At 53.3% G+C, this 57,671-nt stretch carries 49 protein-coding genes and 1 riboswitch (1 of these 50 only partly in view); of the genes, 28 read left to right on the top strand and 21 right to left on the bottom strand.

Annotation, left to right across the window (positions count from 1 at the left end):
- From FEK43_RS04710 to folA, 4 genes are all read left to right on the top strand, one after another.
- A protein-coding gene (locus tag FEK43_RS04710; RefSeq protein WP_130204863.1) for an MFS transporter crosses the window boundary here: on the top strand, nt 1–1,113 show its 3' portion. The gene continues 219 nt to the left of window position 1, outside the view; the window shows 1,113 of its 1,332 coding nt (coding positions 220–1,332); the start codon falls outside the window, past its left edge; its stop codon occupies nt 1,111–1,113.
- A 110-nt stretch (nt 1,114–1,223) separates the two neighbouring features.
- Nucleotides 1,224–1,754 (top strand): glutathione-regulated potassium-efflux system oxidoreductase KefF, encoded by a 531-nt coding sequence (kefF, locus tag FEK43_RS04705; RefSeq protein ID WP_000600725.1) that lies wholly within the window; start codon nt 1,224–1,226, stop codon nt 1,752–1,754.
- The gene (gene kefC / locus FEK43_RS04700; RefSeq protein ID WP_135406044.1) at nt 1,747–3,609 is read left to right on the top strand and encodes a glutathione-regulated potassium-efflux system protein KefC; all 1,863 of its coding nucleotides are present in this window, start codon (nt 1,747–1,749) and stop codon (nt 3,607–3,609) included. The genes kefF and kefC overlap by 8 nt, the downstream gene beginning before the upstream one ends.
- Nucleotides 3,610–3,799: 190 nt before the next feature.
- Nucleotides 3,800–4,279, top strand: coding sequence for a type 3 dihydrofolate reductase (gene folA, locus FEK43_RS04695; RefSeq protein WP_130204869.1), 480 nt, complete (start codon nt 3,800–3,802; stop codon nt 4,277–4,279).
- A gap of 77 nt (nt 4,280–4,356) precedes the next feature.
- On the opposite strand, the gene apaH is transcribed toward folA, so the two are convergent.
- The 6 genes from apaH to lptD are packed head-to-tail and all read right to left on the bottom strand — an operon-like array spanning nt 4,357 to nt 11,089.
- A complete protein-coding gene (gene apaH / locus FEK43_RS04690; protein WP_130204871.1) occupies nt 4,357–5,199 on the bottom strand; it encodes a bis(5'-nucleosyl)-tetraphosphatase (symmetrical) ApaH in 843 nt (280 codons plus the stop codon).
- 6 nt (nt 5,200–5,205) lie between these two features.
- The gene (gene apaG / locus FEK43_RS04685; RefSeq protein ID WP_130204873.1) at nt 5,206–5,583 is read right to left on the bottom strand and encodes a Co2+/Mg2+ efflux protein ApaG; all 378 of its coding nucleotides are present in this window, start codon (nt 5,581–5,583) and stop codon (nt 5,206–5,208) included.
- A 2-nt stretch (nt 5,584–5,585) separates the two neighbouring features.
- Nucleotides 5,586–6,407 (bottom strand): 16S rRNA (adenine(1518)-N(6)/adenine(1519)-N(6))-dimethyltransferase RsmA, encoded by an 822-nt coding sequence (gene rsmA / locus FEK43_RS04680; protein ID WP_130204875.1) that lies wholly within the window; start codon nt 6,405–6,407, stop codon nt 5,586–5,588.
- Nucleotides 6,404–7,393 (bottom strand): 4-hydroxythreonine-4-phosphate dehydrogenase PdxA, encoded by a 990-nt coding sequence (pdxA, locus tag FEK43_RS04675; protein WP_135406045.1) that lies wholly within the window; start codon nt 7,391–7,393, stop codon nt 6,404–6,406. The genes rsmA and pdxA overlap by 4 nt, the downstream gene beginning before the upstream one ends.
- The gene (gene surA, locus FEK43_RS04670; RefSeq protein WP_105289210.1) at nt 7,393–8,679 is read right to left on the bottom strand and encodes a peptidylprolyl isomerase SurA; all 1,287 of its coding nucleotides are present in this window, start codon (nt 8,677–8,679) and stop codon (nt 7,393–7,395) included. Before surA ends, pdxA begins: the two co-directional genes overlap by 1 nt.
- Before the next feature lie 52 nt (nt 8,680–8,731).
- The gene (gene lptD, locus FEK43_RS04665; protein ID WP_130204879.1) at nt 8,732–11,089 is read right to left on the bottom strand and encodes an LPS assembly protein LptD; all 2,358 of its coding nucleotides are present in this window, start codon (nt 11,087–11,089) and stop codon (nt 8,732–8,734) included.
- A gap of 254 nt (nt 11,090–11,343) precedes the next feature.
- Between lptD and djlA the strand changes: the two genes are divergently transcribed.
- Nucleotides 11,344–12,159, top strand: a complete 816-nt coding sequence (djlA, locus tag FEK43_RS04660) for a co-chaperone DjlA (RefSeq protein WP_130204881.1) — start codon at nt 11,344–11,346, stop codon at nt 12,157–12,159.
- 117 nt (nt 12,160–12,276) lie between these two features.
- On the opposite strand, the gene rluA is transcribed toward djlA, so the two are convergent.
- The 6 genes from rluA to araB form a co-directional block, all read right to left on the bottom strand.
- Nucleotides 12,277–12,936, bottom strand: coding sequence for a bifunctional tRNA pseudouridine(32) synthase/23S rRNA pseudouridine(746) synthase RluA (rluA, locus tag FEK43_RS04655; protein WP_000525176.1), 660 nt, complete (start codon nt 12,934–12,936; stop codon nt 12,277–12,279).
- 11 nt (nt 12,937–12,947) lie between these two features.
- On the bottom strand, nt 12,948–15,854 hold the full coding sequence (rapA, locus tag FEK43_RS04650) for an RNA polymerase-associated protein RapA (protein WP_001117011.1): 2,907 nt from the start codon (nt 15,852–15,854) through the stop codon (nt 12,948–12,950).
- Nucleotides 15,855–16,017: 163 nt separating this feature from the next.
- Nucleotides 16,018–18,369, bottom strand: coding sequence for a DNA polymerase II (gene polB, locus FEK43_RS04645; protein WP_135406046.1), 2,352 nt, complete (start codon nt 18,367–18,369; stop codon nt 16,018–16,020).
- 74 nt (nt 18,370–18,443) lie between these two features.
- Nucleotides 18,444–19,139 (bottom strand): L-ribulose-5-phosphate 4-epimerase, encoded by a 696-nt coding sequence (araD, locus tag FEK43_RS04640; protein WP_130204885.1) that lies wholly within the window; start codon nt 19,137–19,139, stop codon nt 18,444–18,446.
- Between the two features lie 114 nt (nt 19,140–19,253).
- The gene (araA, locus tag FEK43_RS04635) at nt 19,254–20,756 is read right to left on the bottom strand and encodes an L-arabinose isomerase (protein WP_000151750.1); all 1,503 of its coding nucleotides are present in this window, start codon (nt 20,754–20,756) and stop codon (nt 19,254–19,256) included.
- Between the two features lie 10 nt (nt 20,757–20,766).
- Nucleotides 20,767–22,467 carry a ribulokinase gene (araB, locus tag FEK43_RS04630; RefSeq protein WP_131161258.1) on the bottom strand — a complete coding sequence of 567 codons (1,701 nt, stop codon included), beginning with the start codon at nt 22,465–22,467 and terminating at the stop codon, nt 20,767–20,769.
- Nucleotides 22,468–22,805: 338 nt separating this feature from the next.
- Here araB and araC point away from each other — a divergent pair, with 338 nt between their 5' ends.
- Together araC and FEK43_RS04620 are read left to right on the top strand one after the other, a co-directional pair.
- A complete protein-coding gene (araC, locus tag FEK43_RS04625) occupies nt 22,806–23,684 on the top strand; it encodes an arabinose operon transcriptional regulator AraC (protein WP_130205064.1) in 879 nt (292 codons plus the stop codon).
- Nucleotides 23,685–23,769: 85 nt separating this feature from the next.
- A complete protein-coding gene (locus FEK43_RS04620; protein ID WP_130217442.1) occupies nt 23,770–24,534 on the top strand; it encodes a DedA family protein in 765 nt (254 codons plus the stop codon).
- Between the two features lie 76 nt (nt 24,535–24,610).
- On the opposite strand, the gene thiQ is transcribed toward FEK43_RS04620, so the two are convergent.
- The 4 genes from thiQ to sgrR form a co-directional block, all read right to left on the bottom strand.
- Nucleotides 24,611–25,309, bottom strand: a complete 699-nt coding sequence (thiQ, locus tag FEK43_RS04615; RefSeq protein WP_135406047.1) for a thiamine ABC transporter ATP-binding protein ThiQ — start codon at nt 25,307–25,309, stop codon at nt 24,611–24,613.
- A complete protein-coding gene (thiP, locus tag FEK43_RS04610; protein WP_135406048.1) occupies nt 25,293–26,903 on the bottom strand; it encodes a thiamine/thiamine pyrophosphate ABC transporter permease ThiP in 1,611 nt (536 codons plus the stop codon). Before thiP ends, thiQ begins: the two co-directional genes overlap by 17 nt.
- The gene (gene thiB, locus FEK43_RS04605) at nt 26,879–27,862 is read right to left on the bottom strand and encodes a thiamine ABC transporter substrate binding subunit (protein WP_135406049.1); all 984 of its coding nucleotides are present in this window, start codon (nt 27,860–27,862) and stop codon (nt 26,879–26,881) included. Before thiB ends, thiP begins: the two co-directional genes overlap by 25 nt.
- A 30-nt stretch (nt 27,863–27,892) precedes the next feature.
- Nucleotides 27,893–27,992: riboswitch (TPP riboswitch) on the bottom strand.
- 33 nt (nt 27,993–28,025) lie between these two features.
- Entirely contained in the window at nt 28,026–29,681 is a 1,656-nt protein-coding gene (gene sgrR / locus FEK43_RS04600) for a DNA-binding transcriptional regulator SgrR (RefSeq protein WP_135406050.1), read from the bottom strand.
- A gap of 88 nt (nt 29,682–29,769) precedes the next feature.
- Between sgrR and sgrT the strand changes: the two genes are divergently transcribed.
- Nucleotides 29,770–29,901, top strand: coding sequence for a glucose uptake inhibitor SgrT (gene sgrT, locus FEK43_RS04595; protein ID WP_130204898.1), 132 nt, complete (start codon nt 29,770–29,772; stop codon nt 29,899–29,901).
- Between the two features lie 107 nt (nt 29,902–30,008).
- Here sgrT and leuD read toward each other — a convergent pair whose 3' ends face one another.
- The 5 genes from leuD to leuL all read right to left on the bottom strand — a co-directional run bounded on the left by leuD (nt 30,009) and on the right by leuL (nt 34,867).
- Nucleotides 30,009–30,614 carry a 3-isopropylmalate dehydratase small subunit gene (gene leuD, locus FEK43_RS04590; protein WP_130259626.1) on the bottom strand — a complete coding sequence of 202 codons (606 nt, stop codon included), beginning with the start codon at nt 30,612–30,614 and terminating at the stop codon, nt 30,009–30,011.
- Between the two features lie 10 nt (nt 30,615–30,624).
- Nucleotides 30,625–32,025, bottom strand: a complete 1,401-nt coding sequence (gene leuC / locus FEK43_RS04585; protein ID WP_131161252.1) for a 3-isopropylmalate dehydratase large subunit — start codon at nt 32,023–32,025, stop codon at nt 30,625–30,627.
- Between the two features lie 2 nt (nt 32,026–32,027).
- Nucleotides 32,028–33,119, bottom strand: a complete 1,092-nt coding sequence (gene leuB, locus FEK43_RS04580) for a 3-isopropylmalate dehydrogenase (RefSeq protein ID WP_130259628.1) — start codon at nt 33,117–33,119, stop codon at nt 32,028–32,030.
- Nucleotides 33,119–34,690 (bottom strand): 2-isopropylmalate synthase, encoded by a 1,572-nt coding sequence (leuA, locus tag FEK43_RS04575; RefSeq protein ID WP_097291249.1) that lies wholly within the window; start codon nt 34,688–34,690, stop codon nt 33,119–33,121. The genes leuB and leuA overlap by 1 nt, the downstream gene beginning before the upstream one ends.
- 90 nt (nt 34,691–34,780) lie before the next feature.
- Nucleotides 34,781–34,867: a leu operon leader peptide gene (gene leuL / locus FEK43_RS04570; RefSeq protein ID WP_001300467.1), complete on the bottom strand. Its 87-nt coding sequence runs from the start codon at nt 34,865–34,867 to the stop codon at nt 34,781–34,783.
- Between the two features lie 660 nt (nt 34,868–35,527).
- Here leuL and leuO point away from each other — a divergent pair.
- The 20 genes from leuO (at nt 35,528) to ftsZ (ending at nt 57,613) form a co-directional block, all read left to right on the top strand.
- Nucleotides 35,528–36,472, top strand: a complete 945-nt coding sequence (gene leuO, locus FEK43_RS04565) for a transcriptional regulator LeuO (protein WP_130204908.1) — start codon at nt 35,528–35,530, stop codon at nt 36,470–36,472.
- Between the two features lie 316 nt (nt 36,473–36,788).
- Nucleotides 36,789–38,513 carry an acetolactate synthase 3 large subunit gene (ilvI, locus tag FEK43_RS04560; protein WP_135406051.1) on the top strand — a complete coding sequence of 575 codons (1,725 nt, stop codon included), beginning with the start codon at nt 36,789–36,791 and terminating at the stop codon, nt 38,511–38,513.
- Nucleotides 38,514–38,515: 2 nt separating this feature from the next.
- A complete protein-coding gene (ilvN, locus tag FEK43_RS04555) occupies nt 38,516–39,007 on the top strand; it encodes an acetolactate synthase small subunit (RefSeq protein WP_001252744.1) in 492 nt (163 codons plus the stop codon).
- Nucleotides 39,008–39,018: 11 nt separating this feature from the next.
- Nucleotides 39,019–39,105, top strand: a complete 87-nt coding sequence (locus FEK43_RS04550) for a hypothetical protein (RefSeq protein ID WP_032160836.1) — start codon at nt 39,019–39,021, stop codon at nt 39,103–39,105.
- Nucleotides 39,106–39,186: 81 nt separating this feature from the next.
- Complete coding sequence (gene cra, locus FEK43_RS04545; RefSeq protein ID WP_064525210.1) at nt 39,187–40,191, top strand: catabolite repressor/activator; 1,005 nt, start codon at nt 39,187–39,189, stop codon at nt 40,189–40,191.
- 599 nt (nt 40,192–40,790) lie between these two features.
- Nucleotides 40,791–41,249 (top strand): division/cell wall cluster transcriptional repressor MraZ, encoded by a 459-nt coding sequence (gene mraZ, locus FEK43_RS04540; protein WP_064525207.1) that lies wholly within the window; start codon nt 40,791–40,793, stop codon nt 41,247–41,249.
- Nucleotide 41,250: 1 nt separating this feature from the next.
- A complete protein-coding gene (rsmH, locus tag FEK43_RS04535) occupies nt 41,251–42,192 on the top strand; it encodes a 16S rRNA (cytosine(1402)-N(4))-methyltransferase RsmH (RefSeq protein ID WP_130259630.1) in 942 nt (313 codons plus the stop codon).
- Nucleotides 42,189–42,554, top strand: a complete 366-nt coding sequence (ftsL, locus tag FEK43_RS04530; RefSeq protein ID WP_000625658.1) for a cell division protein FtsL — start codon at nt 42,189–42,191, stop codon at nt 42,552–42,554. The genes rsmH and ftsL overlap by 4 nt, the downstream gene beginning before the upstream one ends.
- 15 nt (nt 42,555–42,569) lie before the next feature.
- The gene (gene ftsI / locus FEK43_RS04525; protein ID WP_000642222.1) at nt 42,570–44,336 is read left to right on the top strand and encodes a peptidoglycan glycosyltransferase FtsI; all 1,767 of its coding nucleotides are present in this window, start codon (nt 42,570–42,572) and stop codon (nt 44,334–44,336) included.
- On the top strand, nt 44,323–45,810 hold the full coding sequence (gene murE / locus FEK43_RS04520) for a UDP-N-acetylmuramoyl-L-alanyl-D-glutamate--2,6-diaminopimelate ligase (protein WP_130204912.1): 1,488 nt from the start codon (nt 44,323–44,325) through the stop codon (nt 45,808–45,810). The genes ftsI and murE overlap by 14 nt, the downstream gene beginning before the upstream one ends.
- Nucleotides 45,807–47,165 carry a UDP-N-acetylmuramoyl-tripeptide--D-alanyl-D-alanine ligase gene (gene murF, locus FEK43_RS04515; protein ID WP_135406052.1) on the top strand — a complete coding sequence of 453 codons (1,359 nt, stop codon included), beginning with the start codon at nt 45,807–45,809 and terminating at the stop codon, nt 47,163–47,165. The genes murE and murF overlap by 4 nt, the downstream gene beginning before the upstream one ends.
- On the top strand, nt 47,159–48,241 hold the full coding sequence (mraY, locus tag FEK43_RS04510; RefSeq protein WP_094337176.1) for a phospho-N-acetylmuramoyl-pentapeptide-transferase: 1,083 nt from the start codon (nt 47,159–47,161) through the stop codon (nt 48,239–48,241). Before murF ends, mraY begins: the two co-directional genes overlap by 7 nt.
- A 2-nt stretch (nt 48,242–48,243) precedes the next feature.
- Entirely contained in the window at nt 48,244–49,560 is a 1,317-nt protein-coding gene (murD, locus tag FEK43_RS04505; protein WP_135406053.1) for a UDP-N-acetylmuramoyl-L-alanine--D-glutamate ligase, read from the top strand.
- Complete coding sequence (gene ftsW, locus FEK43_RS04500) at nt 49,560–50,804, top strand: cell division protein FtsW (protein WP_130204918.1); 1,245 nt, start codon at nt 49,560–49,562, stop codon at nt 50,802–50,804. The genes murD and ftsW overlap by 1 nt, the downstream gene beginning before the upstream one ends.
- Nucleotides 50,801–51,868, top strand: coding sequence for an undecaprenyldiphospho-muramoylpentapeptide beta-N-acetylglucosaminyltransferase (murG, locus tag FEK43_RS04495; protein WP_131161245.1), 1,068 nt, complete (start codon nt 50,801–50,803; stop codon nt 51,866–51,868). Before ftsW ends, murG begins: the two co-directional genes overlap by 4 nt.
- Before the next feature lie 53 nt (nt 51,869–51,921).
- Nucleotides 51,922–53,397, top strand: a complete 1,476-nt coding sequence (gene murC, locus FEK43_RS04490) for a UDP-N-acetylmuramate--L-alanine ligase (RefSeq protein ID WP_130204922.1) — start codon at nt 51,922–51,924, stop codon at nt 53,395–53,397.
- Nucleotides 53,390–54,310, top strand: coding sequence for a D-alanine--D-alanine ligase (ddlB, locus tag FEK43_RS04485; protein WP_130204924.1), 921 nt, complete (start codon nt 53,390–53,392; stop codon nt 54,308–54,310). Before murC ends, ddlB begins: the two co-directional genes overlap by 8 nt.
- Before the next feature lies 1 nt (nt 54,311).
- Nucleotides 54,312–55,142 (top strand): cell division protein FtsQ, encoded by an 831-nt coding sequence (ftsQ, locus tag FEK43_RS04480; protein ID WP_000075731.1) that lies wholly within the window; start codon nt 54,312–54,314, stop codon nt 55,140–55,142.
- The gene (ftsA, locus tag FEK43_RS04475) at nt 55,139–56,401 is read left to right on the top strand and encodes a cell division protein FtsA (RefSeq protein ID WP_000588474.1); all 1,263 of its coding nucleotides are present in this window, start codon (nt 55,139–55,141) and stop codon (nt 56,399–56,401) included. The genes ftsQ and ftsA overlap by 4 nt, the downstream gene beginning before the upstream one ends.
- A 60-nt stretch (nt 56,402–56,461) precedes the next feature.
- Nucleotides 56,462–57,613, top strand: coding sequence for a cell division protein FtsZ (gene ftsZ, locus FEK43_RS04470; protein ID WP_064525175.1), 1,152 nt, complete (start codon nt 56,462–56,464; stop codon nt 57,611–57,613).
- Nucleotides 57,614–57,671: the final 58 nt, after the last annotated feature.

Raw genomic sequence — 57,671 nt, 5'->3', positions numbered from 1 at the left:
GGCTATATCTCCGATAAAGTCGGACGGCGCAAAATGTTCCTCATTGATATCATCGCCATCGGCGTGATATCGGTGGCGACGATGTTTGTCTCATCCCCCGTCGAACTGTTGGTGATGCGGGTACTCATCGGCATTGTTATCGGTGCAGATTATCCCATCGCCACCTCAATGATCACCGAGTTCTCCAGCACCCGTCAGCGGGCGTTTTCCATCAGCTTTATCGCCGCCATGTGGTATGTCGGCGCGACCTGTGCCGATCTGGTCGGCTACTGGCTTTATGATGTGGAAGGCGGCTGGCGCTGGATGCTGGGCAGCGCAGCGATCCCCTGTTTGTTGATTTTGATTGGTCGATTCGAACTGCCTGAATCTCCCCGCTGGTTGTTACGCAAAGGGCGAGTGAAAGAGTGCGAAGAGATGATGATCAAACTGTTTGGCGAACCGGTGGCTTTCGAGGAAGAGCAGCCGCAGCAAACCCGTTTTCGCGATCTGTTTAATCGCCGCCATTTTCCTTTTGTTCTGTTTGTTGCCGCCATCTGGACCTGCCAGGTGATTCCAATGTTCGCCATTTACACCTTTGGCCCGCAAATCGTTGGTTTGTTGGGATTGGGTGTTGGCAAAAACGCGGCGCTGGGGAATGTGGTGATTAGCCTGTTCTTTATGCTCGGCTGTATTCCGCCGATGCTGTGGTTAAACACTGCCGGACGGCGTCCATTGTTGATTGGCAGCTTTGCCATGATGACGCTGGCGCTGGCGGTTTTGGGGCTGATCCCGGATATGGGGATCTGGCTGGTAGTAATGGCTTTTGCGGTGTATGCCTTTTTCTCTGGCGGGCCAGGTAATTTGCAGTGGCTCTATCCTAATGAACTCTTCCCGACGGATATTCGTGCTTCAGCCGTGGGCGTGATTATGTCATTAAGCCGTATTGGCACCATTGTTTCGACCTGGGCGCTGCCAATCTTTATCAATAATTACGGTATCAGTAGCACCATGCTGATGGGGGCGGGGATCTCGCTATTTGGCTTGTTGATTTCCGTAGCGTTTGCCCCGGAAACACGTGGGATGTCACTGGCGCAGACCAGCAATATGACGATTCGCAGGCAGCGAGCGGGGTAATTTATTCAGATTTCTCTCTTTTCTGAATCAATATTATTGACTATAAGCCGCGTGAATATATGACTACACTTTGTGGGAAAACAAAGGCGTAAACACGCGGGCTAATAACTATGATCCTCATAATTTATGCGCATCCGTATCCGCATCATTCCCATGCGAATAAACGGATGCTTGAACAGGCAAGGACGCTGGAAGGCGTCGAAATTCGCTCTCTTTATCAACTCTATCCTGACTTTAATATCGATATCGCCGCCGAGCAGGAGGCGCTGTCTCGCGCCGATCTGATCGTCTGGCAGCACCCGATGCAGTGGTACAGCATTCCACCGCTCCTTAAACTTTGGATCGATAAAGTCTTCTCCCACGGCTGGGCTTACGGTCATGGCGGCACGGCGCTGCATGGCAAACATTTGCTGTGGGCGGTGACGACCGGCGGCGGGGAAAGCCATTTTGAGATTGGTGCGCATCCGGGCTTTGATGTGCTGTCGCAGCCGCTACAGGCGACGGCAATCTACTGCGGGCTGAACTGGCTGCCACCGTTTGCCATGCACTGCACCTTTATTTGTGATGACGAAACCCTCGAAGGGCAGGCGCGTCACTATAAACAACGTCTGCTGGAATGGCAGGAGGCACATCATGGATAGTCATACGCTGATTCAGGCGCTGATCTATCTTGGATCGGCGGCGCTGATTGTACCCATTGCGGTACGCCTCGGTCTGGGATCGGTACTTGGCTATCTGATCGCCGGCTGCATTATTGGCCCGTGGGGGCTGCGACTGGTGACCGATGCCGAATCTATTCTGCACTTTGCTGAAATCGGCGTGGTGCTGATGCTGTTTATTATCGGCCTCGAACTCGATCCACAAAGGCTGTGGAAACTGCGTGCGGCGGTGTTCGGCGGTGGCGCATTGCAGATGGTGGTTTGCGGCGGCCTGCTGGGGCTGTTCTGCATGTTACTTGGACTGCGCTGGCAGGTAGCGGAACTGATCGGCATGACGCTGGCGCTCTCATCAACGGCGATTGCCATGCAGGCGATGAATGAGCGCAATCTGATGATGACGCAGATGGGCCGCAGTGCCTTTGCGGTGCTGCTGTTCCAGGATATCGCGGCGATCCCGCTGGTGGCGATGATCCCGCTACTGGCGGCGAGCAGTGCCTCGACGACGATGGGCGCATTTGCCCTGTCGGCGTTAAAAGTGGCGGGCGCACTGGTGCTGGTGGTACTGCTGGGGCGCTATGTCACGCGTCCGGCGCTGCGTTTTGTTGCCCGCTCTGGCTTGCGGGAAGTGTTCAGCGCCGTGGCGTTATTCCTCGTGTTTGGCTTTGGTTTGCTGCTGGAAGAGGTCGGCTTGTCGATGGCGATGGGCGCGTTTCTGGCGGGCGTACTGCTGGCTAGCTCGGAATATCGTCATGCGCTGGAAAGCGATATCGAACCGTTTAAAGGTTTGCTGCTGGGGCTGTTTTTTATCGGTGTTGGCATGTCGATAGACTTTGGCACGCTGATTGAAAACCCATTGCGTATTGTCATTTTGCTGCTTGGTTTCCTTATCATCAAAATCGCCATGCTGTGGCTGATTGCCCGACCGTTGCAGGTGCCAAATAAACAGCGTCGCTGGTTTGCGGTGCTGTTAGGGCAGGGCAGTGAGTTTGCCTTTGTGGTATTTGGCGCGGCGCAGATGGCGAATGTGCTGGAGCCGGAGTGGGCGAAATCGCTGACCCTGGCGGTGGCGCTGTCGATGGCGGCAACGCCGATTCTGCTGGTGATCCTCAATCGCCTTGAGCAATCTTCTACTGAAGAGGCGCGTGAAGCCGATGAGATCGACGAAGAACAGCCGCGGGTAATCATTGCCGGATTCGGTCGTTTCGGGCAGATCACCGGACGTTTACTGCTCTCCAGCGGGGTGAAAATGGTGGTGCTCGATCACGATCCGGACCATATCGAAACGCTGCGTAAATTTGGTATGAAAGTGTTTTATGGCGATGCCACGCGGATGGATTTACTGGAATCTGCCGGAGCGGCGAAAGCGGAAGTGCTGATTAACGCTATTGATGATCCGCAAACCAACCTGCAACTGACGGAGATGGTGAAAGAACATTTCCCGCATTTGCAGATTATTGCCCGCGCCCGTGATGTCGACCACTACATTCGTTTGCGTCAGGCAGGCGTTGAAAAGCCGGAGCGTGAAACCTTCGAAGGTGCGCTGAAAACCGGGCGTCTGGCGCTGGAAAGTTTAGGTCTGGGGCCGTATGAAGCGCGAGAACGCGCCGATGTGTTCCGCCGCTTTAATATTGAAATGGTGGAAGAGATGGCAATGGGCGAAAACGATACCAAAGCCCGCGCGGCGGTCTATAAACGCACCAGCGCGATGTTAAGCGAGATCATCACCGAGGACCGGGAACATCTGTCACTCATCCAACGGCATGGCTGGCAGGGTACTGAAGAGGGGAAACATACCGGTAATATGGCGGATGAACCGGAAACGAAACCCTTATCCTAATAAAGAGTGACGTAAATCACGCTTTACAGCTAACTATTTGTTTTTATTTCATTGTATTGCGGCGAGTCCACGAACAGATTATGGACTCGCCAGCAAAATAAAAATTTTCCTCAACATCATCCTCTCGCCAGTCGACGAAGGTTTACGCTTTACGTATAGTGACGACAATTTTTTTTATCGGGAAATTTCAATGATCAGTTTGATTGCGGCGCTAGCGGTAGATCGCGTTATTGGCATGGAAAACGCCATGCCGTGGAATCTGCCTGCCGATCTCGCCTGGTTTAAACGCAACACCTTAAATAAACCTGTGATTATGGGCCGCCATACCTGGGAATCCATCGGTCGCCCGCTACCTGGACGCAAAAATATTGTCATCAGCAGCCAGCCGGGTACGGACGATCGCGTAACGTGGGTGAAGTCGGTGGATGAAGCCATTGCGGCGTGTGGTGACGTACCAGAAATTATGGTGATTGGCGGCGGTCGCGTTTATGAGCAGTTCCTGCCGAAAGCGCAAAAACTGTATTTGACGCATATCGACGCGGAAGTGGAAGGCGACACCCATTTCCCGGATTATGAGCCGGATGACTGGGAATCGGTGTTCAGCGAATTCCACGACGCTGATGCGCAGAACTCTCACAGCTATTGCTTTGAGATTCTGGAGCGGCGGTAATTTTGTATAGAATTTACGGCTAGTGCCGGATTCGACGTCGGTCGCGTCTTATCCGGCCTTCCTGTATCAGGCTGTGTTTAAGACGCCGCCGCTTCGCCCAAATCCTTATGCCGGTTCGACGGCTGGACAAAATACTGTTTATCTTCCCAGCGCAGGCAGGTTAATGTACCCCCCCAGCAGCAGCCGGTATCCAGCGCGTAAATACCTTCCGGCGTACCTTTGCCTTCCAGCGATGCCCAGTGACCAAAGGCGATGCTGTACTCTTCAGCGACAGGGCCAGGAATCGCAAACCACGGTTTCAGCGGGGCAGGGGCTTCTTCCGGCGATTCTTTGCTGTACATATCCAGTTGACCGTTTGGAAAGCAAAAGCGCATACGGGTAAAGGCGTTGGTGATAAAACGTAATCGCGCCAGACCACGCAAATCTGGTGACCAGTTGTTCGGCATATCGCCGTACATGGCATCGAGGAAGAAGGGGTAAGAGTCGCTTGACAGTACCGCTTCTACGTCACGTGCGCACTCTTTCGCGGTCGGTAAGTCCCACTGCGGCGTGATCCCCGCGTGGGCCATCACCAGCTTTTTCTCTTCATCGATTTGCAACAAAGGCTGACGACGTAGCCAGTTAAGCAGTTCATCGGCATCAGGCGCTTCCAGTAGCGGCGTGAGACGATCTTTTGGTTTGTTGCGGCTTATGCCTGAAAACACGGCCAGCAGATGCAGATCGTGATTGCCCAGCACCAGACGTACGCTGTCGCCTAAGGATTTCACATAGCGCAGAACATCAAGCGAACCAGGACCGCGCGCAACCAGATCGCCCGTCAGCCAGAGAGTATCTTTCCCAGGGGTAAATTCCACTTTATGCAGCAATGCGATCAGTTCATCGTAACAGCCATGAACATCGCCAATAAGGTATGTCGCCATAATTTTTTAATGAATGAATATTGGAACGGCGAGTCGGAATACGGGAATGTCGATGATAAAGGGAACGCCGTTCTCATCAATCATTTCGTAGTGACCCTGCATGGTGCCCAGCGGCGTTTCGATAATCGCGCCGCTGGTATACTGGTACTCTTCGCCAGGCGCGATATGCGGTTGGACGCCCACCACACCTTCGCCCTGGACTTCTGTTTCACGGCCATTGCCGTTAGTGATCAGCCAGTAACGCCCCAACAACTGCACTGGCGCTCGCCCCAGGTTGCGTATGGTTACGGTATAAGAAAAAACGTAACGTTCATTATCAGGTGAAGATTGTGCCTCAATATAGACGCTTTGAACCTGAATACACACTCGGGGCGAATTGATCATCGTTAACTCTCCTGCAAAGGCGCATTCTCCGCCAGATAGTTCGCCATCTGGCAATATTGCGCGACAGAGATATTTTCCGCTCGCATCGCTGGGTCGATCCCCATTCCCGTTAACACATCGGCGCTAAACAAGTTGCCGAGGCTATTACGAATGGTTTTACGACGCTGGTTAAAGGCTTCAGTGGTGATACGACTCAGCACGCGAATATCTTTAACCGGATAAGGCATCGTCGTGTGCGGAACCAGACGTACGACGGCGGAATCCACTTTGGGTGGTGGTGTAAAGGCTGATGGCGGCACTTCCAGCACCGGGATCACGTTGCAATAGTATTGCGCCATGACGCTTAATCGACCATACGCCTTGCTGTTCGGTCCTGCAACCAGACGATTCACCACCTCTTTTTGCAACATAAAGTGCATGTCGGCAATGGCATCAGTATAGCTAAACAGATGGAACATTAACGGCGTGGAAATGTTATACGGCAGGTTGCCGAAAACACGCAGCGGCTGGCCCATTTTCTCTGCCAGTTCACCGAAGTTGAAGGTCATCGCATCCTGCTGATAAATCGTCAGTTTCGGGCCTAAGAACGGATGCGTTTGCAGGCGCGCTGCCAGATCACGGTCAAGTTCGATGACTGTCAGCTGGTCCAGTCGTTCGCCAACCGGTTCGGTTAAAGCTGCCAGACCGGGGCCGATTTCGACCATTGCCTGGCCCTTTTGCGGGTTAATGGCAGAAACAATACTGTCGATCACGAACTGATCGTTGAGAAAGTTTTGCCCGAAGCGTTTACGGGCTAAATGGCCCTGGTGGACTCGATTATTCATTGGGTATTAACAATCATTTTGATGGCGAGATTAAGCGCCGTAATAAAACTGCCGACATCGGCTTTGCCACGTCCCGCCAGTTCAAGCGCGGTGCCGTGGTCCACTGATGTGCGAATAAAGGGCAGGCCCAGCGTAATGTTCACACCGCGCCCGAAGCCCTGGTATTTTAGCACGGGAAGACCCTGATCGTGGTACATCGCCAGCACGGCGTCGGCGTTGTCGAGATATTTCGGCTGAAACAGGGTATCGGCAGGCAACGGCCCGTTGAGTTTCATCCCCTGTGCCCGCAGTTCGTCGAGAACGGGAATGATGGTGTCTATCTCTTCCGTGCCCATATGACCGCCTTCGCCCGCGTGCGGATTCAGGCCACAGACCAGAATGCGCGGTTCGGCAATACCAAATTTGGTTCGCAAATCGTGATGCAAAATAGCAATCACTTCGTGCAGAAGCGCAGGGGTGATGGCGTCAGCAATATCGCGCAGCGGTAAATGCGTTGTTGCCAGCGCCACGCGAAGTTCTTCGGTTGCCAGCATCATCACCACTTTTTTCGCCTGCGAACGCTCTTCGAAAAACTCGGTATGACCGCTAAACGGAATGCCTGCGTCGTTGATAACGCCTTTATGCACCGGACCTGTGATCAGCGCGGCAAATTCGCCGTTAAGGCAACCGTCGCACGCGCGTGCCAGCGTCTCCACCACATAATGCCCATTCTCAACTGCTAATTGTCCCGCTGTGGCAGGTACACGTAGTGCAATGGGAAGTAGCGTCAGCGTTCCCGCAGTTTGCGGTTGCGCAGGGGAGTTGGGGGAATAAGGGCGGAGGTTAAGCGGCAAACCGAGCATCGCTGCCCGGTCGGTAAGGAGAGTGGCATCGGCACAAACAACCAGTTCTACCGGCCACTCTCGTTGTGCAAGCTGGACAACTAAGTCCGGGCCAATCCCGGCGGGTTCGCCGGGAGTGATCACAACACGTTGGGGTTTAACCATTAGTTGCTCAAAATTTTCACATAAGCGCTGGCGCGTTGTTCCTGCATCCAGCTTGCTGCTTCTTCCGAGAACTTACGGTTCATCAGCATGCGGTATGCACGATCTTTTTGCGCCGCATCGGTTTTATCGACGTTACGGGTGTCCAGCAGTTCGATTAAATGCCAGCCGAATGAAGAGTGAACCGGTGCACTCATTTGACCTTTATTCATGCGGGTCAACGCATCACGGAAGGCTGGATCGAAAATATCTGGCGTAGCCCAACCGAGATCGCCGCCCTGATTTGCAGAGCCAGGATCCTGAGAGAACTCTTTTGCTGCGGCAGCAAATGTGGTTTTACCGCTCTTGATATCCGCAGCAATTTGTTCCAGTTTCACGCGGGCCTGTTCGTCAGTCATGATAGGCGACGGTTTCAGCAGAATATGGCGAGCATGAACTTCGGTCACCGAGATATTTTTGCTTTCGCCGCGCAGGTCGTTAACTTTCAGAATGTGGAAGCCAACGCCGGAACGAATAGGGCCAACAATGTCGCCTTTCTTCGCGGTGCTTAATGCCTGGGCGAAGATCCCCGGCAGCTCCTGAATGCGACCCCAGCCCATTTGGCCGCCGTTCAGCGCTTGCTGATCGGCAGAGTGAGCGATAGCCAGTTTGCCGAAGTCTGCACCGTTACGTGCCTGATCGACAATGGCACGCGCCTGAGTTTCCGCCTCATTCACTTGTTCAGAAGACGGGTTTTCCGGCAGTGGGATCAGGATGTGGCTTAAGTTCAGTTCAGTGCTGGCATCATTTTGATTACCGACTTGCTGCGCCAGAGCTTCAACTTCCTGTGGCAGGATAGTGATGCGACGACGCACTTCGTTGTTGCGCACTTCCGAGATAATCATCTCTTTGCGGATCTGATTACGATAGGTGTTGTAGTTCAAACCATCGTAAGCCAGACGGCTGCGCATCTGATCCAGCGTCATGTTGTTCTGTTTGGCAATGTTGGCAATCGCCTGATCAAGCTGCTCATCGGAGATTTTAACCCCCATTTTCTGCCCCATCTGCAGGAGGATTTGATCCATGATCAAACGTTCCATGATTTGGTGGCGCAGCGTAGCGTCATCAGGAAGTTGCTGCCTTGCCTGGGCAGCGTTCATTTTTACCGACTGCATTAATCCATCAACGTCGCTTTCCAGCACGACGCCGTTATTGACGACGGCTGCGACTTTATCGACTACCTGGGGGGCAGCGAAACTGGTATTCGCAATCATGGCGATACCGAGAAGCAGCGTTTTCCAGTTCTTCATACTTTTTCCATTTCAATTAACCGCACTGCGGATTACGTGGTAAATCAACAAATCACAAAGAGTTTTGATACGGCAGAATGTTCGAACGCAGCATCTCTTGCGTACCCAGACCGTAGTTGGAACTCAGGCCGCGAAGTTCGATGTTAAAGCCGATTGCGTTGTCATATATCGCATGTTGTTTATCGTTATCCCAACCGTTCAGCTTACGCTCATAACCGACGCGGATCGCATAGCAGCAGGAGCTGTATTGCACACCTAACATTGAGTCGGCTTGCTTGTTCGCGTTGGTGTCGTAGTAGTACGCCCCGACAATCGACCAACGATCGGCGATTGGCCAGCTAGCGACTGCACCCACCTGCGAAATGCCATTCTTATACTGCTCGGCAGTGGAATAGTATTTAGGCAGCGTAGCCTGAATATATTCCGGGCTGGCGTAGCGGTAGTTCAGCTGTACCAGACGGTCTTCATCCCGACGGTATTCAATGCTGGTGTTGCTGGTGGCTACGTTATCCAGACGAGTATCGTACTGAATGCCGCCACGCAATCCCCAGCGTTCGGAGATGCGCCAGTAGGTATCGCCTGCCCATACCAGTGAGCCCGTTTTGTCGTCATTCTCCCATGTTATGTTGTCATCGCCGGTGCGAGACTCCGTGAAATAGTAGATTTGACCAACGGAAATATTAAAACGTTCAACGGCTGCATCATCATATACGCGAGTTGTGATACCGGTCGTGACCTGGTTCGCGGAAGCAATACGGTCAAGACCGCCATAAGTCCGGTCCCGGAACAGGCCCGAGTAGTCGGATTGCAGCAATGAGGAGTCATAGTTATAGATGTCGCTCTGATCGCGATACGGCACATACAGGTATTGTGCGCGCGGCTCCAGCGTCTGGGTGTAACCCGGCGCCAGCATTTCCATATCACGTTCGAAGACCATTTTGCCGTCAACTTTAAATTGCGGCATTACGCGGTTAACAGAATCTGCCAACTTATTGTTTTGTGGGTTGCTGTTATACCAGTCGAGATTGGTCTGCTGATAATGGGTAGCCAGCAGCTTCGCTTCGGTATTGATACTGCCCCAGGTGTTAGATAACGGCAGGTTGATCGTCGGCTCCAGATGAACGCGAGTAGCCTCCGGCATATTGCTGTTTGTATTAACAAAATGCACTGCCTGACCATAAATACGGGTATCAAACGGGCCGAGATCGTTATGGTAGTAGTTGACGTCTAACTGTGGTTCAGCGGCATAGCTGTTGCCACTGGTATCATCAAAAACCTGGAATTGTTTCGTCGAAAGCGTGGCGTCAAAGTTCTGCACCGCATAGCCCACGCTGAATTTTTGCGTGGCGTAACCATCGGTACTGGAACCATATTTATTATCAAAATCATTGAAATAGGTCGGGTCGCTGACTTTGGTGTAGTCGATGTTAAAGCGCCAAACTTGGTCCATCACTCCGGAGTGTTGCCAGTAGAACAACCAACGGCGTGAATTGCTATCTTCTGGATGTTCATCTTCATAGACTTTATCCGAAGGCAGATAGTCCAGTTCCATCAAGCCTGCGCCGGCCTGGGTGAGATAACGGAATTCGTTTTCCCACATAATGTTGCCACGACGATGCATATAATGCGGCGTGATGGTGGCATCCATATTTGGCGCGATGTTCCAGTAATACGGCAGGTAGAACTCAAAGTAGTTGGTGGTGGTGTACTTGGCGTTCGGGATCAAGAAACCAGAACGGCGTTTGTCACCCACCGGCAACTGTAAATAGGGGCTGTAAAAGATCGGAACCGGACCCACTTTAAAACGGGCGTTCCAGATCTCCGCGACTTGTTCTTCGCGGTCATGAATAATTTCGCTACCCACCACGCTCCAGGTATCAGAACCCGGCAGACAGGAGGTAAAAGTACCGTTATCCAGGATGGTGTAGCGGTTTTCGCCACGCTGTTTCATCAGGTCTGCTTTACCGCGCCCCTGACGCCCCACCATCTGATAATCACCTTCCCAGACGTTGGTGTCTTTGGTGTTCAGATTCGTCCAGCCTTTTGGCCCTTTGAGGATCACCTGGTTATCGTCGTAATGGACATTACCGAGCGCATCGACGGTACGTATCGGCTCCGGTTGTCCTGGCGCCTCTTTTTGATGAAGCTGTACTTCATCGGCCTGCAGACGGCTGTTACCCTGCATGATATCCACGCTGCCGCTAAACACGGCGTCATCGGGGTAGTTCCCCTTTGCATGGTCAGCATTAATCGTCACGGGTAGGTCATTGGTATCGCCCTGTACCAGAGGACGGTCATAGCTTGGCACGCCCAACATGCACTGTGAGGCGAGGTCGGCTGCCAGTCCCTGTTGACTATAAAGGGCGGTGGCAATCATGGTGGCCAGGAGAGTGGGGATACGTTTTTTCATACGTTGATTTTATTGTTCCATCATCGGTAACGTTGCGCGTGACAAACGGTCAGAGACTAACGTACTCGTCATCTCTACGCTAGTGTTAATCCTGTCCGAATAGCGTCTGTGGTGTTAGGCACGGCATTGAATGACAGGTATGATAATGCAAATTATAGGCGATGTCCCACAATTGACCGCAGCCGGAAAACGGTAAAAGCACCTTTATATTGTGGGAGATAGCGCTGGTTTCCGTAAGTCCATTTGGGGAATATATGCAGTATTGGGGAAAAATCATTGGCGTGGCCGTGGCCTTACTGATGGGCGGCGGCTTTTGGGGCGTAGTGTTAGGCCTGTTAATTGGCCATATGTTTGATAAAGCCCGTAGCCGCAAGATGGCGTGGTTCGCCAACCAGCGCGAGCGTCAGGCGCTGTTTTTTGCCACCACTTTTGAAGTGATGGGGCATTTAACCAAATCCAAAGGTCGCGTTACCGAGGCTGATATTCATATCGCCAGCCAGCTGATGGAGCGAATGAATCTGCATGGTGCTTCCCGTACTGCGGCGCAAAATGCGTTCCGGGTGGGAAAATCAGACAATTACCCACTGCGCGAAAAGATGCGTCAGTTCCGCAGTGTCTGCTTTGGTCGTTTTGACTTAATTCGCATGTTTCTGGAGATCCAGATTCAGGCGGCGTTTGCTGATGGTTCGCTGCATCCAAATGAGCGAGCGGTGCTGTATGTCATTGCTGAAGAATTAGGGATCTCCCGCGCCCAGTTTGATCAGTTTCTGCGCATGATGCAGGGCGGTGCACAGTTTGGCGGCGGTTATCAGCAGCAGTCCGGCGGTGGTAACTGGCAGCAAGCGCAGCGTGGCCCGACGCTGGAAGATGCCTGTAATGTGCTGGGCGTGAAGCCAACGGATGAGGCGACCACCATTAAACGCGCCTACCGTAAGCTGATGAGTGAACACCATCCGGATAAGCTGGTGGCGAAAGGTTTGCCGCCTGAGATGATGGAGATGGCGAAGCAGAAAGCACAGGAAATTCAGCAGGCGTATGAGCTGATTAAGCAGCAGAAAGGATTTAAATAAGTTTCAAAGTGTAGGCCTGATAAGACGCGGCCCGCGTCGCATCAGGCAATCGGCGCAAAATTGCCGGATGTGGCGTGAGCGCCTTCTCCGGCCTACCGAACTTCGCCAGCGTGACGATTAAAAATCCGCTGGCGCTTTAAACGTCATACTATTGCCATATGCCGGATGGGTAATCGTCAACATCTCTGCATGTAGCAACAAACGCGGTGCCATTGCTCTCGCTTCTGGTGAAGCATAAAAACGATCGCCGAGAATCGGATGACCCAGCGCCAGCATATGCACACGCAATTGATGTGAACGCCCGGTAATCGGCTTTAACACCACTCTTGCCGTGTTATCCGCCGCATACTCCACCACTTCATACTCCGTCTGCGCAGGTTTACCCGTTTCGTAACAGACTTTCTGTTTCGGGCGGTTTGGCCAGTCGCAAATCAGCGGCAGATCCACCAGACCTTCTGCGGGGGATGGATGCCCCCAGACGCGGGCCACATACTGCTTTTTCGGCTCGCGCTCGCGGAACTGGCGTTTTAATTCCCGCTCCGCGGCTTTGGTCAGCGCCACTACAATCACCCCGCTGGTAGCCATATCCAGACGATGCACCGATTCTGCCTGCGGATAATCACGCTGAATGCGCGTCATCACGCTGTCTTTGTGCTCTTCCAGACGACCCGGTACAGACAACAAACCGCTCGGCTTGTTGACCACCATAATGTGGTCATCCTGATACAGGATAACCAGCCAGGGTTCCTGCGGTGGATTGTAGTTTTCCATCCCCATTTTCGGCTCCGTTACTGATGCGTCACAACGATCAAACGCAGGGCATCCAGACGCCAGCCTGCCTGATCCAGGCTTTCCATTACCTGCTGACGGTTGCTTTCAATGGCGGTCAGTTCGTCGTCACGAATGTTCGGGTTCACTGCACGCAGCGCTTCCAGACGAGACAGCTCGGCAGACAGTTTTTCGTCGGCTTCGTTACGCGCCGCATCAATCAATGCACGGGCAGATTTCTCGATCTGCGCTTCACCCAGCTGAAGGATAGCGTGAACATCCTGCTGCACGGCGTTAACCAGTTTGCTGCCGGTGTGACGGTTAACCGCGTTAAGCTGACGGTTAAAGGTTTCAAACTCAACCTGTGCTGCCAGGTTGTTGCCGTTTTTATCCAGCAGCATACGTACCGGTGTCGGCGGCAGGAAGCGGTTAAGCTGCAACTGCTTCGGCGCCTGGGCTTCAACCACGTAAATCAGCTCTACCAACAGTGTACCTACCGGCAATGCTTTGTTTTTCAACAGTGAAATCGTGCTGCTACCAGTATCGCCAGAGAGGATCAGATCCAGACCGTTGCGGATCAGCGGATGCTCCCAGGTAATAAACTGCGCATCTTCACGCGCCAGCGCCACTTCACGATCAAAGGTGATGGTGATGCCATCTTCCGACAGGCCAGGGAAGTCCGGCACCAGCATATGATCGGACGGTGTCAGCACGATCATGTTGTCGCCGCGATCGTCCTGATTGATACCGATGATATCGAACAGGTTCATGGCGAAGGCGATCAGGTTGGTATCGTCATCCTGCTCTTCAATGCTTTCTGCCAGTGCCTGGGCTTTTTCGCCACCGTTGGAATGGATCTCGAGCAGGCGGTCACGACCCTGTTCCAGCTGTGCTTTCAGCGCTTCATGCTGCTCGCGGCAGTTTTTGATCAAATCGTCAAAGCCTTCGGTTTGATCCGGTGAAGCCAGATAGTTAATCAGATCGTTGTATACGCTATCGTAAATAGTGCGTCCGGTCGGGCAGGTGTGCTCGAATGCATCCAGACCTTCGTGATACCAGCGCACCAGTACCGACTGAGCGGTTTTTTCCAGATAAGGCACATGGATCTGAATATCGTGCGCCTGGCCGATACGATCCAGACGACCAATACGCTGCTCCAGCAGATCCGGGTTGAACGGCAGATCGAACATTACCATGTGGCTGGCGAACTGGAAGTTACGTCCTTCAGAACCGATTTCCGAGCACAGCAGTACCTGCGCACCGGTGTCTTCTTCAGCAAACCAGGCGGCAGCGCGGTCACGTTCGATAATCGACATGCCTTCGTGGAACACCGCGGCGCGAATACCTTCACGTTCGCGCAGTACCTGCTCCAGTTGCAGCGCAGTGGCCGCTTTGGCGCAGATCACCAGCACTTTCTGAGAGCGATGGCTGGTCAGGTAGCCCATCAGCCACTCAACGCGCGGATCGAAGTTCCACCAGGTGGCGTTATCACCTTCAAATTCCTGATAAATACGCTCCGGGTAGAGCATATCGCGAGCGCGATCTTCTGCACTTTTACGTGCGCCCATAATGCCGGAGACTTTAATAGCCGTCTGATACTGCGTCGGCAGCGGCAGCTTAATAGTGTGCAGCTCGCGTTTCGGGAAGCCTTTCACACCGTTACGCGTGTTACGGAACAGCACGCGGCTGGTGCCGTGGCGATCCATCAGCATCGAAACCAGTTCCTGACGGGCGCTCTGGGCATCTTCGCTGTCGCTGTTTGCTGCTTGCAACAGCGGCTCGATATCCTGTTCGCCGATCATCTCGCCGAGCATGTTCAGTTCGTCATTGCTCAGTTTGTTACCTGCCAGCAGCATGGCAACAGCGTCCGCAACCGGACGATAATTTTTCTGCTCTTCAACGAACTGCGCGAAATCGTGGAAACGGTTCGGGTCCAGCAGACGCAGACGGGCGAAGTGGCTTTCCATTCCCAGCTGTTCCGGGGTTGCGGTCAGCAGCAGAACGCCCGGCACGTGCTCTGCCAGTTGTTCAATAGCCTGATATTCGCGGCTCGGCGCGTCTTCGCTCCACACCAGGTGATGCGCTTCATCGACCACCAGCAGGTCCCATTCGGCTTCACAGAGGTGTTCCAGACGCTGTTTGCTACGACGGGCAAAATCCAGCGAGCAAATCACCAGCTGTTCGGTGTCGAACGGGTTGTAAGCATCGTGCTGAGCTTCGGCATAACGCTCATCATCAAATAGCGCAAAGCGCAGGTTGAAACGGCGCAGCATTTCCACCAGCCACTGATGCTGTAAAGTTTCCGGTACGATAATCAGCACACGTTCAGCAGCGCCAGAGAGCAACTGCTGATGCAGGATCATCCCGGCTTCAATGGTTTTCCCTAAACCCACTTCGTCAGCCAGCAGAACGCGCGGCGCATGGCGGCGACCAACATCATGAGCGATGTTGAGCTGGTGCGGGATCAGACTGGTACGCTGACCGCGCAGGCCGCTGTACGGCATACGGAACTGTTCGCTGGAATACTTACGCGCGCGATAACGCAGCGCAAAGCGGTCCATACGGTCAATCTGCCCGGCAAACAGACGGTCCTGCGGTTTGCTGAACACCAGTTTGCTATCAAGGAAAACTTCACGCAGGGCCACGCCGGACTCTTCAGTATCCAGGCGAGTACCGATATAGGTCAGCAAGCCATTTTCTTCTTTTACTTCTTCGACTTGCATCTGCCAGCCGTCATGGCTGGTAATGGTATCACCAGGGTTGAACATCACGCGGGTCACGGGGGAATCACTGCGTGCGTACAGACGGTTTTCACCAGTAGATGGGAAAAGTAATGTGACAGTTCGCGCATCCACCGCGACAACGGTTCCAAGTCCTAATTCGCTTTCTGTATCGCTGATCCAGCGTTGACCAAGTGTAAAAGGCATATGTGTTTGGCTCTATATCTTTAATTGCAGGCAATAACTACCCGCTACCAGGCTAATGTGGTAGTGGTGTTATTCAGGTCCAGGAATGGAAAGGGCGCTATGGTACTGGATGGCAAGGCATTCGTCACGCATCAAAATGGTATCTGACGAACTCTTTTTTTGCTCAAAATAGCCCAAGTTGCCCGGTCATAAGTGTAGCAAAATTATCCTCAATAAAGGGGAGTATTCCTTCCGCCACAGGTTGAAGCTGGCGGGTCAGATAGTGTTCGTAATCCAGCGGCGAACGTCGATAGTCCAGCGGCTCCGGGCCGTTGGTGGTCCATACGTACTTAATGGTGCCACGGTTCTGGTATTGCAAGGGGCGACCGCGTTTTTGGTTTTCTTCATCGGCAAGGCGTGCAGCGCGTACATGTGGCGGTACATTACGCTGATATTCGCTCAGCGGACGGCGAAGCCGTTTACGGTAAACCAGTTGCGCATCCAGTTCGCCCGCCATCAGTTTGTCGATAGTTTCACGCACGTACTCCTGATATGGCTCGTTGCGAAAGATGCGCAAGTACAGCTCCTGCTGAAACTGCTGGGCCAGCGGCGTCCAGTCGGTACGCACGGTTTCCAGCCCTTTAAATACCATCCGCTGTTTGTCGCCCTCCTGAATCAGCCCGGCATAACGCTTTTTACTGCCGGTATCGGCTCCACGAATGGTCGGCATCAGAAAACGGCAGTAATGGGTTTCATACTCCAGTTCCAGCGCACTGGTCAGCCGTTGTTTTTGCAGCGTTTCCGCCCACCAGGCGTTAACGTGCTGCACCAGTGCACGACCGATTTTCGCCGCCTCTTCTTCCGAATGTGCGCCTTTCAGCCAAACAAACGTTGAGTCGGTATCGCCGTAGATCACGTCGTAGCCCTGCGCTTCAATCAATGCTTTGGTTTGCCGCATGATCTGATGACCACGCATGGTGATCGACGACGCCAGGCGCGGATCGAAGAAGCGGCAGGCAGTGGTGCCAAGCACGCCATAAAAGGCATTCATAATGATCTTCAGCGCCTGCGACAGCGGCTTGTTGCCCTGACGTTTGGCTTCATCGCGCCCGTGCCAGATGTTAGTCACAATCTCCGGCAGGCAATGTTTTTCCCGCGAGAACCAGGCATCGAGAAAACCTTCGGTGCTGTGCTCTGGATCAGGCTGCGCCATGCCTTCTACCAGCCCGACGGGATCAATCAGAAAGGTGCGGATGATCGACGGGTACAGGCTTTTGTAGTCCAGTACCAGCACCGAATCATAAAGCCCTGGCCGCGAATCCATCACGTAGCCACCAGGGCTGGCGTGCGGCGGCACTTCGCCGAGATTAGGCGCGACATAACCCGCGCGGTGCATACGGGGAAAATAGAGATGACCAAACGCCGCCACCGATCCCCCGTGCCGATCTACCGGCAGGCCGTTCACCGTTGCTCGTTCGAGCAAAAACGGCATGATTTCTGTTTTATGGAAAATCTGCGTCACCAGTTCGCAATCTTTCAGGTTATAAGTCGCCAGCGCGGGTTTATCTTCGGCGAAACGACGGTCAATTTCGGCCATTCGATCCCACGGGTTATCGATAGATTTTCCTTCGCCTAATAGCTCCTGAGCGACAGTTTCCAGCGAGAATGAAGAGAAATTCCAGAACGCGGATTTCAGCGCCTCGATACCGTCGATAATTAGCCGACCTTTGGCCTGGGCGAAAAAGACGCCGTCTTTAAAGCCGTGCTCGCGCCACTCCAGCTCGCTGTTATCGCGCCCCAGACGCAGCGGAATACGGTAACGCTCGGCATGTTTTTGCAGCATTCGCAGATCGAACTGCACCACGTTCCAGCCGATGATCACATCGGGATCGTGATTTGCAAACCAGGCGTTAAGTTTTTCCAGCAGCTGCGGGCGGCTGGCGACGTATTCCAGTTCGAAATCGAGCGCGGAGGCATCGCCATTCTCTGGCCCCAGCATATAAACGATGCGCTGCCCGCAACCTTCCAGGCCGATGCAGTACAGCTCACCGTGGCGGGTAGTTTCAATATCAATAGAAACCCACTTGAGTGGCGGACGATAGTCGGGATTCGGTTTCAGACGGGCATTAACGATAGCGCCATTGCGCATATCTCCCTCGACCCACACCGGAGCGGTGATGAAGCGCTCCATCAGATAGCGTTCTGGCGGGCGCACATCGGCCTCGTAGACGGTAACGCCACCTTCACGCAGGCGCTTTTCGTAACTCATCAACTGGCGATGGGCGCGACAGTAAAGGCCATACACCGGCTGACGGTGAAAATCCTTTAACGCCAGCGGTGTCAGGCGAAAGCCTTGCTCACCCTGCAAAATATGCTGAGCGCGGGGAACCTGATCGGCGGGAATAAACGCCACGGACTCTTGCGGCGCAAGCGTAACGTGCAACGGCCCGTTGTCCGTTGCCAGCCAGAAAGAAACTTCGGTCCCTTGAGGGGTATCCCGCCAGTGTCGGGTTAAGATAAAACCTGCCTGCGCCACGCTGAAAATCCAATAAAAAACCAGGCTTGAGTATAGCCTGGTTTCGTTTGACTGGCTGTGGTTTTATACAGTCGTTACTGCCCGTAATACGCCTTTGCACCATGCTTACGCAGATAGTGTTTATCCAGCAAGGTTTGCTGCATATCAGGGAGCTGCGGGGCCAGCTGGCGGCAGAAAATCCCCATATAAGCGACCTCTTCCAGCACGATAGCGTTATGCACCGCATCTTCGGCGTTTTTACCCCACGCAAACGGACCGTGAGAATGGACCAGAACGCCGGGCATTTGCGCTGCATCGATACCCTGTTTTTCGAAGGTTTCTACGATGACGTTACCGGTTTCCCACTCATATTCGCCGTTGATTTCTGCGTCGGTCATTTTGCGGGTGCAGGGAATGGGACCGTAGAAATAGTCGGCGTGGGTGGTACCGGTTGCCGGAATTGACTGGCCCGCCTGCGCCCAGATGGTGGCGTGGCGCGAGTGCGTGTGCACAATGCCGCCAATGGACGGGAATGCCTGATAGAGCAGTCGGTGAGTTGGCGTGTCAGAGGAGGGCTTTTTCGTACCTTCAACCACTTCACCGGTTTCGATGCTGACCACGACCATATCGTCGGCGGTCATGATGTTGTAATCGACGCCGGAAGGTTTGATCACAAAGACGCCGCGCTCGCGATCAACGGCGCTGACGTTGCCCCAGGTCAGAGTGACCAGGTTGTGTTTTGGGAGCGCCAGGTTGGCTTCTAAAACCTGACGTTTGAGATCTTCTAACATGTTGACTCCTTCGTGCCGGATGCGCTTTGCTTATCCGGCCTACAAAATCGCAGCGCGTAGGCCTGATAAGACGCGCCAGCGTCGCATCAGGCGTTACATACCTGATGCGGCTACTTAGCGACGAAATCCGTAATACACTTCGTTCCAGCGCAGCGCGTCTTTAAACGCTGGCAGGCGGGTGTCGTTATCAATCACCGTGATTTCAATGTCGTGCATCTCGGCGAACTGGCGCATATCGTTAAGGTTCAGCGCATGGCTGAAGACGGTGTGGTGCGCACCACCAGCAAGGATCCACGCTTCGGAAGCGGTTGGCAGATCCGGTTGCGCTTTCCACAGTGCATTCGCCACCGGCAGTTTCGGCAGGGAGTGCGGTGTTTTCACCGTGTCGATGCAGTTAACCAGCAGACGATAACGATCGCCGAGATCAATCAGGCTGGCGACAATCGCCGGACCGGTTTGGGTATTGAAGATCAGGCGGGCAGGATCATCTTTACCACCAATACCGAGGTGCTGAACGTCGAGGATCGGTTTCTCTTCTACGGCGATCGACGGGCAGACTTCCAGCATGTGGGAGCCGAGCACCAGGTCATTACCTTTCTCGAAGTGATAGGTGTAGTCCTCCATAAAGGAGGTGCCGCCCTGCAGACCGGTTGACATCACCTTCATGATGCGAAGCAGGGCGGCAGTTTTCCAGTCGCCTTCGCCCGCAAAGCCGTAGCCTTGCTGCATCAGACGCTGTACGGCCAGGCCAGGAAGCTGTTTCAGACCGTGCAAATCTTCAAAGGTGGTGGTGAACGCGTGGAAGCCACCTTGTTCCAGGAAACGCTTCATCCCCAGCTCAATACGCGCCGCTTCCAGCACGTTCTGTCGTTTTTCGCCGTGGATTTGTGTGGCAGGTGTCATGGTGTAGCTGCTTTCGTACTCATCGACCAGCGCGTTAACATCGCCGTCGCTGATGGAGTTCACCACCTGCACCAGATCGCCAACTGCCCAGGTATTGACGGAGAAACCGAACTTGATCTGTGCGGCAACTTTATCGCCGTCAGTGACCGCCACTTCACGCATGTTATCGCCAAAACGGCAGACTTTCAGATGACGGGTATCCTGTTTAGATACCGCCTGACGCATCCAGGAGCCGATACGCTCATGTGCTTGTTTATCCTGCCAGTGACCGGTAACGACGGCATGTTGCTGACGCATACGCGCGCCGATGAAACCGAACTCGCGACCGCCATGTGCAGTCTGGTTCAGGTTCATAAAGTCCATGTCGATGCTGTCCCACGGTAGCGCCGCGTTAAACTGGGTGTGGAATTGCAGCAACGGTTTGTTGAGCATGGTCAGGCCGTTGATCCACATTTTGGCCGGGGAGAAGGTGTGCAGCCATACCACCAGACCCGCGCAACGATCGTCGTAATTGGCATCGCGGCAAATTGCGGTGATTTCGTCCGGCGTGGTACCCAGCGGTTTCAGCACCAGTTTGCAGGGCAGTTTCGCTTCCGTATTCAGCGCATTAACGACGTGCTCGGCATGTTGGGTGACCTGACGCAGGGTTTCCGGGCCATACAAATGCTGGCTGCCAATTACAAACCACACTTCATAATTATCAAAAATCGTCATTGTCGTGTCCTTATAGAGTCGGAACGGCCTGGGCAGCCTGTGCCGGGGCGGAAGTTGGAAGATAATGTTGTTCGGCGCTTATCGCCCATTGCTGATAGCGGCGATAAAGCTGTTCAAAGCGTTGTGCCTGTTCGGTACGTGGTTGCAGGGTTTTCTCTACCGCACTGGCCATTTTTTGCTGGGCTGATGGGATGTCGGCATGCACTTTTGCGGCGACGGCAGCAAAAATCGCCGCACCGAGCGCGCAACACTGATCAGAGGCAACAATTTGCAGCGGGCGATTCAGCACGTCGCAGCAGGCTTGCATAATCACCTGGTTTTTCCGCGCGATGCCGCCCAGCGCCATCACGTTGTTTACGGCGATCCCCTGGTTAGTGAAGCACTCCTGAATTGCGCGCGCGCCAAAAGCGGTAGCGGCAATTAAACCGCCGAACAGTAGCGGAGCGTCGGTAGCGAGGTTCAGGTCGGTAATCACCCCTTTCAGGCGTTGGTTAGCGTTTGGCGTGCGACGACCATTAAACCAGTCGAGTACCACAGGCAGGTGATCCAGAGACGGGTTTTGAGCCCATGCTTCGGTCAACGCCGGAAGCAGTTGTTTCTGGCTGGCGTTGATTTGCTCTTTCAGTTCCGGATGCTGGGCGGCAAGCTGTTCCAGCGGCCAGCCGAGTACGCGACCAAACCAGGCGTAGATATCACCAAATGCCGACTGACCAGCTTCAAGACCGATAAATCCAGGAACCACGCTGCCATCAACCTGACCGCAAATGCCTTTAACTGCCCGCTCGCCAACGCTCTGTTTGTCGGCAATCAGAATGTCGCAGGTGGAAGTACCGATAACTTTTACCAGTGCGTTAGGCTGTGCGCCTGCGCCGACTGCGCCCATATGGCAGTCAAACGCGCCGCCGGAAATCACCACGCTTTCAGGCAGACCGAGACGCTGCGCCCATTCCGGGCATAAGGTGCCCACCGGAATATCGGCAGTCCAGGTGTCAGTGAACAGCGGGGAAGGCAAATGGCGATTGAGGATCGGGTCCAGTTCGTCAAAGAAACTGGCTGGAGGTAAACCGCCCCAGCTTTCGTGCCACAGAGATTTATGCCCGGCGCTACAGCGTCCGCGGCGAATATCCTGCGGGCGTGTGGTGCCGGAGAGTAGGGCGGGTACCCAGTCGCACAGTTCAATCCACGATGCGGCAGATTGCGCCACGGCGCTATCCTGGCGAGTCACATGCAGGATTTTTGCCCAGAACCATTCGCTGGAATAAATACCGCCAATATAGCGAGAGTAGTCAGTTTTGCCCGGTGTATGACACAAGCGGGTGATCTCTTCCGCTTCTTCAACCGCCGTGTGGTCTTTCCACAAAACGAACATCGCGTTCGGGTTTTCGGCAAACTCCGGGCGCAGCGCAAGCACGTTGCCGTCGGCGTCGATTGGTGCAGGCGTGGAGCCGGTGGTGTCCACGCCAATCCCGACCACCGCTGCGCGCTGTTCGGCGCTAAGTTCTGCCAGCACGGTTTTCAGCGCCGCTTCCATTGACTCAATGTAGTCACGCGGGTGATGACGGAACTGGTTATTCGGGGCGTCACAAAATTGCCCTTCCTGCCAACGGGGATACCACTCTACGCTGGTGGCGATCTCTTCACCGGTGGCGCATTCCACCGCCAAAGCTCGCACAGAATCACTGCCAAAATCGAGGCCAATTGCAATCGCCATCGTTTCACTCCATCCAAAAAAACGGGTATGGAGAAACAGTAGAGAGTTGCGAAAAAAAGCGTCAGGCAGGATCCGCTAATCTTATGGATAAAAATGCTATTGCATAGCAAAGTGTGACGCCGTGCAAATAATCAATGTGGACTTTTCTGCCGTGATTATAGACACTTTTGTTACGCGTTTTTGTTATGGCTATTGCCCCCCTTTGTTACAAAATGCTTTTCACAAGCGGGGTTGCCGGTTGGATTAGCGAGAAGAGCCAGTAAAAGACGCAGTGACGGCAATGTCTGATGCAATATGGACAATTGGTTTCTTCTCTGAATGGCGGGAGTATGAAAAGTATGGCTGAAGCGCAAAATGATCCCTTGCTGCCGGGTTACTCGTTCAACGCCCATCTGGTGGCGGGTTTAACGCCGATTGAGGCCAACGGTTATCTCGATTTTTTTATCGACCGACCGCTGGGAATGAAAGGCTATATTCTCAATCTCACCATTCGCGGACAGGGCATAGTGAAAAACCAGGGGCGAGAATTTGTCTGCCGACCAGGCGATATTTTGCTATTCCCGCCGGGAGAAATTCATCACTACGGTCGTCATCCGGAGGCCCGCGAATGGTATCACCAGTGGGTTTACTTTCGCCCCCGCGCTTACTGGCACGAATGGCTTAACTGGCCGTCGATATTTGCCAATACCGGTTTCTTTCGCCCGAACGAAGCGCATCAGCCGCATTTCAGCGATTTGTTCGGGCAAATTATCAATGCCGGACAAGTGGAAGGGCGCTATTCGGAGTTGCTGGCGATAAATCTTCTTGAGCAATTGTTACTGCGGCGCATGGAAGTCATTAATGAGTCGCTACATCCGCCAATGGATAATCGGGTACGCGAGGCTTGTCAGTACATCAGCGATCACCTTGCGGACAGCAATTTTGATATCGCCAGTGTCGCACAGCATGTCTGCTTGTCTCCGTCGCGTCTGTCGCATCTGTTCCGCCAGCAATTAGGGATTAGTGTCTTAAGCTGGCGCGAAGATCAACGCATCAGTCAGGCGAAGCTGCTATTGAGCACGACTCGTATGCCTATCGCCACTGTCGGACGCAATGTTGGCTTTGACGATCAGCTCTATTTCTCGCGGGTATTTAAAAAATGTACAGGCGCCAGCCCGAGCGAGTTTCGTGCCGGTTGTGAAGAAAAAGTGAATGATGTAGCTCTCAGGTTGTCATAATTGGTAACGAATCAGACGATTGACGGCTTGACGGAGTAGCATTGGGTTTGCAGAATCCCTGCTTCGTCCATTTGACAGGCACATTATGCAAGCATTGCTGGAACATTTTATTACCCAATCCACTGTGTATTCATTGATGGCGGTGGTGTTGGTGGCCTTTCTGGAGTCACTGGCGCTGGTCGGTTTGATTCTGCCCGGTACGGTGCTGATGGCGGGGCTGGGGGCGCTGATAGGTAGCGGCGAGTTAAGTTTCTGGCACGCCTGGCTGGCGGGGATTGTTGGCTGCCTGATGGGCGACTGGATCTCCTTCTGGCTGGGCTGGCGGTTTAAAAAGCCGCTGCATCGCTGGTCATTTCTTAAGAAAAACAAAGCGTTACTCGATAAAACCGAGCATGCGCTGCATCAACACAGCATGTTTACCATTCTGGTCGGACGCTTTGTCGGGCCGACGCGCCCGCTAGTGCCAATGGTGGCGGGGATGCTGGATCTGCCTGTGGCGAAATTTATCACGCCAAATATTATCGGCTGCCTGTTATGGCCTCCGTTTTACTTCCTGCCGGGGATTCTGGCGGGCGCGGCGATCGATATTCCTGCCGGAATGCAGAGTGGCGAGTTTAAATGGTTGCTGCTGGCGACGGCGGTGTTTTTGTGGGTTGGCGGCTGGTTGTGCTGGCGATTATGGCGCAGCGGCAAGGTAACCGATCGTTTAAGTCATTATTTGTCGCGTGGTCATCTGCTGTGGCTGGCGCCGCTAATTTCTGGTGTTGGCGTGGTGGCGCTGGTGGTGTTAATTCGCCATCCGTTGATGCCGGTGTATATCGATATATTGCGTAAAGTGGTTGGGGTTTAGAGGATAGTCTTGTGCGGGGCGCCTGATGCGGACAAAACGTCGGATAAGGCGTTCACGCCGCATCCGACAGTGCATATTAACCTGTAATTCCCAACAGCGCCGAAGCACTCGCCTTACCACTCAACAACCCATCGGTCATACCCTGCCAGGCGATGCGCCCGTCGGCGACCACCACCGAGCGCGTGGCTATCCGCGCCGCATCTTCCACACTGTGCGACACCATCAATAACGTCATTTTTTGCTGCTGGCAGCTTGTACTGACCAGCGTCAACATCTCCTGACGTAACGCCGGATCGAGCGCAGAGAACGGTTCATCGAGCAATAAAATCGGCTGTTCGCGCACCAGGCAACGCGCCAGAGCCACGCGCTGCCGCTGACCGCCGGAAAGCTCGCCTGGCAACCGCGCCATTAAATTATCAATCCCCATCTGGCGTGCGATAGCATGCATTTTCTCCTGCTGTGCCGCGTTCAGCTTCAGTCCTGGATTAAGCCCCAGCCCGATGTTCTGCGCGACCGTCAGGTGACTGAACAGGTTGTTCTCCTGAAACAGCATCGATACCGGACGGCGTGACGGCGGCGTCGTGGTGTGATCAACGCCGTCGATAGTCAGCGAACCGCTGGCTGGCGTCAGAAAACCGGCGATCAAATTCAGTAGGGTACTTTTACCCGCGCCGCTTGGCCCGAGGATCGCCACCTGCTCGCCGCGTTCCACCGTTAAGCTAAAACGCATCGGCAAATGGTGGTAAAGCCAGGTGATATCAGTCAGTTTTAACATTTCGCCCCGGTATTTTTTCAATCACGGTAAACAGCAGAAAACAGAGCAGCAGCAGAATTAACGCGGTGACCGCGCCGTCCTGGCTGCGATAGGAGCCAATTTGCTGGTAGAGATAAAACGGCAGGGTGCGGAAATCATCGTTACCGAACAACGCCACCACGCCAAAATCACCAATCGATAGCACACAAGCAAAGGCCAGTGCCTGCGCCAGTGGGCGTTTCAGGGCGCGCAGCTCCACCACTTTTAAGCGTGACCAGCCTTCAATGCCCAGCGACTGACACAACATACTGTAACGCGCGGTGATATCGCGCATCGGGTTTTCCAGCACCTTCAGCGCATAAGGGATCGCCATTAACGCATTGGTGAAAATCACAATGCCGTCAGCAGATTGCGGCAGGCCGATAGTGTTGTTGAGCAGTAAAAAGAAGCCCGTAGCCAGCACAATCCCCGGCATGGCGAGGATCAACATGCCGCTCATCTCCAGCGCCTGACCGGCCAGCATTTTTTGCCGCGCCCGCAGTTCGCGACTGCTCCATAGCAGCATCATGGTCAGCACTACGCATAATACGCCTGCCGCCAGCGCAATACGCAACGAGGTCCACAGCGCCTGCCACAGCACCGGCTGCGCCAGCACTTCCGGCAACTGGCGATTTATCCCATCGACGAGCACCGCCAGTAACGGTGGCAGCAACAGCAGCAGCGCCAGCACAATTAACACCGTGTCGCAAATGCGGCTATGCAGACGATCGTCCGGGTCGCGCCAGCCTTGCAGCAGCGTGGTGCCGGGCGCAATGGCCTTACTCAATCGCTGACTCAGCAGCACCAGCCCAAGGCAACACACCATCTGGATCAGCGCCAGCATCGCCGCGCGGGCAGGATCGTAGTCGTAACTCAGCGCCTGATAAATAGCCAGCTCGATAGTGGTCGCCTGCGGACCGCCGCCCAGCGATAGCACGGTGGCGAAGCTGGCGAAACAGAGCATAAAGATAAGCGCAGTAACTGGCGGGATTTGTCGCCGTAACCACGGCCATTCGATGAAGCGGAAAAAATGCCAGCCGCGCATCCCAAGCTGGGCGGCAAGCTGACGTTGTTCGCCGGGAATGTTTTCCAGCGCCTGGAGTAATAAGCGGCTCGCCATCGGCAGATTAAAAAATACATGCGCCAGCAAAATACCTTGCAGGCCGTAGGGCGAAAAGGTCCACTCCAGACCAAGCGATTGGCTGAGTGCTGCCAGCCAGCCCTGGCGACCATAGACGCTAAGAATGCCGAAAACAGCAACCAGCACCGGGAGGATCAAGGTCATTGCGCACAGACGCAACAGCGCCAGCCGACCCGGAAAGCGCCTGCGATAGAGCGCGCGGGCGAGGAATATCGCGGGTACGACAGAGAGTAGCGCCGAGAGAAACGCCTGCCAGAAGGAGAAGCGCACCACATGCCACAGGTAGCTGTCCTGCCAGATTGCCACCCAGTCACCCTGCGGCGCGTTCCACCACAGGGCGAGAAACGCCGCCAGCGCAACCGCCACCACAAGCGTAGCGGCGCTTACACCTGGAATTAACCAGCCGGGAATTAACGGCTGACGGCGCGTTGCCATTCGCTAATCCATGCCTGACGTTGTGCCGCCACTTCGGCTGGCGTGAACTCCAGCGTGGTTGCCGGTTTGGTCAATTGTTCAAACCCGGCAGGCAGCGAGACATTTGCCACCGGATACATCCAGTTGCCGGTTGGGATCGCATTCTGGAAAGCCGGAGAAACCATAAACTGGAGGAATTTTTGCGCCAGCTCTGGCTGCTTGCTGGCAGCGGTGCGGGCGGCGACTTCCACTTGCAAATAGTGACCTTCGCTGAAGTTCGCGGTGGCGTAGTTATCTTTCTTCTCTTCGAGAATGTGATAAGCCGGAGAGGTGGTGTAACTCAGTACCAGATCGCTTTCACCTTTTAAAAACAGGCCGTAGGCTTCGCTCCAGCCTTTGGTGACCGTGACCGTTTTCTTCGCCAGTTTCTGCCAGGCTTGTGGGGCGTCATCGCCATAGACTTTTTGCATCCACAACAGCAGACCCAGTCCCGGCGTGCTGGTGCGCGGATCCTGATAAATCACCCGCCAGTTTTGATCGCTTTCAACCAGCTCTTTCAGGCTTTGCGGCGGATTTTTCAGTTTGTTCTTGTCATAGACGAAGGCGAAATAGCCGTAATCAAACGGTACGAAAGTGTCATTATTCCAGCCGCCGGGAACGTTAACGGCATCCGCTGCCACGCCGCTTTTGGCAAATAGTCCGGTTTTACTGGCGGCGTCTAACAGATTGTTATCCAGCCCCAGCACCACATCGGCTTTGCTGTTTTTGCCTTCCATCCGCAGACGGTTGAGAAGCGAAACGCCATCTTCCAGCGCCACCATTTTCAGTTCGCAATTACAGTCGGCTTCAAAGGCTTTTTTAACCACCGGACCTGGACCCCAGTCGGCGGCGAAGGAGTCGTAGGTGTAGACGGTCAGAACGGGTTTAGCGAAAACGGGCGCTGTGCACAGCAACAGCAGGGGCAGATATTTTTTTAACACTTTGCACCTCAAAAAAGAGTGGCAAAGGACTTGAGAAGGAGCCTCAAATCCCTTCGCCGGCGTTATCCGGATCAGGTTCGACGGGTATTTTCTCAGCGCACGCGTCTGCGTGGCACCCCGTTGAGAACGGCGTTAGTGTAGTGATTTTGTTATCAACCAGCAATCATGGATCCGGTGGCGCAAACCACGCTGATTTAAAATCGAACCAGCCGAGGGTGTTCATGCGCAGGCCGCGCATACTGCGTTGCCCCTGAATAATCAGCCAGTGGTGGATCAGCGGCACCATCGCTTTGCTGGCTACTAACCGCTGGCACCAGTTCGCCAGGTTCATCTCGCCGTTGCGCCAGCGCGTGGCGTCGGCTTGCCAGTCGAGAGGAATACAGTGTTGTAGCAGCGGTACTTCGTACAAATGCGCAAACAGCGAAAAATCCAGCGGCAGCGTAAAGTTGGCGCTGTTAAGCCAGATGTCGCTTTCGATCTCACCTTCGTGCCACTGATCGTAGCTGATCTCTTTGATTTCCAGGGTGACCTGGTGACTTGCCAGAATCTGCTGCATGATCCTGGCAATCACCCGATGTTCAATGTGATCCTGATAAAAGGTCAGGGTGAGATGTTCCAGTCCGGCAGGTTTTTCGCAATGTGTTGGGCGGGCGTGGTGCCAGCGGGGGAGCAGCCCATAGGCCGGAAACCACAGTTGCTGGTACTGTTCCTCGGCGAAATAAACCAGATTGGTCGGCGAAAGCACATAGCTTATCCAGTCTCTGACTTGCTGATTCGCTCCGCGATGGGTGCGACTGTCGAACAGTAGATAGTAGCAACCTTCTTCAAGGCGACTTTCAATCTCTTTTTCCTCGCCCTGCGGCCCTTTCAGCATCAGGCCTCCTGCGGGGTCATCGGCAATTTCCGGCAAGACCCAGACGTTAACTTCGTCGATTAATGCCCGATAACCGAAGAAATCATCGAATGCCTGAATTTTCAGTTGGTTAGTGCTGTTACGCATTACCGCATACGGACCGGTACCGATAGGGTGGCTGGCAAAATTGCTGAGGGTTTCCCATTCACGCGGCAGGATCATCGCCGGAACTTGCGCCAGCAGTAACGGCAACCAGCGATCTGGCTGAGTGAGATGAATATCCAGCGTCCAGGGCGTCGGCGACACAATTTCAGCGATGTGGGAATAGAGCGGCAGCGTATTGATCCGCTTCAACGAGGCGATCACATCGTCTATTTCCAGTTCACGACCATGATGAAAATGGACCCCGGGGCGCAAAAAAAAGCGCCAGTGGAGTGGGGAAATTTGCTGCCAGTGGTGGGCGATGTCCGCCTCCAGTTCCCCATTTTCCTCATTTATGCGGGTTAACGCGCTGAAGATTTGCCGGGCGATATGCGTTTCGGAACGGCGTAATGCGCTGCCAGGCAGCAGATTACGCAACGGGCGATAGTAGAGCACGCGCAGGATGTGCCGCCCTTGGCGGAAGCTGCGGCCCAGATGGGAAATCAGCATTTGCCGCACAGCCGTTTTGTCGCCAACCAGCTGCACCAGTTGGTCGATATGATCCTGTTCAAGCAAATCTTCTGCCCGCTGTTGCTGAAGCGCCAGCCCGGTGTAGAGGAATGTCAGACGCGAGCGTTTACCGCGCCCGACTTCCGCTTCCCATGTTAACCAGCCGCGATCCTGCATGGTGTTGAGCAGGGTGCGCATATGACGACGGGAGCAGCTCAATAACTCCGCCAGTTCGTTGAGCGTCGTGTCCTGCGATTTACCCTCGCAGCATTGCCACAGGCGGATGAATTGTTGTTGCAGACGAGCTGATGGCATAAAAGGGGAACTCCTGCGCAAAAGTCAGCAATTTTATTTTCCCTATATTAAGTCAATAATTCTTAACGATGAAGCAAGGAGGTGTCCCATGCGTCAGTTTTATCAGCACTACTTTACCGCGACAGCGACGTTGTGCTGGCTGCGTTGGTTAAGCGTTCCACAACGATTAACCATGCTTGAAGAGCTGATGCAGTGGGAGGGGAGTGATTCTGAATACTGATTTGCGGACATCATGTGTGACTGAGTATTGGTGTTAATCGCCACGCCAGCAGTGATTATCTGCTGGCTTTTTTCTTTTTGGCGATTGAGTGCCGGACGGCGTACAAACTAACGCATAAATGCTGGTTGCTTCTCTTCATAAGTGGCAATAGCGTCGTCGTGCTGCAGCGTCAGACCGATGCTGTCCAGCCCATTCATCATGCAGTGGCGGCGGAAGGCATCGATGCTAAACCGATAGGTTTTCTCACCCGCTTTCACCTCTTGCGCTTCCAGGTCCACGTCGAAATGAATCCCCGGATTGGCTTTCACCAGCGCAAACAGCTCATCCACTTCGTCATCATTTAATTTCACCGGCAGCAGCTGGTTGTTGAAGCTGTTGCCGTAGAAGATGTCAGCGAAACTCGGCGCAATCACCACTTTAAAACCGTAATCGGTCAATGCCCACGGCGCGTGCTCACGCGAGGAGCCGCAGCCGAAGTTTTCCCGCGCCAGCAAAATGGAAGCGCCCTGATACTGCGGGAAGTTCAGCACGAAGTCCGGGTTTGGCTGTTGGCCTTTTTCATCCAGAAAACGCCAGTCGTTAAACAGATGCGCGCCAAAACCTGTACGCGTCACTTTCTGCAAAAACTGTTTCGGGATAATCGCATCGGTATCGACATTGGCGGCATCCAGCGGAACCACCAGGCCTGTATGTTTGATAAATTTCTCTGCCATGGTCTGCTCCTTATTTAATGTTGCGAATGTCGGCGAAATGTCCGGTCACAGCAGCGGCGGCAGCCATTGCCGGGCTGACCAGATGCGTGCGCCCGCCGCGCCCCTGGCGGCCTTCAAAGTTACGGTTGCTGGTGGAGGCACAACGTTCGCCCGGATTCAGACGGTCGTTATTCATCGCCAGACACATTGAGCAACCAGGCAAGCGCCATTCAAAACCGGCTTCAATAAAGATTTTGTCCAGACCTTCCGCTTCCGCCTGAGCTTTTACCGGGCCAGAGCCGGGAACCACCAGTGCCTGTACACCTGGCGCGACTTTTCGTCCTTTGGCGATTTCCGCCGCCGCGCGTAAATCTTCAATACGTGAGTTGGTACAAGAACCGATAAACACTTTATCGATAGCGACTTCGGTCAATGGAATACCCGGTTTCAGCCCCATATAGGCCAACGCTTTTTCTGCCGACGCGCGCTCAACCGGATCGGTAAACGAAGCCGGATCGGGAATATTGTCATTCACGGAGATCACCTGACCGGGGTTAGTTCCCCAGGTGACCTGCGGGGCGATCTCTTCTGCTTGCAGAGTCACAACTGTATCGAAAGTTGCACCTTCGTCGGTTTGCAGGGTCTTCCAGTAGGCGACGGCATCGTCAAAATCTTTGCCTTTCGGCGCATGCAGACGGCCTTTGACATAGTTAAAGGTGGTTTCGTCAGGTGCAACCAGACCGGCTTTCGCGCCCATTTCGATTGCCATATTGCACAGGGTCATACGACCTTCCATGCTTAAATCACGGATTGCTTCGCCGCAAAACTCCACCACATGCCCGGTGCCGCCAGCGCTGCCGGTTTTACCGATAATTGCCAGCACGATATCTTTCGCGGTAATGCCCGGCGCGGCTTTGCCCTGGACTTCAATTTTCATGGTCTTCGCGCGGCCCTGTTTCAGGGTTTGCGTTGCCAGCACGTGTTCAACTTCAGAAGTACCGATACCAAACGCCAGTGCGCCAAAAGCGCCGTGGGTGGCGGTATGCGAGTCGCCGCAGACAATGGTCATCCCTGGTAAGGTGACGCCCTGTTCCGGCCCCATCACGTGGACGATCCCCTGATACGGGTGATTCAGGTCATACAGCTCGACGCCAAATTCTTTGCAGTTTTTGATCAGCTCCTGCATCTGGATCCGCGCCATTTCACCGCAGGCATTAATGTCTTTGGTCTGGGTGGAGACGTTGTGATCCATGGTGGCGAAGGTTTTCCCCGGCTGACGCACCGGGCGACCATGGGCGCGCAGGCCATCGAACGCCTGCGGTGAGGTCACTTCATGCACCAGGTGGCGGTCGATATATAACAGCGGGGTTTCGTTTTCGGCTTCGTACACTACGTGAGCGTCGAACAATTTTTCGTATAACGTCTTAGCCATGATTACACCCCTTCTGCCACATAGCGGGCAATGATATCGCCCATTTCATCGGTACTAACGGCGGCAGCGCCACGGGCTAAATCCCCGGTGCGAATGCCTTCTTCTAATGCGCGGTTAATGGCGCGTTCAATGGCGCAAGCCGCATCATCGGCATCCAGGCTGTAGCGCAGCAGCAGCGCCAGCGACAGAATTTGCGCAATCGGGTTGGCGATGTTTTTGCCTGCGATATCTGGTGCCGAGCCGCCCGCCGGTTCATACAGACCAAAACCTTGCTCGTTCAGGCTAGCGGAAGGCAACATCCCCATCGAGCCAGTGATCATCGCACACTCATCAGACAGAATGTCGCCAAACAGGTTGGAGCACAGCAGAACGTCAAACTGTGATGGATCTTTAATCAGCTGCATGGTGGCGTTGTCGATGTACATATGCGCCAGTTCGACATCCGGATATTCAATGGCGATCTCATTAACAATTTCCCGCCATAAAATAGAGGATTGCAGCACATTGGCTTTGTCGATTGAGGTGACTTTGCGACGACGCTTGCGGGCAGATTCAAACGCGATACGGGCGATGCGTTCGATCTCAAAACGGTGATACACCTCGGTATCAAACGCTTTTTCATATTGTCCGCTACCTTCGCGGCCTTTTGGCTGACCAAAATAGATGCCGCCGGTCAGTTCGCGCACGCACAGGATGTCGAAGCCGTTAGCGGCAATGTCAGCACGCAGTGGACAGAATGCTTCCAGCCCCTGATACAGTTTTGCCGGACGCAGATTGCTGAATAATTTGAAGTGCTTACGCAAAGGCAACAGCGCGCCGCGTTCTGGTTGCTGGTTTGGTGGTAAATGTTCCCACTTCGGGCCGCCTACCGAGCCAAACAGCACGGCATCGGCTTGCTCGCAACCTTCAACCGTCGCAGGTGGCAGCGGCTGTCCGTGGTTATCAATGGCTGCGCCGCCTACATCGTAATGGCTGGTGGTGATGCGCATCGCAAAGCGGTTGCGCACGGCATCCAGCACTTTCAGCGCCTGGGTCATCACTTCCGGCCCGATCCCATCTCCGGGCAAAACGGCAATATGGTAATTCTTCGACATCACACGGTTTCCTTGTTGTTTTCGTTGTGTTGAGCTTTGCGTTGCAACTCTTTTTCGACTTCTGCGGCGCGCCAGATATTGTTCAGTACGTGCACCATGGCTTTGGCGGAGGACTCGACAATATCGGTGGCCAGGCCGACGCCGTGGAAGCGGCGACCGTTGTAGTTGGCGACGATATCCACCTGACCCAGCGCATCTTTACCGTGGCCTTTGGCGGTCAGGCTGTATTTCACCAGTTCGACGTTATAGTCAGTGATACGGTTAATGGCCTGATAGACGGCATCGACCGGACCGTTACCGTTGGCGGCTTCCGCTTTGACTTCTTCGCCACAGACCAGTTTGACGGCGGCAGTGGCGATATCGTTAGAACCAGACTGCACGCTGAAGTAATCCAGACGGAAATGCTCCGGCTCTTCTTGCTGCTTACCGATAAAGGCCAGCGCTTCCAGGTCATAATCAAACACCTGACCTTTTTTATCTGCCAGCTTCAGGAAGGCGTCGTACAGATTGTCTAAATTATATTCACTTTCTTTATATCCCATCTCATCCATGCGGTGTTTCACTGCCGCACGGCCTGAACGAGAGGTCAGATTCAGCTGGATTTGGTTCAGACCAATAGATTCTGGTGTCATGATTTCGTAGTTTTCGCGGTTTTTCAGCACGCCATCCTGGTGGATACCGGAGGAGTGTGCGAATGCGCCGCTACCAACAATGGCTTTGTTTGCCGGGATCGGCATATTACAAATCTGGCTAACTAACTGGCTGGTGCGCCATATCTCCTGGTGATTAATGGCGGTGTGGACGTTGAGGATATCCTTACGAACTTTGATCGCCATGATCACTTCTTCCAGCGAACAGTTACCGGCGCGTTCGCCGATCCCGTTCATTGCGCCTTCTACCTGCCGCGCTCCGGCATGTACCGCCGCCAGTGAGTTACCTACTGCCAGGCCTAAATCGTCGTGGGTGTGTACGGAAATAATGGCTTTGTCGATGTTAGGCACGCGTTCATACAGGCCGCTGATGATTCCGGCGAACTCAAACGGCATGGTGTAGCCCACGGTGTCCGGAATGTTGATGGTGGTGGCACCGGCGTTAATCGCCGCTTCGACCACTCGCGCCAGATCGGCAATCGGGGTACGCCCGGCATCTTCGCAAGAAAATTCAACGTCATCGGTGTAATTACGGGCGCGCTTCACCATATAGATAGCGCGTTCGATCACTTCATCCAGCGTGCTGCGCAGCTTGGTGGCGATGTGCATTGGGGAGGTAGCAATAAAGGTATGAATACGGAAGGCTTCGGCGACTTTCAGAGATTCAGCCGCCACATCGATATCTTTTTCCACGCAGCGAGCTAACGCACATACGCGGCTATTTTTGACCTGGCGGGCGATGGTTTGCACCGATTCAAAATCGCCCGGCGAAGAGACGGGGAAACCAACTTCCATTACGTCAACACCCATACGCTCAAGGGCCAGCGCAATTTGCAGTTTTTCTTTCGCACTCAGACTTGCCTGTAACGCCTGTTCACCGTCGCGTAATGTGGTATCGAAAATAATAACTTGCTGGCTCATGGTTTAGGTCCTTGTCTCTTTTAGAGCGCCTCGCTTCGGGCATAAAAAAACCCGCGCAATGGCGCGGGTTTTTTTTGACTGCGTGCTGGCTTAATGCTGGATGCCGCTCACTCGTCTACCGCGCAAAGAAGATGCGTTTAGTAGTAGTAGACCGATAAAGCGAACGATGTGAGTCATTAAATCAGCTCCAGATGAATGCGATATGCTTTTAGAGTTACTGGATACAAAAACGGATGTCAACCCTGTAGTAAGAAAAGCGGCTTTTCAGCGGTAATTTTGCATGTATCAAATTAGCTAATTGTGCTGTGTATACATAAACCAACAATATTAATTTCTGTCAGCCAGATCACACTTTTCATTAATTGACATAATTCAGCATAATTTATTGCATTTAATCAATAAGTGATATGCATATAGATAGTATCAATTACCTAACCCATCCTGATGATTTTTCTGCAATTATTTATTTGATGAATGTTTAATTATTGATGAGGCTTATATTATTGATAAGTTAATAAGAAAGATATGGGTGATTAATATATAAATTTTTAATTAAAGTGGCGATTTTATACATATCATGGATGATTGAGCATTCATGGTGATTATGATTATATTGTTTGTGTGACAAAAACATTATAGATAATCATGCTGTGGTGGATGACTCTCTGCGCGGCGGTGGGTTTTGTTTTAAACAGAACTCTTATCTTTATGTTTTCCTAATTTTACTCATTTTCCTTTTTCTTATTTTATATGTATGGTAAATCATATTTTTCAGGATTATTTTTTTTCTGCATTCCGGTAAGGAAAAGGGAGTTAAGTGTGACAGTGGAGTTAAGTATGCCAGAGGTAAAAACAGATCATCCAGAACCAGCAGATTTTAGTAAGCCACAGCTGCGCATGGTCGATCTAAACTTATTAACTGTTTTCGATGCCGTGATGCAGGAGCAGAATATTACTCGTGCCGCTCATGTTCTGGGAATGTCGCAACCTGCGGTCAGTAACGCTGTTGCACGCCTGAAAGTGATGTTTAATGACGAGTTGTTTGTTCGTTATGGTCGTGGTATCCAACCGACTGCCCGCGCATTTCAACTTTTTGGTTCTGTGCGCCAGGCGCTGCAATTAGTGCAAAACGAATTACCGGGTTCAGGTTTTGAGCCTGCCAGTAGCGAGCGGGTATTCCATCTCTGTGTTTGCAGCCCGTTAGACAGCATTCTGACCTCGCAGATTTATAATCACATTGAGCAGATTGCGCCAAATATACATGTTATGTTCAAGTCTTCATTAAATCAGAACACTGAACATCAGTTGCGCTATCAGGAAACGGAGTTCGTTATAAGTTATGAAGATTTCCACCGCCCTGAATTTACCAGTGTGCCGTTATTTAAAGATGAAATGGTGCTGGTAGCCAGTAAGAACCATCCGCATATTAAAGGTCCATTACTGAAACATGATGTTTATAACGAACAACATGCGGCGGTTTCACTCGATCGTTTCGCCTCATTTAGTCAACCGTGGTACGACACAGTAGATAAGCAAGCCAGTATTGCTTATCAGGGCATGGCAATGATGAGCGTCCTTAGCGTGGTGTCGCAAACTCACCTGGTCGCTATTGCGCCTCGTTGGCTGGCTGAAGAGTTCGCCGAATCTTTAGAATTACAGATATTACCGCTGCCGTTAAAACAGAATAGCAGAACCTGTTATCTCTCCTGGCATGAGGCTGCCGGGCGCGATAAAGGCCATCAGTGGATGGAAGAGCAATTAGTCTCTATATGTAAACGCTAAACAAAAGCAGAATAAATCAGGCATTCCTTTCTGGTTTATTCTGCTTTTTTTATTAAATGTAGAATTTTGTTCTAAATGCATGTGCGCCAGATTTCATGAAAAATTAAAAAATAGAGAAATTGCTGTAAGTAGCCGAATCTAGCCAATTTATTATCAATTTACGCCTTCATTCTGGAGTATTTTATCGTTTCTTTTCTCCTTTCCTCCTGTTTATTCTTATTTCTTCACGTTTGTGACTCTGTCTGCCAATTGCTTAAGCAAGATCGGACGGTTAATGTGTTTTACACATTTTTTCCGCCAAACAGTGAGGCAGGCCATGGAGATGTTGTCTGGAGCCGAGATGGTCGTCCGATCGCTTATCGATCAGGGCGTTAAACAAGTATTCGGTTATCCCGGAGGCGCGGTCCTTGATATTTACGATGCATTGCATACCGTGGGGGGTATCGATCACGTATTAGTTCGTCATGAGCAAGCGGCTGTGCATATGGCCGATGGCCTGGCACGTGCAACCGGGGAAGTGGGGGTCGTGCTGGTGACGTCGGGTCCTGGGGCGACTAACGCGATTACCGGTATCGCTACTGCTTATATGGACTCCATTCCCTTGGTTGTCCTTTCTGGTCAGGTAGCGACCTCGCTGATAGGCTACGATGCTTTTCAGGAGTGCGACATGGTGGGAATTTCCCGCCCGGTGGTAAAACACAGTTTCCTGGTTAAGCAAACGGAAGATATTCCTCAGGTGCTGAAAAAAGCATTCTGGCTGGCGGCAAGTGGTCGTCCTGGGCCAGTGGTGGTTGATTTACCGAAAGATATTCTTAATCCGGCGAACAAATTACCCTACGTCTGGCCGGAGTCGGTCAGTATGCGCTCTTATAACCCGACCACACTGGGTCATAAGGGGCAGATTAAACGCGCATTGCAGACACTGGCGGCAGCGAAAAAACCGGTAGTTTACGTTGGCGGCGGCGCCGTGACTGCGAGTTGCCATCAACAACTCAAACAGATTATTGAGCAGCTTAATCTTCCCGTTGTCTCTTCATTAATGGGGCTGGGGGCGTTTCCGGCAACGCATCGTCAGGCGCTGGGGATGCTGGGAATGCACGGCACCTACGAAGCCAATATGACCATGCATAATGCCGATGTTATTTTTGCGGTCGGCGTGCGCTTTGACGATCGCACCACTAACAATCTGGCCAAGTACTGCCCGAATGCAACGGTTTTACATATTGATATCGATCCTACGTCGATCTCAAAAACCGTTACCGCCGACATTCCGATCGTTGGTGACGCGCGGTTGGTGCTGGATCAAATGCTGGAGTTGCTGGCACAAGAAACGGCTCACCAACCGTTGGATGAAATTCGTGACTGGTGGCAACAGATTGAACAGTGGCGCGCTCGCCAGTGCCTTAAATACGACACTCAGAGCGAAAAGATTAAACCGCAAGCGGTGATCGAGACACTCTGGCGGCTAACGAAAGGTGATGCATATGTCACGTCCGACGTCGGGCAGCACCAGATGTTCGCCGCGCTTTATTATCCTTTCGATAAACCGCGCCGCTGGATCAATTCCGGTGGCCTCGGCACTATGGGCTTTGGTTTGCCTGCGGCGCTGGGTGTCAAAATGGCATTGCCAGAAGAAATCGTGGTCTGTGTCACTGGCGACGGCAGCATTCAGATGAACATTCAGGAACTGTCTACCGCTTTGCAATATGAACTGCCGGTGCTGGTGGTGAATCTCAATAACCGCTATCTGGGGATGGTGAAGCAGTGGCAGGACATGATCTATTCCGGCCGCCATTCACAATCTTATATGCAGTCGCTACCGGATTTCGTTCGTCTGGCGGAAGCCTATGGCCATGTTGGGATCCAGATCTCTCATCCGCAAGAGCTGGAAAACAAACTTAGCGAGGCACTGGAACAGGTCCGCAATAATCGCCTGGTGTTTGTTGATGTCACTGTTGATGGCAGCGAGCACGTCTACCCGATGCAGATTCGTGGCGGCGGAATGGATGAAATGTGGTTAAGCAAAACGGAGAGAACCTGATTATGCGCCGGATATTATCCGTATTACTCGAAAATGAATCAGGCGCGTTATCCCGCGTGATCGGCCTCTTTTCCCAACGGGGCTATAACATTGAAAGCCTGACCGTTGCGCCAACCGACGATCCGACATTATCGCGTATGACTATCCAGACCGTGGGCGATGAAAAAGTGTTGGAGCAGATTGAAAAGCAATTACACAAGCTGGTCGATGTGCTGCGTGTTAGCGAACTGGGGCAGGGGGCGCATGTTGAGCGGGAAATCATGCTGGTGAAAATTCAGGCCAGTGGCTACGGACGTGACGAAGTGAAGCGAAATACGGAAATATTCCGTGGGCAAATCATTGATGTCACGCCATCGCTTTATACCGTTCAATTGGCGGGAACCAGCGATAAGCTTGATGCATTTTTAGCATCGATTCGCGATGTGGCGAAAATTGTGGAGGTCGCTCGTTCCGGCGTAGTAGGACTTTCGCGCGGCGATAAAATAATGCGTTGAGAATGATCTCAATGCGCAATTTACAGCCCAACATGTCACGTTGGGCTTTTTTTGCGAATTCAGTGGGAACCTGGAATAAAAGCAGTTGCCGCAGTTAATTTTCTGCGCTTAGATGTTAATGAATTTAACCCATGCCAGTACAATGGGTATGGTTTTTACATTTTACTCAAGGGGCAATTGTGAAACTGGATGAAATCGCTCGGCTGGCGGGAGTGTCGCGGACCACTGCAAGCTATGTTATTAACGGCAAAGCGAAGCAATACCGTGTGAGCGACAAAACCGTTGAAAAAGTCATGGCAGTGGTGCGTGAGCACAATTACCACCCAAATGCCGTGGCTGCTGGGCTTCGTGCTGGACGCACACGTTCGATTGGTCTTGTGATCCCCGATCTGGAGAACACAAGTTACACCCGTATCGCTAATTATCTTGAACGTCAGGCGCGGCAACGGGGTTATCAACTACTGATTGCTTGTTCCGAAGATCAGCCAGACAACGAAATGCGCTGTATTGAGCATCTTTTGCAGCGCCAGGTCGATGCCATCATTGTTTCGACGTCGCTGCCGCCGGAGCATCCTTTTTATCAACGCTGGGCTAACGACCCGTTCCCGATTGTCGCGCTGGACCGCGCCCTCGATCGTGAACACTTCACCAGCGTTGTGGGTGCCGACCAGGATGATGCAGAAATGCTGGCCGAAGAGTTACGTAAGTTTCCTGCTGAGACGGTGCTTTATCTTGGCGCGTTGCCGGAGCTTTCTGTCAGCTTCCTGCGCGAGCAGGGTTTCCGTACCGCCTGGAAAGATGATCCACGCGAAGTGCATTTCCTTTATGCCAACAGTTATGAGCGGGAAACCGCTGCCCAGTTATTCGAAAAATGGCTGGAAACGCATCCGATGCCGCAGGCGCTGTTCACCACCTCATTTGCGTTGTTGCAAGGCGTTATGGATGTCACGCTGCGCCGCGATGGCAAACTGCCTTCTGATTTGGCAATTGCGACCTTTGGTGACAACGAATTGCTCGACTTCTTACAGTGTCCGGTACTGGCGGTAGCCCAGCGTCATCGCGACGTTGCGGAACGCGTACTGGAGATTGTGCTCGCCAGTCTGGATGAGCCGCGCAAACCAAAACCAGGCTTAACACGCATTAAACGTAATCTCTATCGTCGTGGTGTACTAAGCCGTAGATAAACATTACGAAAAGATGCGCCAGTGGATTTTACCTCTGGCGCATTGAGTACGTAATTGGACATCGATATCCATAATGTAAATAAGACTATTCTGGACAATTATCCATAAGCCCTCCTGAATATCCTGCCAATTAACTCCATTCGCTGCGCTGAATGATAATTAACTCGTAACGGTAGATTGCAATTGCATTATTTTGTTACAAGCAAATCGGCAATTGCCGATTAAACAAACACTTTTCTAAACTTTTGTCCAAAGTCGCTGGCATCAGGCATGGCGCACGTGCAACAGGGACTGTTATCCGGGGGAGATATGTCCTAAAATGCCGCTCGCGTCGCAAACTGACACTTTATATTTCCATTAAGGAAAATCGAGTCGTTTTTAAAACGGTAATGATGAATGGGATTTTTTCTTACAACTATTCATGACGTTAATTTGCTTCGTTTGTTGGGCGATTTTTAAACAATGCAGATATTAGCCGTAAACATTGGGTTTTTTGCTTCGGTAAGGAATGTTCCTGGCTTGACAAGCTTTTCCTCCGCTCCGTAAACTCCTTTTAGTGGGAATTTGTGGGATAAAGTGGTAATCGGGGGGAGACTGGCATGTTCCGGGGAGCAACGTTAGTCAATCTCGACAGTAAAGGGCGCTTATCGGTGCCTACCCGTTATCGGGAAGAACTGCTCGGGAGCGCTGCCGGTCAAATGGTGTGTACCATTGACATTCATCACCCGTGCCTGCTGCTTTACCCCCTTCCTGAATGGGAAATTATCGAGCACAAATTATCGCGTCTTTCGAGCATGAACCCTGTTGAACGTCGTGTTCAACGCCTTCTGTTAGGGCATGCCAGTGAGTGTCAGCTGGATAGCGCAGGTCGATTATTAATCGCGCCTGTGTTGCGGCAGCATGCCGGGCTGACGAAAGAAGTGATGCTGGTCGGGCAGTTCAATAAGTTCGAACTGTGGGATGAAACGACCTGGCATCAACAGGTCAGGGAAGATATCGACGCTGAACAGTCTGTTACCGAAAACTTGTCGGAGCGACTGCAGGACTTGTCTCTATAAAATGATGGAAAACTATAAACATACCACGGTACTGCTGGACGAAGCCGTAAATGGCCTCAATATCCGTCCTGACGGTATCTACATTGATGGAACTTTTGGTCGCGGTGGTCACTCACGTCTGATTCTTTCGCAACTTGGCGAAACGGGACGCTTGTTGGCAATCGATCGCGACCCGCAGGCTATTGCCGTCGCGAAGACTATTAATGATCCGCGCTTCTCCATCATTCATGGACCTTTCTCTGCGCTGGGCGAATATGTCGCCGAGCGCGATCTTATCGGCAAGATCGACGGCATTCTGCTCGATCTTGGCGTCTCTTCACCGCAACTCGATGATGCTGAACGCGGTTTTTCCTTTATGCGCGATGGCCCGTTGGACATGCGTATGGACCCGACGCGCGGTCAGTCTGCCGCCGAATGGCTACAAACCGCAGAAGAATCCGATATTGCCTGGGTATTAAAAACCTATGGCGAAGAGCGTTTTGCTAAACGTATTGCACGCGCCATTGTCGAGCGTAACCGCGAACAGCCGATGACCCGCACTAAAGAACTGGCAGAAGTCGTTGCTGCGGCAACGCCGGTGAAAGACAAATTCAAACATCCCGCGACCCGTACCTTCCAGGCGGTGCGCATTTGGGTGAACAGTGAACTGGAGGAGATAGAGCAGGCGCTAAAAAGCTCGCTTAACGTGCTGGCCCCAGGCGGGCGGCTTTCGATCATCAGTTTTCATTCGCTGGAAGATCGTATTGTGAAACGCTTTATGCGTGAAAACAGTCGCGGTCCACAAGTTCCGGCAGGGTTACCGATGACTGAAGAGCAGCTCAAAAAACTGGGTGGCCGTCAGTTGCGAGCACTAGGTAAGTTGATGCCGGGCGAAGAAGAGGTGGCAGAGAACCCTCGTGCCCGTAGTTCAGTTCTGCGTATTGCAGAGAGGACGAACGCATGATCAGCAGAGTGACAGAAGCCCTCAGCAAAGTTAAAGGATCGATGGGAAGCCACGAGCGCCATGCCTTGCCTGGCGTTATCGGTGACGATCTTTTGCGGTTTGGGAAGCTGCCGCTCTGCCTGTTCATTTGCATTATTTTGACGGCGGTGACTGTGGTGACCACGGCGCACCATACCCGTTTGCTCACCGCTCAGCGCGAACAACTGGTGCTGGAGCGAGACGCTTTAGACATTGAATGGCGCAACCTCATTCTTGAAGAGAATGCGCTCGGCGACCATAGCCGGGTGGAACGGATCGCCACGGAGAAGCTGCAAATGCAGCATGTTGATCCATCACAAGAAAATATCGTAGTGCAAAAATAAGGATAAACGCGACGCATGAAAGCAGCGGCGAAAACGCAGAAACCAAAACGTCAGGAAGAACATGCCAACTTTATCAGTTGGCGTTTTGCGTTGTTATGCGGCTGTATTTTATTGGCACTGGCTTTCCTGCTGGGGCGTGTTGCCTGGTTGCAGGTAATCTCCCCGGATATGCTGGTCAAAGAGGGCGATATGCGCTCTCTTCGCGTTCAGCAAGTCTCCACCTCCCGCGGCATGATTACCGACCGTTCTGGTCGCCCGTTAGCAGTGAGTGTGCCAGTAAAAGCGATCTGGGCCGACCCGAAAGAAGTGCATGAAGCCGGCGGCATCAGCGTCGGTGACCGCTGGAAGGCGCTGGCTAACGCGCTCAATATTCCGCTGGATCAACTTTCCGCCCGTATTAATGCTAACCCGAAAGGGCGCTTTATCTATCTGGCGCGTCAGGTTAACCCTGACATGGCTGAATACATCAAAAAACTGAAGCTGCCGGGGATTCATCTGCGCGAAGAATCTCGCCGTTACTACCCGTCTGGCGAAGTGACCGCTCACCTCATTGGCTTTACCAACGTTGATAGCCAGGGGATTGAGGGCGTCGAGAAAAGTTTTGATAAATGGCTTACCGGGCAACCGGGCGAACGTATTGTGCGTAAAGACCGCTATGGACGTGTAATCGAAGATATTTCTTCTACCGACAGCCAGGCGGCGCACAACCTGGCGTTGAGTATTGATGAACGCCTGCAGGCGCTGGTTTATCGCGAACTGAACAACGCCGTGGCCTTTAACAAGGCTGAATCCGGCAGCGCCGTGCTGGTGGATGTCAACACCGGCGAAGTGCTGGCGATGGCCAATAGCCCGTCTTACAACCCCAACAATCTGAGTGGCACGCCAAAAGAGGCGATGCGTAACCGTACCATTACCGACGTGTTTGAACCGGGCTCTACGGTCAAACCGATGGTGGTGATGACCGCGTTGCAACGTGGTGTGGTGCGGGAAAACTCGGTGCTTAATACCGTTCCTTATCGAATTAACGGCCACGAAATTAAAGACGTGGCGCGCTATAGCGAATTAACCCTGACCGGGGTATTACAGAAGTCGAGTAACGTCGGTGTTTCCAAGCTGGCGTTAGCGATGCCGTCCTCAGCGTTAGTAGATACTTACTCACGTTTTGGGTTGGGAAAAGCGACCAATTTGGGGTTGGTCGGAGAACGCAGTGGCTTATATCCTCAAAAACAACGGTGGTCTGACATAGAGAGGGCCACCTTCTCTTTCGGCTACGGGCTAATGGTAACACCGTTACAGTTAGCGCGAGTCTACGCAACCATCGGCAGCTATGGTATCTATCGCCCGCTGTCGATTACCAAGGTTGACCCCCCGGTTCCTGGTGAACGTGTCTTCCCGGAATCCATTGTTCGCACCGTGGTGCATATGATGGAAAGCGTGGCGCTACCGGGCGGGGGTGGCGTGAAGGCGGCGATTAAAGGCTATCGTATCGCCATTAAAACCGGTACCGCGAAAAAGGTCGGGCCGGATGGTCGCTACATCAATAAATATATTGCTTATACCGCAGGCGTTGCGCCTGCGAGTCAGCCGCGCTTCGCGCTGGTTGTTGTTATCAACGATCCGCAGGCGGGTAAATACTACGGCGGCGCCGTTTCCGCGCCGGTCTTTGGTGCCATCATGGGCGGCGTATTGCGCACCATGAACATCGAACCGGATGCGCTGACAACGGGTGATAAAAACGAATTTGTGATTAATCAAGGCGAGGGGACAGGTGGCAGATCGTAATTTGCGCGACCTTCTTGCTCCGTGGGTGCCAAACGCACCTTCGCGAGCACTGCGAGAGATGACACTCGACAGCCGTGTGGCTGCGTCGGGCGATCTTTTTGTAGCTGTAGTAGGTCATCAGGCGGACGGGCGTCGATATATCCCGCAGGCGATAGCGCAAGGTGTGGCTGCCATTATTGCAGAGGCAAAAGATGAGGCGACCGATGGTGAAATCCGTGAAATGCACGGCGTACCGGTCATCTATCTCAGCCAGCTCAATGAGCGTTTATCAGCGCTGGCGGGCCGCTTTTACCATGAACCCTCTGACAATTTACGTCTCGTGGGCGTAACGGGCACCAACGGCAAAACCACCACTACCCAGCTTCTGGCGCAGTGGAGTCAGTTGCTTGGTGAAACCAGCGCGGTGATGGGTACCGTAGGTAACGGCCTGCTGGGTAAAGTTATTCCGACGGAAAACACGACCGGTTCGGCAGTCGACGTTCAGCATGAGCTGGCGGGGCTGGTGGATCAGGGCGCGACTTTTTGCGCAATGGAAGTTTCCTCCCACGGGCTGGTACAGCACCGTGTGGCGGCATTGAAATTTGCGGCGTCGGTCTTTACCAACTTAAGCCGCGATCACCTTGATTATCATGGTGATATGGAACATTACGAAGCCGCAAAATGGCTGCTTTATTCTGAACATCATTGCGGTCAGGCGATAGTCAACGCCGATGACGAAGTAGGTCGTCGCTGGCTGGCAAAACTGCCGGATGCAGTTGCGGTGTCGATGGAAGACCATATCAATCTGAACTGTCATGGCCGCTGGTTGAAAGCGACCGACGTGAACTATCACGACAGCGGCGCAACCATTCGCTTTAGCTCAAGCTGGGGCGATGGGGAAATTGAAAGTCGCCTGATGGGCGCTTTTAACGTCAGCAACTTGCTGCTCGCGCTGGCGACGCTGTTGGCACTGGGGTATCCGCTGGCTGACCTGCTTAAAACCGCCGCGCGTCTGCAGCCGGTTTGCGGACGTATGGAAGTGTTTACTGCACCGGGCAAACCGACGGTGGTTGTGGATTATGCTCACACCCCGGATGCACTGGAAAAAGCCTTGCAGGCTGCACGACTTCACTGTGCAGGCAAGCTGTGGTGCGTCTTCGGCTGTGGCGGCGATCGTGATAAAGGCAAGCGTCCACTGATGGGGGCGATTGCTGAAGAGTTTGCCGACGTGGCGGTAGTAACTGACGATAACCCGCGTACCGAAGAACCGCGCGCCATCATCAATGATATTCTGGCGGGAATGTTAGATGCCGGACATGCCAAAGTGATGGAAGGCCGTGCCGAAGCGGTGACTTGCGCCGTTATGCAGGCTAAAGAGAACGATGTGGTGCTGGTCGCGGGCAAAGGCCATGAAGATTACCAGATTGTTGGCAATCAGCGCCTGGACTACTCCGATCGCGTCACGGTGGCGCGTTTGCTGGGGGTGATCGCATGATTAGCGTAACCCTTAGCCAACTTACCGATATTCTCAACGGTGAACTAAAAGGGGCGGATATCACCCTGGATGCCGTAACGACTGACACGCGGAAACTGACGCCAGGCTGTCTGTTTGTTGCCCTGAAAGGCGAACGTTTCGATGCCCACGATTTTGCCAACCAGGCGAAAGCTGGGGGCGCAGGCGCGCTCCTGGTCAGCCGTCCACTGGATATCGACCTGCCGCAGTTAATCGTTAAAGACACGCGTCTGGCATTTGGTGAACTGGCTGCATGGGTTCGCCAGCAAGTTCCGGCGCGCGTGGTTGCTCTGACCGGTTCCTCCGGTAAAACCTCCGTTAAAGAGATGACTGCGGCGATTTTAAGCCAGTGCGGCAATACGCTTTATACCGCGGGCAATCTCAACAACGACATCGGCGTGCCAATGACGCTGCTGCGCTTAACGCCGGAATACGATTACGCAGTTATTGAACTTGGCGCGAACCATCAGGGCGAAATTGCCTGGACTGTGAGTCTGACTCGCCCGGAAGCGGCGCTGGTCAACAACCTGGCGGCGGCGCATCTGGAAGGTTTCGGCTCGCTTGCTGGTGTCGCGAAAGCGAAAGGCGAAATCTTTACCGGCCTGCCGGAAAACGGTATCGCCATTATGAATGCCGACAACAACGACTGGCTGAACTGGCAGAGCGTAATTGGCTCACGCAAAGTGTGGCGTTTCTCACCGAATGCCGCCAATAGCGATTTCACCGCCACCAATATCCATGTGACTTCGCACGGTACGGAATTTACGCTACAAACCCCAACGGGTAGCGTCGATGTTCTGCTGCCGTTGCCGGGGCGTCACAATATTGCGAATGCGCTGGCAGCCGCCGCGCTCTCCATGTCCGTGGGCGCAACGCTTGATGCTATCAAAGCGGGGCTGGCGAATCTGAAAGCCGTTCCCGGGCGTCTGTTCCCCATTCAACTGGCGGAAAACCAGTTGCTGCTCGACGACTCCTACAACGCCAATGTCGGTTCAATGACCGCAGCAGTCCAGGTACTGGCTGAAATGCCTGGCTACCGCGTGCTGGTGGTGGGCGATATGGCGGAACTGGGCGCTGAAAGCGAAGCCTGCCATGTACAGGTGGGCGAAGCGGCGAAGGCGGCTGGTATTGACCGCGTGTTAAGCGTGGGTAAACAAAGCCATGTTATCAGCACCGCCAGCGGCGTTGGCGAACATTTTGCTGATAAATCCGCGTTAATTGCGCGTCTTAAATCACTGATTGCAGAGCAACAGGTGATTACGATTTTAGTTAAGGGTTCACGTAGTGCCGCCATGGAAGAGGTGGTACGCGCTTTACAGGAGAATGGGACATGCTAGTTTGGCTGGCCGAACATTTGGTCAAATATTATTCCGGCTTTAACGTCTTTTCCTATCTGACGTTTCGCGCCATCGTCAGCCTGCTGACCGCGCTGTTTATCTCATTGTGGATGGGCCCGCGTATGATTGCCCATTTGCAAAAACTCTCCTTTGGTCAGGTCGTTCGTAACGATGGCCCGGAATCGCACTTTAGTAAGCGCGGTACGCCGACCATGGGCGGGATAATGATCCTGACGGCGATAGTGATCTCCGTACTGCTGTGGGCTTATCCCGCTAACCCATATGTCTGGTGCGTGCTTGTGGTGCTGGTGGGTTACGGCATCATTGGTTTTGTCGACGACTATCGCAAAGTGGTGCGTAAAGACACCAAGGGCCTGATTGCGCGCTGGAAGTATTTCTGGATGTCGGTGATCGCGCTGGGCGTCGCCTTTGCGCTGTATCTTGCGGGGAAAGACACGCCAGCAACGCAGCTGGTGGTGCCGTTCTTTAAAGATGTGATGCCGCAGCTGGGGCTGTTCTACATCCTGCTGGCTTACTTCGTCATTGTTGGTACCGGTAACGCGGTAAACCTGACCGATGGCCTCGACGGGCTGGCGATTATGCCGACCGTATTTGTCGCCGGTGGTTTTGCGCTGGTGGCGTGGGCAACCGGCAACATGAACTTTGCCAGCTACTTGCATATACCGTATCTGCGGCACGCCGGGGAACTGGTTATTGTCTGCACCGCGATAGTCGGGGCAGGGCTGGGCTTCTTGTGGTTTAACACCTATCCGGCGCAGGTCTTTATGGGCGATGTCGGTTCGCTGGCATTAGGCGGCGCGCTGGGCATTATCGCTGTGCTGCTGCGTCAGGAATTCCTGCTGGTGATTATGGGCGGTGTGTTTGTGGTTGAAACCCTGTCGGTTATTTTGCAGGTCGGCTCCTTTAAACTGCGCGGGCAACGTATTTTCCGCATGGCGCCGATTCATCACCACTATGAACTGAAAGGTTGGCCGGAACCGCGCGTCATTGTGCGCTTCTGGATTATTTCGCTGATGCTGGTCCTGATTGGTCTGGCAACGCTGAAGGTACGTTAATCATGGCTGATTACCAGGGTAAAAATGTCGTTATTATCGGCCTGGGCCTCACCGGGCTTTCCTGCGTGGACTTTTTCCTTGCTCGTGGCGTGACGCCGCGCGTTATGGATACACGTATGACACCGCCTGGCCTGGATAAATTACCCGAAGCGGTGGAACGTCACACTGGCGGTCTTAATGACGAGTGGCTGATGACAGCCGATCTGATCGTCGCCAGCCCCGGTATTGCGCTGGCGCATCCATCTTTAAGCGCCGCTGCCGATGCCGGAATTGAAATTGTTGGCGATATCGAACTGTTCTGCCGCGAAGCGCAGGCACCGATTGTGGCGATCACCGGTTCTAACGGCAAAAGCACTGTCACCACTTTAGTGGGCGAAATGGCGAAAGCAGCAGGTGTTAACGTCGGCGTGGGGGGCAACATTGGCCTGCCTGCGTTGATGTTGCTGGATGCCGAGTGCGAACTGTACGTGCTGGAACTGTCGAGCTTCCAGCTGGAAACCACCTCCAGCTTACAGGCGGTGGCAGCGACCATTCTGAACGTGACTGAAGATCATATGGATCGCTATCCGTTTGGATTGCAGCAATATCGTGCGGCAAAGCTGCGTATTTACGAAAATGCGAAAGTTTGTGTCGTCAATGCCGATGATGCCTTAACGATGCCGATTCGCGGTGCGGATGAACGCTGCGTCAGCTTTGGCGTCAACATGGGTGACTATCACCTGAATCATCAGCAGGGCGAAACCTGGCTGCGGGTGAAAGGCGAGAAAGTGTTGAACGTGAAAGAGATGAAACTTTCCGGGCAACACAACTATACCAATGCGCTGGCAGCGCTGGCGCTGGCTGATGCCGCAGGGTTACCGCGCGCCAGCAGCCTGAAAGCGTTAACCACGTTCACTGGTCTGCCGCATCGTTTTGAAGTGGTGCTGGAGCATAACGGCGTGCGCTGGATTAACGATTCGAAAGCCACCAACGTCGGGAGTACAGAGGCGGCGCTGAACGGCTTGCAGGTAGATGGTACGCTGCATTTGTTGCTGGGCGGTGATGGCAAATCGGCGGATTTCAGTCCACTGGCGCGCTATCTGAATGGCGACAACGTGCGTTTGTACTGTTTTGGTCGTGATGGCGCCCAGTTAGCGGCGCTGCGCCCGGAAGTGGCAGAGCAAACCGAAACCATGGAGCAGGCGATGCTCTTGCTGGCGCCACGCGTGCAGCCAGGGGATATGGTGCTGTTGTCACCAGCCTGTGCCAGCCTCGATCAGTTCAAGAACTTTGAACAACGGGGCAATGAGTTCGCCCGTCTGGCGAAGGAGTTAGGTTGATGCGTTTATCTCTCCCTCGCCTGAAAATGCCGCGCCTGCCAGGACTCAGTATCCTGGTCTGGATCTCCACGGCGCTTAAAGGCTGGGTGATGGGCTCGCGGGAAAAAGATACCGACAGCCTGATCATGTACGATCGCACCTTGCTGTGGCTGACCTTCGGCCTCGCGGCGATCGGCTTTATCATGGTGACTTCGGCGTCAATGCCCATTGGGCAGCGCTTAACCAACGATCCGTTTTTCTTCGCGAAGCGTGATGGCGTCTATCTGATCCTGGCATTCATTCTGGCGATCATTACGCTGCGTCTGCCGATGGAGTTCTGGCAACGTTACAGCGCCACGATGCTGCTTGGATCAATCATCCTGCTGATGATCGTGCTGGTGGTAGGTAGCTCAGTTAAAGGGGCATCACGTTGGATCGATCTCGGCCTGCTGCGTATTCAGCCTGCGGAGTTGACCAAGCTGTCGCTGTTTTGTTACATCGCCAACTATCTGGTGCGCAAAGGCGACGAAGTACGTAACAACCTGCGCGGCTTCCTGAAACCGATGGGCGTAATTCTGGTGCTGGCAGTGTTACTGCTGGCACAGCCAGACCTTGGTACAGTAGTCGTATTGTTCGTCACCACACTGGCGATGCTGTTCCTGGCGGGGGCAAAATTGTGGCAGTTCATTGCCATTATCGGCATGGGGATTTCAGCGGTCGTGCTGCTGATCCTCGCCGAACCGTACCGTATCCGCCGTGTTACTGCGTTCTGGAACCCGTGGGAAGATCCCTTCGGTAGCGGCTATCAGTTAACGCAATCCCTGATGGCCTTTGGTCGTGGCGAATTGTGGGGGCAAGGTTTAGGCAATTCGGTACAAAAACTGGAGTATCTGCCAGAAGCTCACACTGACTTCATTTTCGCCATTATCGGCGAAGAACTGGGGTATATCGGTGTGGTGCTGGCGCTTTTAATGGTATTCTTCGTCGCTTTTCGCGCGATGTCGATTGGCCGTAAAGCGTTAGAAATTGACCACCGTTTTTCCGGTTTTCTCGCCTGTTCAATTGGTATCTGGTTTAGCTTCCAGGCGCTGGTTAACGTAGGCGCGGCAGCGGGGATGTTGCCAACTAAAGGTCTGACATTGCCGCTGATCAGTTACGGTGGTTCGAGCTTACTGATTATGTCGACAGCCATCATGATGCTGTTACGTATTGATTATGAAACACGTCTGGAGAAAGCGCAGGCGTTTGTACGAGGTTCTCGATGAGTGGTAAAGGGAAGCGATTAATGGTGATGGCAGGCGGTACTGGCGGGCACGTGTTCCCGGGACTGGCTGTTGCGCACCATTTAATGGCCCAGGGGTGGCAAGTTCGCTGGCTGGGTACTGCCGATCGTATGGAAGCGGACTTAGTGCCGAAGCACGGTATCGAGATCGACTTTATTCGTATTTCTGGTCTGCGCGGCAAGGGTATTAAAGCGTTGCTCGCGGCTCCGCTGCGGATCTTTAACGCCTGGCGTCAGGCGCGGGCGATTATGAAAGCTTACAAGCCCGATGTGGTGCTCGGTATGGGCGGCTATGTTTCCGGGCCTGGTGGTCTGGCAGCATGGTCGTTAGGCATTCCGGTCGTACTTCACGAACAAAACGGCATTGCTGGCTTGACCAATAAATGGCTGGCGAAAATTGCTACCAAAGTGATGCAGGCGTTTCCGGGGGCTTTCCCTGATGCCGAAGTTGTTGGTAACCCGGTGCGTACTGATGTGCTGGCGCTGCCGTTGCCACAGCAGCGTATGGCTGGTCGTGAAGGTCCGGTTCGTGTTCTGGTTGTGGGTGGTTCCCAGGGAGCGCGCATCCTTAACCAGACAATGCCGCAGGTTGCAGCAAAGCTGGGTGGTTCAGTCACTATCTGGCATCAGAGCGGCAAAGGTTCGCAACAAACCGTTGAACAGGCTTATGCCGAAACGGGGCAACCGCAGCATAAAGTGACGGAATTTATTGATGATATGGCGGCGGCCTATGCGTGGGCGGATGTCGTCGTTTGCCGTTCTGGCGCGTTGACGGTGAGTGAAATCGCTGCGGCAGGGCTACCTGCGTTGTTTGTGCCGTTTCAACATAAAGACCGCCAACAGTACTGGAATGCGCTGCCGCTGGAAAAAGCGGGCGCAGCCAAAATTATCGAGCAGCCGCAGCTTACTGTGGATGCCATCGCCAACACCCTGGCCGGGTGGCCGCGAGAAACCTTATTAACCATGGCAGAACGCGCCCGAGCTGCATCCATTCCGGATGCCACCGAGCGAGTGGCAAATGAAGTGAGCCGGGCTGCCCGGGCGTAATCGTAGCGATGCCTTTTGCATCGTATGAATTTGAGAAGTTAATGGCGTAAAGAATGAATACACAACAATTGGCAAAACTGCGTTCCATCGTGCCTGAAATGCGTCGCGTTCGGCACATACACTTTGTCGGCATCGGTGGTGCCGGTATGGGCGGTATTGCCGAAGTTCTGGCCAATGAAGGGTATCAGATCAGTGGTTCCGATTTAGCGCCAAACCCAGTCACGCAACAGCTAACGAACCTGGGAGCGACGATTTACTTCAACCATCGCCCGGAAAACGTGCGTGATGCCAGTGTGGTCGTAGTTTCCAGCGCGATTTCCGCCGATAACCCGGAAATTGTTGCCGCTCATGAGGCACGTATTCCGGTTATTCGTCGTGCTGAAATGCTGGCTGAGTTAATGCGTTTTCGTCATGGCATCGCCATTGCCGGGACGCATGGCAAAACCACAACCACCGCGATGGTTTCCAGCATCTACGCAGAAGCGGGCCTCGACCCGACCTTCGTGAACGGTGGGCTGGTAAAAGCGGCGGGTGTTCATGCACGTTTAGGCCACGGTCGTTACCTGATTGCTGAAGCTGATGAAAGCGATGCGTCGTTCCTGCATCTGCAACCGATGGTAGCGATTGTCACTAATATCGAAGCCGACCATATGGATACCTACCAGGGCGACTTTGAGAATTTAAAACAGACCTTTATTAATTTTCTGCACAACCTGCCGTTTTACGGTCGTGCGGTGATGTGTGTTGACGATCCGGTAATTCGCGAATTGTTACCGCGTGTAGGCCGTCAAACCACCACTTATGGCTTCAGCGAAGATGCTGACGTGCGTGTGGAAGATTATCAGCAGATTGGCCCTCAGGGGCACTTTACGCTGCTGCGTCAGGACAAAGAGCCAATGCGCGTTACACTGAATGCGCCAGGTCGTCACAATGCCCTGAATGCTGCCGCTGCCGTTGCGGTCGCCACGGAAGAGGGGATTGAAGACGAGGCTATTTTGCGTGCGCTGGAGAGTTTCCAGGGAACCGGACGCCGCTTTGATTTCCTTGGTGAATTTCCATTGGAACCTGTGAATGGTAAAAGCGGTACGGCAATGCTGGTTGATGACTATGGTCACCACCCGACCGAGGTGGACGCCACTATTAAAGCGGCGCGAGCAGGTTGGCCGGATAAAAACCTGGTGATGCTGTTTCAGCCGCACCGTTTCACCCGCACGCGCGACCTGTATGATGATTTTGCCAATGTGCTGACTCAGGTGGATACCCTGCTGATGCTGGAAGTGTATCCGGCAGGCGAAGCGCCTATTCCGGGAGCGGACAGTCGTTCGTTGTGTCGTACAATCCGTGGCCGTGGGAAAATTGATCCGATTCTGGTGCCGGACCCGGCGCAGGTGGCCGAGATGTTAGCACCAGTATTAACTGGTAACGACCTGATCCTCGTTCAGGGGGCAGGAAATATCGGAAAAATTGCCCGATCTTTAGCTGAAATCAAACTGAAGCCGCAAACTACAGAGGAAGAGCGACATGACTGATAAAATCGCGGTCCTGTTGGGCGGGACCTCCGCAGAGCGGGAAGTTTCTCTGAATTCTGGCGCGGCAGTGTTAGCTGGGCTGCGTGAAGGCGGTATTGACGCGTATCCTGTCGACCCGAAAGAAATCGACGTAACGCAACTGAAGTCGATGGGCTTTCAGAAAGTGTTTATCGCTCTGCACGGTCGCGGTGGTGAAGATGGCACGCTGCAGGGTATGCTCGAGCTGATGGGCTTGCCTTATACCGGCAGTGGAGTGATGGCATCTGCGCTTTCAATGGATAAACTACGCAGCAAACTGCTTTGGCAGGGGGCTGGTTTACCGGTAGCGCCGTGGGTAGCATTAACCCGCGCAGAGTTTGAAAAAGGCATTAGTGATAAGCAGTTAGCAGAAATTTCTGCCTTAGGTTTGCCGCTTATCGTCAAGCCGAGCCGCGAAGGTTCCAGTGTGGGAATGTCAAAAGTAGTAGCAGAAAATGCTCTGCAAGATGCATTAAGATTGGCATTTCAGCACGATGAAGAAGTATTGATTGAAAAATGGCTAAGTGGGCCGGAGTTCACGGTTGCGATACTCGGTGAAGAAATTTTACCGTCAATACGTATTCAACCCGCTGGAACCTTCTATGATTATGAGGCGAAGTATCTCTCTGATGAGACACAGTATTTCTGCCCGGCAGGTTTAGAAGTGGCTCAAGAGGCAAATTTGCAGGCATTAGTGCTGAAAGCATGGACGACTTTAGGATGCAAAGGATGGGGACGTATAGACGTCATGCTGGACAGCGATGGACAGTTTTATCTGCTGGAAGCTAATACCTCACCGGGTATGACCAGTCACAGTCTGGTGCCGATGGCGGCACGTCAGGCGGGTATGAGCTTCTCGCAGTTGGTAGTACGAATTCTGGAACTGGCGGACTAATATGTCGCAGGCTGCTCTGAACACGCGAAACAGTGAAGAAGAGATTTCTTCTCACCGCAATAATGGAACGCGTCTGGCGGGGATCCTTTTCCTGCTGACCGTTTTAACGACAGTGTTGGTGAGCGGCTGGGTCGTGTTGGGCTGGATGGAAGATGCGCAACGCCTGCCGCTCTCAAAGCTGGTGTTGACCGGTGAACGCCATTACACGCGTAATGACGATATCCGGCAGTCGATCCTGGCATTGGGTGAGCCAGGTACCTTTATGACCCAGGATGTAAATATCATCCAGACGCAAATTGAACAACGCCTGCCGTGGATTAAGCAGGTGAGCGTCAGAAAGCAGTGGCCTGATGAATTGAAGATTCATCTGGTTGAATATGTGCCGATTGCGCGTTGGAATGATCAGCATATGGTTGACGCTGAAGGAAACACCTTCAGCGTTCCGCCAGATCGCACCAGCAAGCAGGTGCTCCCAATGTTGTATGGTCCGGAAGGCAGCGCAAATGAAGTGTTGCAGGGCTATCGCGAAATGGGGCAGATGCTGGCAAAGGACAGATTTACTCTGAAGGAAGCGGCGATGACCGCGCGGCGCTCCTGGCAGTTGACGCTGAATAACGATATTAAGCTCAATCTTGGCCGGGGCGATACGATGAAACGTTTGGCTCGCTTTGTAGAACTTTATCCGGTTTTACAGCAGCAGGCGCAAACCGATGGCAAACGGATTAGCTACGTTGATTTGCGTTATGACTCTGGTGCGGCAGTCGGCTGGGCGCCCTTGCCGCCAGAGGAATCTACTCAGCAACAAAATCAGGCACAGGCAGAACAACAATGATCAAGGCGACGGACAGAAAACTGGTAGTAGGACTGGAGATTGGTACCGCGAAGGTTGCCGCTTTAGTAGGGGAAGTTCTGCCCGACGGTATGGTCAATATCATTGGTGTGGGCAGCTGCCCGTCACGTGGTATGGATAAAGGCGGGGTGAACGACCTCGAATCCGTGGTCAAGTGCGTACAGCGCGCCATTGACCAGGCAGAATTGATGGCAGATTGTCAGATCTCTTCGGTATATCTGGCGCTTTCTGGTAAGCACATCAGCTGCCAGAATGAAATTGGTATGGTGCCTATTTCTGAAGAAGAAGTGACACAAGAAGATGTAGAAAATGTCGTCCATACCGCGAAATCGGTGCGCGTGCGTGATGAACATCGTGTGCTGCATGTGATCCCGCAAGAGTATGCGATTGACTATCAGGAAGGGATCAAAAATCCGGTAGGACTTTCTGGCGTGCGTATGCAGGCAAAAGTGCACCTGATCACATGTCACAACGATATGGCAAAAAACATTGTGAAAGCCGTTGAACGTTGTGGCCTGAAAGTTGACCAACTGATATTTGCCGGACTGGCATCAAGTTATTCGGTATTGACGGAAGACGAACGAGAACTGGGCGTCTGCGTCGTCGATATCGGTGGTGGTACAATGGATATCGCCGTTTATACTGGCGGGGCATTGCGTCACACCAAGGTAATTCCTTATGCTGGCAATGTCGTGACCAGTGATATCGCTTATGCCTTTGGCACACCGCCAAGCGACGCCGAAGCGATTAAAGTTCGTCATGGCTGCGCGCTGGGTTCCATCGTCGGTAAAGACGAGAGCGTGGAAGTGCCGAGTGTAGGTGGTCGTCCGCCGCGTAGTCTGCAACGTCAGACGCTGGCGGAGGTGATTGAGCCGCGCTATACCGAGCTGCTCAACCTGGTCAACGAAGAGATATTGCAGCTGCAGGAAAAGCTTCGCCAACAAGGCGTAAAGCATCACCTGGCTGCGGGTATTGTATTAACCGGTGGCGCGGCGCAGATCGAAGGTCTTGCCGCCTGCGCTCAACGCGTGTTTCATACGCAGGTGCGTATCGGCGCGCCGCTGAATATCACCGGTTTAACGGATTACGCTCAGGAGCCGTATTATTCAACGGCAGTGGGATTGCTTCATTACGGGAAAGAGTCACATCTTAACGGTGAAGCGGAAGTTGAAAAACGTGTTACAGCATCTGTTGGCTCGTGGATCAAGCGACTCAATAGTTGGCTGCGAAAAGAATTTTAATTTTTATGAGGCCGGCGGTGATTACGGCCTCAGGCGACAGGCACATATCGGAGAGAAACTATGTTTGAACCAATGGAACTTACCAACGACGCGGTGATTAAAGTCATCGGCGTCGGCGGCGGCGGCGGTAATGCTGTTGAACACATGGTGCGTGAGCGCATTGAAGGTGTTGAATTTTTCGCGGTAAATACCGATGCACAGGCGCTGCGTAAAACAGCGGTTGGGCAGACGATTCAGATCGGTAGTGGTATCACCAAAGGACTGGGAGCTGGCGCTAATCCAGAAGTTGGCCGTAATGCGGCTGATGAGGATCGTGATGCACTGCGTGCGGCGCTGGAAGGTGCAGACATGGTCTTTATTGCAGCGGGCATGGGCGGTGGTACCGGTACAGGTGCTGCGCCGGTTGTTGCTGAAGTGGCTAAAGATTTAGGTATTCTGACCGTTGCTGTTGTGACCAAGCCTTTCAACTTTGAAGGCAAGAAGCGTATGGCATTTGCGGAGCAGGGGATCACTGAATTATCCAAACATGTAGACTCACTGATCACAATCCCGAACGACAAACTGCTGAAAGTTCTTGGCCGCGGTATCTCCCTGCTGGACGCGTTTGGCGCAGCTAACGATGTGCTGAAAGGCGCTGTTCAGGGTATCGCCGAACTGATTACTCGTCCGGGTCTGATGAACGTGGACTTTGCAGACGTACGTACTGTGATGTCTGAAATGGGCTACGCAATGATGGGTTCTGGCGTGGCGAGCGGTGAAGACCGTGCGGAAGAAGCGGCCGAAATGGCAATTTCTTCTCCGCTGCTGGAAGATATCGACCTGTCTGGCGCGCGCGGCGTGCTGGTTAACATCACTGCGGGCTTCGACCTGCGTCTGGATGAGTTCGAAACCGTAGGTAACACCATCCGTGCATTTGCTTCGGACAACGCGACTGTGGTTATCGGTACTTCTCTTGACCCGGATATGAACGATGAACTGCGCGTAACCGTGGTTGCTACAGGTATCGGTATGGACAAACGTCCTGAAATCACTCTCGTGACCAATAAGCAAGTTCAACAGCCAGTGATGGATCGCTACCAGCAGCATGGTATGGCGCCGCTGACGCAAGAGCAGAAGCCCGTGGCCAAAGTGGTGAACGACAATACGCCACAAACCGTGAAAGAGCCGGATTATCTGGATATCCCGGCATTCCTGCGTAAGCAAGCTGACTAAGAATTAGCTGGAATTTGGGTTGCGAGGCTCTTTGTGCTAAACTGGCCTGCCGAATGTA

It is taken from the genome of Escherichia sp. E2562, assembly GCF_005781075.1.
In the GTDB taxonomy this organism is placed as follows: Bacteria; Pseudomonadota; Gammaproteobacteria; order Enterobacterales; family Enterobacteriaceae; genus Escherichia.
Note: the sequence above shows the minus strand (reverse complement) of the source record. Positions and strands in the feature narration are given on the sequence as shown.

What these genes read in the sequence shown, in the direction of transcription:
- araC (WP_130205064.1), top strand. Translation starts at nt 22,806, where the DNA reads ATGGCTGAAGCGCAAAATGATCCCTTGCTGCCGGGTTACTCGTTCAAC.
- apaG (WP_130204873.1), bottom strand. Translation starts at nt 5,583, where the DNA reads ATGATCAATTCGCCCCGAGTGTGTATTCAGGTTCAAAGCGTCTATATT.
- sgrR (WP_135406050.1), bottom strand. Translation starts at nt 29,681, where the DNA reads ATGCCATCAGCTCGTCTGCAACAACAATTCATCCGCCTGTGGCAATGC.
- araA (WP_000151750.1), bottom strand. Translation starts at nt 20,756, where the DNA reads ATGACGATTTTTGATAATTATGAAGTGTGGTTTGTAATTGGCAGCCAG.
- thiQ (WP_135406047.1), bottom strand. Translation starts at nt 25,309, where the DNA reads ATGTTAAAACTGACTGATATCACCTGGCTTTACCACCATTTGCCGATG.
- apaH (WP_130204871.1), bottom strand. Translation starts at nt 5,199, where the DNA reads ATGGCGACATACCTTATTGGCGATGTTCATGGCTGTTACGATGAACTG.
- mraZ (WP_064525207.1), top strand. Translation starts at nt 40,791, where the DNA reads ATGTTCCGGGGAGCAACGTTAGTCAATCTCGACAGTAAAGGGCGCTTA.
- ilvI (WP_135406051.1), top strand. Translation starts at nt 36,789, where the DNA reads ATGGAGATGTTGTCTGGAGCCGAGATGGTCGTCCGATCGCTTATCGAT.
- ftsQ (WP_000075731.1), top strand. Translation starts at nt 54,312, where the DNA reads ATGTCGCAGGCTGCTCTGAACACGCGAAACAGTGAAGAAGAGATTTCT.
- murG (WP_131161245.1), top strand. Translation starts at nt 50,801, where the DNA reads ATGAGTGGTAAAGGGAAGCGATTAATGGTGATGGCAGGCGGTACTGGC.
- kefC (WP_135406044.1), top strand. Translation starts at nt 1,747, where the DNA reads ATGGATAGTCATACGCTGATTCAGGCGCTGATCTATCTTGGATCGGCG.
- mraY (WP_094337176.1), top strand. Translation starts at nt 47,159, where the DNA reads ATGCTAGTTTGGCTGGCCGAACATTTGGTCAAATATTATTCCGGCTTT.
- surA (WP_105289210.1), bottom strand. Translation starts at nt 8,679, where the DNA reads ATGAAGAACTGGAAAACGCTGCTTCTCGGTATCGCCATGATTGCGAAT.
- ftsA (WP_000588474.1), top strand. Translation starts at nt 55,139, where the DNA reads ATGATCAAGGCGACGGACAGAAAACTGGTAGTAGGACTGGAGATTGGT.
- leuA (WP_097291249.1), bottom strand. Translation starts at nt 34,690, where the DNA reads ATGAGCCAGCAAGTTATTATTTTCGATACCACATTACGCGACGGTGAA.
- ftsI (WP_000642222.1), top strand. Translation starts at nt 42,570, where the DNA reads ATGAAAGCAGCGGCGAAAACGCAGAAACCAAAACGTCAGGAAGAACAT.
- leuL (WP_001300467.1), bottom strand. Translation starts at nt 34,867, where the DNA reads ATGACTCACATCGTTCGCTTTATCGGTCTACTACTACTAAACGCATCT.
- rsmA (WP_130204875.1), bottom strand. Translation starts at nt 6,407, where the DNA reads ATGAATAATCGAGTCCACCAGGGCCATTTAGCCCGTAAACGCTTCGGG.
- leuD (WP_130259626.1), bottom strand. Translation starts at nt 30,614, where the DNA reads ATGGCAGAGAAATTTATCAAACATACAGGCCTGGTGGTTCCGCTGGAT.
- ftsL (WP_000625658.1), top strand. Translation starts at nt 42,189, where the DNA reads ATGATCAGCAGAGTGACAGAAGCCCTCAGCAAAGTTAAAGGATCGATG.
- murD (WP_135406053.1), top strand. Translation starts at nt 48,244, where the DNA reads ATGGCTGATTACCAGGGTAAAAATGTCGTTATTATCGGCCTGGGCCTC.
- sgrT (WP_130204898.1), top strand. Translation starts at nt 29,770, where the DNA reads ATGCGTCAGTTTTATCAGCACTACTTTACCGCGACAGCGACGTTGTGC.
- kefF (WP_000600725.1), top strand. Translation starts at nt 1,224, where the DNA reads ATGATCCTCATAATTTATGCGCATCCGTATCCGCATCATTCCCATGCG.
- lptD (WP_130204879.1), bottom strand. Translation starts at nt 11,089, where the DNA reads ATGAAAAAACGTATCCCCACTCTCCTGGCCACCATGATTGCCACCGCC.
- ftsW (WP_130204918.1), top strand. Translation starts at nt 49,560, where the DNA reads ATGCGTTTATCTCTCCCTCGCCTGAAAATGCCGCGCCTGCCAGGACTC.
- ftsZ (WP_064525175.1), top strand. Translation starts at nt 56,462, where the DNA reads ATGTTTGAACCAATGGAACTTACCAACGACGCGGTGATTAAAGTCATC.
- rluA (WP_000525176.1), bottom strand. Translation starts at nt 12,936, where the DNA reads ATGGGGATGGAAAACTACAATCCACCGCAGGAACCCTGGCTGGTTATC.
- murF (WP_135406052.1), top strand. Translation starts at nt 45,807, where the DNA reads ATGATTAGCGTAACCCTTAGCCAACTTACCGATATTCTCAACGGTGAA.
- leuB (WP_130259628.1), bottom strand. Translation starts at nt 33,119, where the DNA reads ATGTCGAAGAATTACCATATTGCCGTTTTGCCCGGAGATGGGATCGGG.
- ilvN (WP_001252744.1), top strand. Translation starts at nt 38,516, where the DNA reads ATGCGCCGGATATTATCCGTATTACTCGAAAATGAATCAGGCGCGTTA.
- rapA (WP_001117011.1), bottom strand. Translation starts at nt 15,854, where the DNA reads ATGCCTTTTACACTTGGTCAACGCTGGATCAGCGATACAGAAAGCGAA.
- pdxA (WP_135406045.1), bottom strand. Translation starts at nt 7,393, where the DNA reads ATGGTTAAACCCCAACGTGTTGTGATCACTCCCGGCGAACCCGCCGGG.
- FEK43_RS04620 (WP_130217442.1), top strand. Translation starts at nt 23,770, where the DNA reads ATGCAAGCATTGCTGGAACATTTTATTACCCAATCCACTGTGTATTCA.
- murC (WP_130204922.1), top strand. Translation starts at nt 51,922, where the DNA reads ATGAATACACAACAATTGGCAAAACTGCGTTCCATCGTGCCTGAAATG.
- araB (WP_131161258.1), bottom strand. Translation starts at nt 22,467, where the DNA reads ATGGCGATTGCAATTGGCCTCGATTTTGGCAGTGATTCTGTGCGAGCT.
- FEK43_RS04550 (WP_032160836.1), top strand. Translation starts at nt 39,019, where the DNA reads ATGCGCAATTTACAGCCCAACATGTCACGTTGGGCTTTTTTTGCGAAT.
- thiP (WP_135406048.1), bottom strand. Translation starts at nt 26,903, where the DNA reads ATGGCAACGCGCCGTCAGCCGTTAATTCCCGGCTGGTTAATTCCAGGT.
- rsmH (WP_130259630.1), top strand. Translation starts at nt 41,251, where the DNA reads ATGATGGAAAACTATAAACATACCACGGTACTGCTGGACGAAGCCGTA.
- araD (WP_130204885.1), bottom strand. Translation starts at nt 19,139, where the DNA reads ATGTTAGAAGATCTCAAACGTCAGGTTTTAGAAGCCAACCTGGCGCTC.
- folA (WP_130204869.1), top strand. Translation starts at nt 3,800, where the DNA reads ATGATCAGTTTGATTGCGGCGCTAGCGGTAGATCGCGTTATTGGCATG.
- djlA (WP_130204881.1), top strand. Translation starts at nt 11,344, where the DNA reads ATGCAGTATTGGGGAAAAATCATTGGCGTGGCCGTGGCCTTACTGATG.
- leuC (WP_131161252.1), bottom strand. Translation starts at nt 32,025, where the DNA reads ATGGCTAAGACGTTATACGAAAAATTGTTCGACGCTCACGTAGTGTAC.
- ddlB (WP_130204924.1), top strand. Translation starts at nt 53,390, where the DNA reads ATGACTGATAAAATCGCGGTCCTGTTGGGCGGGACCTCCGCAGAGCGG.
- leuO (WP_130204908.1), top strand. Translation starts at nt 35,528, where the DNA reads ATGCCAGAGGTAAAAACAGATCATCCAGAACCAGCAGATTTTAGTAAG.